56 protein-coding genes and 3 tRNA genes (2 of these 59 running past the window's edge) are annotated in these 57,671 nt (G+C 31.6%); 36 read left to right on the top strand and 23 right to left on the bottom strand.

Annotation, left to right across the window (positions count from 1 at the left end):
• The 4 genes from hisH to hisIE form a co-directional block, all read left to right on the top strand.
• A protein-coding gene (gene hisH / locus OJ995_RS10965) for an imidazole glycerol phosphate synthase subunit HisH (protein WP_264369458.1) crosses the window boundary here: on the top strand, positions 1-58 show its 3' end. 524 nt of this gene lie to the left of the window's left edge; the window shows 58 of its 582 coding nt (coding positions 525-582); its start codon lies off the left edge, out of view; it ends in the stop codon at positions 56-58.
• A gap of 36 nt (positions 59-94) precedes the next feature.
• A complete protein-coding gene (gene hisA / locus OJ995_RS10960; RefSeq protein ID WP_264369457.1) occupies positions 95-838 on the top strand; it encodes a 1-(5-phosphoribosyl)-5-[(5-phosphoribosylamino)methylideneamino]imidazole-4-carboxamide isomerase in 744 nt (247 codons plus the stop codon).
• A gap of 69 nt (positions 839-907) precedes the next feature.
• Positions 908-1,663, top strand: a complete 756-nt coding sequence (gene hisF / locus OJ995_RS10955; RefSeq protein ID WP_264369456.1) for an imidazole glycerol phosphate synthase subunit HisF — start codon at positions 908-910, stop codon at positions 1,661-1,663.
• A gap of 68 nt (positions 1,664-1,731) precedes the next feature.
• A complete protein-coding gene (gene hisIE, locus OJ995_RS10950) occupies positions 1,732-2,331 on the top strand; it encodes a bifunctional phosphoribosyl-AMP cyclohydrolase/phosphoribosyl-ATP diphosphatase HisIE (RefSeq protein WP_264369455.1) in 600 nt (199 codons plus the stop codon).
• A gap of 1 nt (position 2,332) precedes the next feature.
• Here the strand turns inward: hisIE and OJ995_RS10945 are convergent, their stop codons facing one another.
• Together OJ995_RS10945 and OJ995_RS10940 are read right to left on the bottom strand one after the other, a co-directional pair.
• The gene (locus OJ995_RS10945; RefSeq protein ID WP_264369454.1) at positions 2,333-2,713 is read right to left on the bottom strand and encodes a RidA family protein; all 381 of its coding nucleotides are present in this window, start codon (positions 2,711-2,713) and stop codon (positions 2,333-2,335) included.
• 18 nt (positions 2,714-2,731) lie between these two features.
• Positions 2,732-5,368, bottom strand: coding sequence for a putative LPS assembly protein LptD (locus OJ995_RS10940; RefSeq protein WP_432419332.1), 2,637 nt, complete (start codon positions 5,366-5,368; stop codon positions 2,732-2,734).
• A gap of 122 nt (positions 5,369-5,490) precedes the next feature.
• On the opposite strand from OJ995_RS10940, the gene OJ995_RS10935 reads away from it, so the two are divergent.
• From OJ995_RS10935 to OJ995_RS10880, 12 genes are all read left to right on the top strand, one after another.
• Positions 5,491-6,594: an N-acetylmuramoyl-L-alanine amidase family protein gene (locus OJ995_RS10935; protein ID WP_264369452.1), complete on the top strand. Its 1,104-nt coding sequence runs from the start codon at positions 5,491-5,493 to the stop codon at positions 6,592-6,594.
• A 12-nt stretch (positions 6,595-6,606) separates the two neighbouring features.
• Positions 6,607-7,734, top strand: a complete 1,128-nt coding sequence (locus OJ995_RS10930) for an N-acetylmuramoyl-L-alanine amidase family protein (RefSeq protein WP_264369451.1) — start codon at positions 6,607-6,609, stop codon at positions 7,732-7,734.
• 36 nt (positions 7,735-7,770) lie between these two features.
• Positions 7,771-8,724, top strand: coding sequence for an MlaD family protein (locus OJ995_RS10925; RefSeq protein ID WP_264369450.1), 954 nt, complete (start codon positions 7,771-7,773; stop codon positions 8,722-8,724).
• 10 nt (positions 8,725-8,734) lie between these two features.
• Entirely contained in the window at positions 8,735-10,057 is a 1,323-nt protein-coding gene (locus OJ995_RS10920) for a 4Fe-4S dicluster domain-containing protein (RefSeq protein ID WP_264369449.1), read from the top strand.
• Between the two features lie 31 nt (positions 10,058-10,088).
• Positions 10,089-10,880, top strand: coding sequence for a (Fe-S)-binding protein (locus OJ995_RS10915; protein WP_264369448.1), 792 nt, complete (start codon positions 10,089-10,091; stop codon positions 10,878-10,880).
• 14 nt (positions 10,881-10,894) lie between these two features.
• Entirely contained in the window at positions 10,895-11,500 is a 606-nt protein-coding gene (locus tag OJ995_RS10910; protein WP_264369447.1) for a hypothetical protein, read from the top strand.
• A gap of 2 nt (positions 11,501-11,502) precedes the next feature.
• Positions 11,503-11,985, top strand: a complete 483-nt coding sequence (locus OJ995_RS10905) for an ABC transporter ATPase (protein ID WP_264369446.1) — start codon at positions 11,503-11,505, stop codon at positions 11,983-11,985.
• 21 nt (positions 11,986-12,006) lie between these two features.
• Complete coding sequence (gene serB / locus OJ995_RS10900; protein ID WP_264369445.1) at positions 12,007-13,230, top strand: phosphoserine phosphatase SerB; 1,224 nt, start codon at positions 12,007-12,009, stop codon at positions 13,228-13,230.
• 143 nt (positions 13,231-13,373) lie between these two features.
• On the top strand, positions 13,374-16,292 hold the full coding sequence (locus OJ995_RS10895) for a serine hydrolase domain-containing protein (RefSeq protein ID WP_264369444.1): 2,919 nt from the start codon (positions 13,374-13,376) through the stop codon (positions 16,290-16,292).
• A 2-nt stretch (positions 16,293-16,294) separates the two neighbouring features.
• A complete protein-coding gene (locus tag OJ995_RS10890) occupies positions 16,295-16,750 on the top strand; it encodes a DUF1801 domain-containing protein (RefSeq protein WP_264369443.1) in 456 nt (151 codons plus the stop codon).
• A 64-nt stretch (positions 16,751-16,814) separates the two neighbouring features.
• Positions 16,815-17,945, top strand: coding sequence for an N-acetyl-alpha-D-glucosaminyl L-malate synthase BshA (gene bshA, locus OJ995_RS10885; RefSeq protein WP_264369442.1), 1,131 nt, complete (start codon positions 16,815-16,817; stop codon positions 17,943-17,945).
• On the top strand, positions 17,945-18,376 hold the full coding sequence (locus tag OJ995_RS10880; RefSeq protein WP_264369441.1) for a protease complex subunit PrcB family protein: 432 nt from the start codon (positions 17,945-17,947) through the stop codon (positions 18,374-18,376). Before bshA ends, OJ995_RS10880 begins: the two co-directional genes overlap by 1 nt.
• A 37-nt stretch (positions 18,377-18,413) precedes the next feature.
• On the opposite strand, the gene OJ995_RS10875 is transcribed toward OJ995_RS10880, so the two are convergent.
• Both OJ995_RS10875 and OJ995_RS10870 read right to left on the bottom strand, forming a co-directional pair.
• Complete coding sequence (locus tag OJ995_RS10875; RefSeq protein WP_264369440.1) at positions 18,414-18,926, bottom strand: hypothetical protein; 513 nt, start codon at positions 18,924-18,926, stop codon at positions 18,414-18,416.
• Between the two features lie 50 nt (positions 18,927-18,976).
• Positions 18,977-19,777, bottom strand: a complete 801-nt coding sequence (locus tag OJ995_RS10870) for a hypothetical protein (RefSeq protein WP_264369439.1) — start codon at positions 19,775-19,777, stop codon at positions 18,977-18,979.
• 155 nt (positions 19,778-19,932) lie between these two features.
• Between OJ995_RS10870 and aroC the strand changes: the two genes are divergently transcribed.
• Entirely contained in the window at positions 19,933-20,994 is a 1,062-nt protein-coding gene (gene aroC, locus OJ995_RS10865; protein ID WP_264369438.1) for a chorismate synthase, read from the top strand.
• 15 nt (positions 20,995-21,009) lie between these two features.
• Here aroC and OJ995_RS10860 read toward each other — a convergent pair whose 3' ends face one another.
• The 3 genes from OJ995_RS10860 to OJ995_RS10850 all read right to left on the bottom strand — a co-directional run bounded on the left by OJ995_RS10860 (position 21,010) and on the right by OJ995_RS10850 (position 23,834).
• Positions 21,010-21,153: a hypothetical protein gene (locus OJ995_RS10860; RefSeq protein ID WP_111565834.1), complete on the bottom strand. Its 144-nt coding sequence runs from the start codon at positions 21,151-21,153 to the stop codon at positions 21,010-21,012.
• A 73-nt stretch (positions 21,154-21,226) separates the two neighbouring features.
• Positions 21,227-21,649, bottom strand: coding sequence for a thiol-disulfide oxidoreductase DCC family protein (locus OJ995_RS10855; RefSeq protein WP_264369437.1), 423 nt, complete (start codon positions 21,647-21,649; stop codon positions 21,227-21,229).
• 16 nt (positions 21,650-21,665) lie between these two features.
• The gene (locus OJ995_RS10850; RefSeq protein ID WP_264369436.1) at positions 21,666-23,834 is read right to left on the bottom strand and encodes an endonuclease MutS2; all 2,169 of its coding nucleotides are present in this window, start codon (positions 23,832-23,834) and stop codon (positions 21,666-21,668) included.
• 83 nt (positions 23,835-23,917) lie between these two features.
• Between OJ995_RS10850 and ung the strand changes: the two genes are divergently transcribed.
• Positions 23,918-24,580 (top strand): uracil-DNA glycosylase, encoded by a 663-nt coding sequence (gene ung, locus OJ995_RS10845; protein WP_264369435.1) that lies wholly within the window; start codon positions 23,918-23,920, stop codon positions 24,578-24,580.
• A gap of 49 nt (positions 24,581-24,629) precedes the next feature.
• On the opposite strand, the gene OJ995_RS10840 is transcribed toward ung, so the two are convergent.
• From OJ995_RS10840 to OJ995_RS10785, 12 genes are all read right to left on the bottom strand, one after another.
• Positions 24,630-25,370 (bottom strand): DUF3667 domain-containing protein, encoded by a 741-nt coding sequence (locus tag OJ995_RS10840; protein WP_264369434.1) that lies wholly within the window; start codon positions 25,368-25,370, stop codon positions 24,630-24,632.
• An 11-nt stretch (positions 25,371-25,381) separates the two neighbouring features.
• Positions 25,382-25,915 (bottom strand): hypothetical protein, encoded by a 534-nt coding sequence (locus OJ995_RS10835; RefSeq protein ID WP_264369433.1) that lies wholly within the window; start codon positions 25,913-25,915, stop codon positions 25,382-25,384.
• Between the two features lie 11 nt (positions 25,916-25,926).
• The gene (locus tag OJ995_RS10830) at positions 25,927-26,520 is read right to left on the bottom strand and encodes a hypothetical protein (RefSeq protein WP_264369432.1); all 594 of its coding nucleotides are present in this window, start codon (positions 26,518-26,520) and stop codon (positions 25,927-25,929) included.
• A 38-nt stretch (positions 26,521-26,558) separates the two neighbouring features.
• The gene (locus OJ995_RS10825; protein ID WP_264369431.1) at positions 26,559-27,488 is read right to left on the bottom strand and encodes a transglutaminase-like domain-containing protein; all 930 of its coding nucleotides are present in this window, start codon (positions 27,486-27,488) and stop codon (positions 26,559-26,561) included.
• A 27-nt stretch (positions 27,489-27,515) separates the two neighbouring features.
• Complete coding sequence (locus OJ995_RS10820; protein ID WP_264369430.1) at positions 27,516-28,361, bottom strand: substrate-binding domain-containing protein; 846 nt, start codon at positions 28,359-28,361, stop codon at positions 27,516-27,518.
• Positions 28,362-28,376: 15 nt separating this feature from the next.
• Positions 28,377-28,874, bottom strand: a complete 498-nt coding sequence (locus tag OJ995_RS10815) for a hypothetical protein (RefSeq protein ID WP_264369429.1) — start codon at positions 28,872-28,874, stop codon at positions 28,377-28,379.
• Position 28,875: 1 nt separating this feature from the next.
• Positions 28,876-29,430, bottom strand: coding sequence for a GNAT family N-acetyltransferase (locus OJ995_RS10810; RefSeq protein ID WP_264369428.1), 555 nt, complete (start codon positions 29,428-29,430; stop codon positions 28,876-28,878).
• A gap of 161 nt (positions 29,431-29,591) precedes the next feature.
• Positions 29,592-29,861 carry a hypothetical protein gene (locus OJ995_RS10805; RefSeq protein ID WP_264369427.1) on the bottom strand — a complete coding sequence of 90 codons (270 nt, stop codon included), beginning with the start codon at positions 29,859-29,861 and terminating at the stop codon, positions 29,592-29,594.
• Positions 29,858-30,235: a VOC family protein gene (locus OJ995_RS10800; protein WP_264369426.1), complete on the bottom strand. Its 378-nt coding sequence runs from the start codon at positions 30,233-30,235 to the stop codon at positions 29,858-29,860. The genes OJ995_RS10805 and OJ995_RS10800 overlap by 4 nt, the downstream gene beginning before the upstream one ends.
• A 15-nt stretch (positions 30,236-30,250) precedes the next feature.
• The gene (locus OJ995_RS10795; protein WP_133607010.1) at positions 30,251-31,117 is read right to left on the bottom strand and encodes a nucleoside phosphorylase; all 867 of its coding nucleotides are present in this window, start codon (positions 31,115-31,117) and stop codon (positions 30,251-30,253) included.
• 75 nt (positions 31,118-31,192) lie between these two features.
• Positions 31,193-31,525: a translation initiation factor gene (locus OJ995_RS10790; RefSeq protein WP_264369425.1), complete on the bottom strand. Its 333-nt coding sequence runs from the start codon at positions 31,523-31,525 to the stop codon at positions 31,193-31,195.
• Positions 31,526-31,643: 118 nt separating this feature from the next.
• A complete protein-coding gene (locus OJ995_RS10785; RefSeq protein WP_264369424.1) occupies positions 31,644-32,597 on the bottom strand; it encodes an isopenicillin N synthase family dioxygenase in 954 nt (317 codons plus the stop codon).
• 318 nt (positions 32,598-32,915) lie between these two features.
• On the opposite strand from OJ995_RS10785, the gene OJ995_RS10780 reads away from it, so the two are divergent.
• Positions 32,916-34,892, top strand: a complete 1,977-nt coding sequence (locus OJ995_RS10780; protein WP_264369423.1) for an alpha-ketoacid dehydrogenase subunit alpha/beta — start codon at positions 32,916-32,918, stop codon at positions 34,890-34,892.
• Between the two features lie 155 nt (positions 34,893-35,047).
• Here OJ995_RS10780 and OJ995_RS10775 read toward each other — a convergent pair whose 3' ends face one another.
• A complete protein-coding gene (locus OJ995_RS10775) occupies positions 35,048-36,073 on the bottom strand; it encodes a helix-turn-helix transcriptional regulator (protein WP_264369529.1) in 1,026 nt (341 codons plus the stop codon).
• Between the two features lie 40 nt (positions 36,074-36,113).
• Positions 36,114-36,725, bottom strand: a complete 612-nt coding sequence (locus OJ995_RS10770) for an HD domain-containing protein (RefSeq protein WP_264369422.1) — start codon at positions 36,723-36,725, stop codon at positions 36,114-36,116.
• A gap of 170 nt (positions 36,726-36,895) precedes the next feature.
• On the opposite strand from OJ995_RS10770, the gene OJ995_RS10765 reads away from it, so the two are divergent.
• The 11 genes from OJ995_RS10765 to OJ995_RS10715 all read left to right on the top strand — a co-directional run bounded on the left by OJ995_RS10765 (position 36,896) and on the right by OJ995_RS10715 (position 51,832).
• A complete protein-coding gene (locus OJ995_RS10765; protein WP_264369421.1) occupies positions 36,896-38,317 on the top strand; it encodes an RtcB family protein in 1,422 nt (473 codons plus the stop codon).
• 88 nt (positions 38,318-38,405) lie between these two features.
• The gene (locus tag OJ995_RS10760) at positions 38,406-39,152 is read left to right on the top strand and encodes a nucleotidyltransferase domain-containing protein (protein WP_264369420.1); all 747 of its coding nucleotides are present in this window, start codon (positions 38,406-38,408) and stop codon (positions 39,150-39,152) included.
• Entirely contained in the window at positions 39,149-39,832 is a 684-nt protein-coding gene (locus OJ995_RS10755) for a hypothetical protein (RefSeq protein ID WP_264369419.1), read from the top strand. Before OJ995_RS10760 ends, OJ995_RS10755 begins: the two co-directional genes overlap by 4 nt.
• Positions 39,829-42,129, top strand: coding sequence for a DEAD/DEAH box helicase (locus tag OJ995_RS10750; RefSeq protein ID WP_264369418.1), 2,301 nt, complete (start codon positions 39,829-39,831; stop codon positions 42,127-42,129). The genes OJ995_RS10755 and OJ995_RS10750 overlap by 4 nt, the downstream gene beginning before the upstream one ends.
• 1 nt (position 42,130) lies before the next feature.
• On the top strand, positions 42,131-43,195 hold the full coding sequence (locus OJ995_RS10745) for a nucleotidyltransferase domain-containing protein (protein ID WP_264369417.1): 1,065 nt from the start codon (positions 42,131-42,133) through the stop codon (positions 43,193-43,195).
• Between the two features lie 80 nt (positions 43,196-43,275).
• The gene (locus OJ995_RS10740; protein WP_264369416.1) at positions 43,276-43,710 is read left to right on the top strand and encodes a hypothetical protein; all 435 of its coding nucleotides are present in this window, start codon (positions 43,276-43,278) and stop codon (positions 43,708-43,710) included.
• 27 nt (positions 43,711-43,737) lie between these two features.
• Positions 43,738-48,801 (top strand): DUF5724 domain-containing protein, encoded by a 5,064-nt coding sequence (locus OJ995_RS10735; RefSeq protein WP_264369415.1) that lies wholly within the window; start codon positions 43,738-43,740, stop codon positions 48,799-48,801.
• Between the two features lie 762 nt (positions 48,802-49,563).
• Positions 49,564-49,638: transfer RNA gene (locus OJ995_RS10730), tRNA-Asn, on the top strand.
• A gap of 2 nt (positions 49,639-49,640) precedes the next feature.
• Positions 49,641-49,714 (top strand) — tRNA-Arg (locus OJ995_RS10725).
• Positions 49,715-49,840: 126 nt separating this feature from the next.
• Positions 49,841-49,913: transfer RNA gene (locus OJ995_RS10720), tRNA-Pro, on the top strand.
• An 821-nt stretch (positions 49,914-50,734) separates the two neighbouring features.
• The gene (locus tag OJ995_RS10715; RefSeq protein WP_264369414.1) at positions 50,735-51,832 is read left to right on the top strand and encodes a slipin family protein; all 1,098 of its coding nucleotides are present in this window, start codon (positions 50,735-50,737) and stop codon (positions 51,830-51,832) included.
• Between the two features lie 162 nt (positions 51,833-51,994).
• On the opposite strand, the gene OJ995_RS10710 is transcribed toward OJ995_RS10715, so the two are convergent.
• Positions 51,995-52,918, bottom strand: a complete 924-nt coding sequence (locus OJ995_RS10710; protein ID WP_264369413.1) for a LysR family transcriptional regulator — start codon at positions 52,916-52,918, stop codon at positions 51,995-51,997.
• A gap of 101 nt (positions 52,919-53,019) precedes the next feature.
• Here OJ995_RS10710 and OJ995_RS10705 point away from each other — a divergent pair, with 101 nt between their 5' ends.
• From OJ995_RS10705 to OJ995_RS10680, 6 genes are all read left to right on the top strand, one after another.
• Positions 53,020-53,217: a hypothetical protein gene (locus tag OJ995_RS10705; RefSeq protein WP_264369412.1), complete on the top strand. Its 198-nt coding sequence runs from the start codon at positions 53,020-53,022 to the stop codon at positions 53,215-53,217.
• Complete coding sequence (locus OJ995_RS10700) at positions 53,195-53,473, top strand: hypothetical protein (protein WP_264369411.1); 279 nt, start codon at positions 53,195-53,197, stop codon at positions 53,471-53,473. The genes OJ995_RS10705 and OJ995_RS10700 overlap by 23 nt, the downstream gene beginning before the upstream one ends.
• Complete coding sequence (locus tag OJ995_RS10695; RefSeq protein ID WP_264369410.1) at positions 53,463-54,317, top strand: DUF6671 family protein; 855 nt, start codon at positions 53,463-53,465, stop codon at positions 54,315-54,317. The genes OJ995_RS10700 and OJ995_RS10695 overlap by 11 nt, the downstream gene beginning before the upstream one ends.
• Positions 54,318-54,321: 4 nt before the next feature.
• Complete coding sequence (locus OJ995_RS10690) at positions 54,322-55,275, top strand: L-threonylcarbamoyladenylate synthase (protein WP_264369409.1); 954 nt, start codon at positions 54,322-54,324, stop codon at positions 55,273-55,275.
• Positions 55,276-55,299: 24 nt separating this feature from the next.
• Positions 55,300-56,262 carry a sodium-dependent bicarbonate transport family permease gene (locus OJ995_RS10685; RefSeq protein WP_264369408.1) on the top strand — a complete coding sequence of 321 codons (963 nt, stop codon included), beginning with the start codon at positions 55,300-55,302 and terminating at the stop codon, positions 56,260-56,262.
• 90 nt (positions 56,263-56,352) lie between these two features.
• A complete protein-coding gene (locus OJ995_RS10680; protein WP_264369407.1) occupies positions 56,353-57,042 on the top strand; it encodes a Bax inhibitor-1/YccA family protein in 690 nt (229 codons plus the stop codon).
• Between the two features lie 57 nt (positions 57,043-57,099).
• On the opposite strand, the gene OJ995_RS10675 is transcribed toward OJ995_RS10680, so the two are convergent.
• Positions 57,100-57,671: the 3' portion of a sterol desaturase family protein gene (locus OJ995_RS10675; RefSeq protein WP_264369406.1), read on the bottom strand. Its footprint extends 151 nt past the window's final position; the window shows 572 of its 723 coding nt (coding positions 152-723); its start codon lies beyond the right edge, outside the window; its stop codon occupies positions 57,100-57,102.

Raw genomic sequence — 57,671 nt, 5'->3', positions numbered from 1 at the left:
CCCAGAAAAAAGTGGAATCTTCGGAGAACAAATTTTGAAAAACTTTTTAAACTTATAATTTGAGCTTGAAATTGCTCTTGAAATTGAACTTGATATGAGAATAATCCCAGCCATAGACATCATAGAAGGAAAATGCGTACGACTTTCCAAAGGCGATTACGATACGAAGAAAATTTATAACGAAAATCCTTTAGAAGTAGCCAAATCATTTGAAGCACACGGAATTGAGTATTTACATTTAGTAGATTTAGATGGTGCAAAATCAAGCCAAATCGTGAATTACAAAGTTTTGGAACAAATAGCTTCGAAAACGAATTTAAAAATCGATTTTGGTGGTGGTTTAAAATCTGATGCCGATTTAAAAATTGCTTTTGAAAGCGGCGCCAATCAAATCACAGGCGGAAGTATTGCCATTAAACAACCAGAAGTTTTCAAAAGTTGGATTCAGCAATACGGAGCAGATAAAATCATTTTAGGAGCTGATGCTATGAATGAAAAAGTAGCTATTTCAGGGTGGTTAGAAGAATCAAAAGAAGAAGTTATTCCGTTTATTCAAAGCTATCAACAAGAAGGTATTCAAAACGTAATTTGCACCGATATTTCAAAAGACGGTATGCTTGAAGGTCCAAGTTTTGAATTATACCAAAGAATTTTAGATTCCGATTTGTCAAATCGAGCGGAGTCGAGATTAAAACTAATCGCTTCTGGAGGAATTTCCACTTTCGATGAATTGCCCAAGTTAGCCGAATTAGGTTGCGAAGGCACCATCATCGGAAAAGCCATTTATGAAGGCAGAATTACTTTAAAGCAATTAGAAAACTATATTATTAATAAGTAAAAAGTGAAAAGGAAATAGTGAAAAGTTTGGAAAGCTAATCACTATTTACTTATCACTAATCACTAAATCATGTTGACAAAAAGAATCATTCCCTGCTTAGACATCAAAAACGGACGAACTGTTAAAGGTGTCAATTTTGTGGATTTAAAAGATGCTGGTGATCCAGTAGAATTGGCAAAAAAATACGCTGAAACAGGTGCTGATGAACTAGTTTTTTTAGATATTTCAGCTACAGAAGAACGTCGCGCGACATTAATTGACTTGGTTAGAAAAGTAGCTGCTGCAATAAATATTCCATTTACGGTTGGTGGTGGTATTTCATCTGTTGCTGATGTGGATGTATTGCTTCGTAATGGCGCAGATAAAGTTTCGATCAATTCCTCAGCTGTTAAAAATCCAAACTTGATTAATGAAATTGCAGCAAAATACGGAAGTCAGTGCGTGGTTGTTGCCATAGATGCCAAACAAATTGATGGTGATTGGATTGTACATTTAGTTGGTGGAAAAGTACCAACCGAATTGAATTTATTTGATTGGGCAAAAGAAGTAGAACAACGTGGTGCTGGAGAAATTTTGTTCACATCCATGAATAACGATGGAACTAAAAATGGTTTTGCCAATGAAGCGTTAGCCAAGTTATCCGAAATTGTAAACATTCCCATTATCGCTTCTGGTGGTGCGGGAACTATGGAACATTTCGCGGAAACATTTATCACCGGAAAAGCTGATGCCGCTTTAGCAGCTAGTGTTTTTCACTACCAAGAAATCGAAATTCCAGAATTAAAACAGTTTTTAAAGAATCAAAATATTGCAATTAGAGTGTAAAATTAAACACATAGACACATAGGAATAATTAAAAAACTACGTGAGTATGTGTTTCAAAACCAAAAACCATGAAAGTAAATTTTAATAAAACCCCAGACAACCTTATCCCAGCCATCATTCAAGACAGCGAAACTAAAAACGTTTTAATGTTAGGCTACATGAATCAAGAAGCTCTTGAACAAACATTGGCAACTAAAAAAGTAACTTTCTTTAGTCGTACAAAAAATCGTTTATGGACAAAAGGCGAGGAGAGTGGTAACTTTTTGGAACTGATTTCGATTAAAGAAGATTGTGATAACGATACGCTTTTGGTAAAAGTAAATCCAGTTGGCCCAACTTGTCACACAGGTTTAGATACGTGTTGGCAAGAATCTAATAATCAAGAATTTGGATTTTTATCAAAATTAGAAAACACCATTGCAAAACGCAAAGAAAATGCCGATGCTGAAAAGAGTTATGTTGCCTCATTATTTGCAAAAGGCATTAATAAAATAGCACAAAAAGTCGGTGAAGAAGCAGTTGAAGTAGTCATTGAAGCCAAAGACAATAACAACGATTTGTTCTTATCCGAAAGTGCTGATTTATTGTTTCACTACCTAATTTTATTACAGGCTAAAGGTTTTCAGTTGCAAGATGTAGTGGAGGTTTTGAAGAGAAGGGAAAAATAGTTTATTTTACCGCTATCATTGAAATTTCAATATTGACATTTTTTGGTAAGCATGCTACTTGAACTGTCTCTCTAGCGGGTGCTGTTGTTTCATCAAAGTAACTTCCATAAACTGCATTGATACGAGTAAAATCGCCCATATTCATAATAAAAATTGAAGTTTTTATTACGTTTTCAAATGTCATGTCGGCAGCTGTTAAAACGGCTTTCATGTTTTCCATTACTTGTTTAGTTTCAGTTTCGATATCGTCTAAAACTAATTCCATTGAAACTGGGTTTAGAGCAATTTGTCCAGAAGTATATAAAGTGTTACCTACTAAAACAGCTTGGTTGTATGGCCCAATAGGTGCTGGTGCTTTGTCTGTATAAATGATTTTTTTCATAATTTATTAATTTGATTATTATCTAAAAACTCTATCAGGTAACTGACGTTTTTCGTACTTAATATCACTAAATATAGAAGAAGAAATCCCGATAAAGAAACCCCAATAGGTATTTTGTCCAAAAGGAACCCAGTTGAAACTCATTCTCCAGCTTTCTAAATCACGTTCAAATCGTAATTGTGTAAAAGTCACTCCTTTTTGTTTAAAATCGTAACCTGAAGAAAAGCCAACTTTCCATCTTGGTGCTAATTCAATGTTACCAGAAGCCATTAAAGAATGAGATTGAATTTCATTTTGTCTATTGGTATTATTATATGTTACAGAATACGCGAGTCTCAAATCCCATGGAATTTTATAACTGTACCAATCTAAACTTTTATTTCCCTCTTCCTTGTCTTTATCAAAAAGGCTTTGACGAGAATCACTCATGTCTACACTTTTTCCAAACAAATCATCTGCTCTACCGCCATTTTGTAAGTTTTGTTCAGTTTCTCTACTTTTTTTACTATTATCAGCACTTGAAAAGTTGTAGTTAATTGTCATGTTAGCTCTTGGTAACCTGAAGAAGCTTCCTCCATTATCGATGTTTAACTTGTCAATTCTTCTTCCGGCATTATCAATTGCAAATGCATCTAAAGTTGCAGCAAAATTGATATTCATTTTTTGTTTTAAAAGTTGAGTACCACCTGATACTGACATTTCGGACCATTTTAAAGAATCTGCAGCAATATCGTAACCAATACCAACGTTTAGGTTATTTAATAACATCACTTTTTTGGTTTCACCTTTTTTGCTTTCTTCGTCTCTTACTTTGGCTTCAAAAGTATTACTTAATGAGAAATTCATTCGGTTTGATAGACTTTTAGAAGGTGAACCAAAAAGACCATTTTCAAATTTAGTATAATCATTAAAATTAATTCCTGTTGCGTCTAGTGCGTATTTTTCAAAGTATTGATCAAAGCTAGGAGTGTAGCCATAACCTATATTAGGTCTCATTACATGTCGTATAGCTTGAATTTTTTTGTCTTCTCCAAAGTTAAAAGTCCCATAGATTGTTGTTCCAATTCCAGCATTAAAATTATAAGTTCTATAGGCTTCAAATCCTTTTACATCGGATACAATGACTTTATTTTCAATTCCACTAAAATCTTTATTAATTGTATTCATTACCCAGGTTTCATTATAAGTTGCACCAGCTGAAACACTGAAATACTTAAAGATTTTAAAATTAGTATTAATTGGAATGGTATGTTGAAATCCGGATTTAGCATCTCTAAACATTTGAGAAGTAAAAAATAACGAATCATTTGTTTTAATCCGATTTTCACCTCTTACATTATATTGAAGGTTAATATTTTTTAATATTCCTTTTTTAATTCCATCTTTTGGCGCAAATGGATAAATTCTATCCACACTAGCTTGAAAAGTAGGTAAAGTCATATCGATTTCTTCAGTATTAGTATTTTGTGAATGTGTTGCAGAAATTGACATATTCACTTGAGGTACAGAACGAAATGTTTTTGAATAAGAAACAGATGAACTTAAATTATTATTTAAGCTAGAGCCAACATTGTTCATATTTACAGACTGTCTAAAATATTGACTACTTCCCAAATTCACAGATGCAGAAAAACGTGAATCAGCAGCAGCTTTAGCATCTTGACTATGTGACCATTGAATATTATATTGCTTAGACTTTATATAATCAGGAAATCCTTTTTCACTTTGTATATTGTTTTCAAAACGGAAATTTAAACGGCCATTAAATTTATATCGTTTTGCATAACTACTTTCAGCTCTTAGTCCATAACTGCCATTGGTATAATAATCACCCAGAATGGCTAAATCATAATAGTCACTCAATGCAAAATAATAACCTCCATTTTGTAAAAAATAACCTTGTCTGTTATTTTGTCCAGGTGTTGGTAGTATAAAACCTGACAAACTTTTTTCTGACATTGGAAAATAAGCAAAGGGTAAACCAATAGGAGTAGGAACATCCATAATTACCATATTGGTTAATCCAGCAACTACTTTTTTCTTAGGAACAAATTTTACTTTTCTAACTAAAAAGTAATATTCAGGATCATCAATATTTTTAGAAGTAGTCATTCGGGCATTTTTCATAAAATAAACCGAATCGTTTTCTTTTTTAGAAATTTCGGCTTTTATAAAAAGTTCTCCTTGTGTGGTTCTAGAGTTCCAAACTTTGGCACGCTGTGATTTGGTATTATAAATAATAGAATCAGGTTCAATAATGTTACTTCCTTGCTTAAAAACAGGGCGTTGAATGTAATTACCTGCAGAATCTTTTAATCTACCCGCATAAACTTGGTTTTTTTCATAGTCTAAAACTATCTTACCTGCTTTAAGTTCAAAATCGGTATAATAAATTTCGGCTTCATCATTAAGTGTTACTGTTTTTTTCTTTTGGTCAAGTTTTTCATACTCTTTAGCTTTCATATTGACAACACCTTCTAAAAAAGTTTTTTTCTTTTTAGTACTATCAACAGCAGTAGAATCTTTAACTTTTTCTAAATCAGATTTAGTTAAAGTGATGGTGCCTGGAATTGGATTTTCTTGAGAAAAAATAGAGGTGGTTCCTAATGTTAGAAAAATTACTGAAAAAACGATATGAAATAACTTTGTATGCAATGCTTTTAATAGTATTTTTGTAAAAATTTGGCTCACTTTTTGAAGTGTCAAACTTACATATATTTTTTTGCAAAAATAATGTTTTAATAAAATTATAACTTATAATACTTATCATTTGTTTTATGCCATCTAAAAAAAATACTAAAAATCTGTTTTTATGGGTTTTACTTTTCACTTTTACCTTTGGTATAAGCCAAAATAACGCTAATTTTAAAGTGGTTTTGGATGCCGGTCATGGTGGAAAAGATCCAGGAGCTGTAAAAAATGGTGTACAAGAAAAAGATGTAGCGCTTGATGTTGTACTAAAAATTGGGAAAATCTTAGAAAAAAATAAAGATGTTGAAGTCATATATACTAGAAAAACCGATGTTTTTATAGAATTAAGAGAACGCGCTAATATTGCAAATAGAGCTAAAGCTAATTTATTTGTTTCTGTTCATTGTAATTCAGTGAAATCAGGTAATCCTATAGGTGCAATGACTTTAGTAATGGGAATGTCAAGAACTGGAACCAATTTAGAAATTGCAAAAACGGAGAATGCTGTAATTTTTCAAGAAACAGATTATAAAACGAAATACAAAGGTTTTGATCCAAATAATCCAGAAACATTAATTGGGTTAAAAATCATGCAAGAAGAATCATTATTGCAAAGTATTGAATTAGCAACTTTAATTCAAAATCAATTTCGAGATGAATTAAAACGAAAAGATAAAGGTGTTCACCAACAACCTTTGTGGGTTTTAGATGCTACTGTAATGCCAGGAGTACTAATTGAATTGGGTTTTGTTTCACATCCTGACGAAGCTAAATATTTGAGTTCAGAAAAAGGTAAGCAAGAAATGTCAAAGTCTATTTCTAATGCAATTATAGCCTATAAAAATGATTTTTTTAATGGAAGTGAAGTTGCTGAAATTGAAACTGTTGTAACAACGAAAGCATCGACTTCTACTAAAATAAATCCTGATTCAGATAAAGTTGCAACAGAGAAAAATAATTCAAAATCAAATAAAACATATTATAAAGTACAAATTTGTGCTGGAAATAAAAAAGTTGAAACAAAGCCTGCTAATTTTAAAGGTTTAAAAGGAATTACTTTTGAAAAGGATAAAAAAATATACAAGTATTTTTATGGAGAAGAAACCGATTTTAATGCTTGTAAGAAAAAATTAGAAGAAGCTAAGAAAAAAGGATACTCTTCAGCTTATATAGTAACATTTACAAATTAAAAAGGAAAGCATATGTTTAAGAAAATTGTATTTGTAGTTATTGCAATGCACTTTTTATCAGGATATAGTCAAGGACAAAAATTTAAAGTTGTCTTAGATGCGGGTCATGGTGGGAAAGATTATGGAGCCGTATATCATGGTAATATTGAAAAAAATATTGCTTTACAAACAATGCTTAGAGTAGGTGCTATTTTAGAGAAAGACCCACAAATTGATGTTGTATACACTAGAAAAACAGATGTTTTTATTGAGTTACAACAGCGTGCTAATATTGCTAACAAATCTAAAGGAAGTATTTTTGTTTCTATGCATTGTAATGCTAATAAAAATCAAGCCGCATCAGGTAACGAAACCTATGTTATGGGTATTACTCGTAATGCGTCCAATTTAGAAGTAGCAAAAAACGAAAATGAGGTTGTTACCTTAGAAACTGATTATAAGATTAAATATGATGGTTTTGATCCTAATTCTCCTGAATCGGTTATTGGAATTTCTATATTACAAGAAGAACATTTGGATCAAAGTATTGAGTTAGCTGGAAGAGTACAAGAATTTTTCACAAAAAAGACTGATAACAAAAATAGAGGTGTTAAACAAGCCGGATTTTTAGTATTGCGCCAAATTACAATGCCTAGAGTTTTAATAGAAATGGGGTTCGTTTCTAATAAAGAAGAAGGGGAGTTTTTAAATTCAGAAGAAGGTCAAGATAAATTAGCTGAAGCAATTGCAGGTGCTATTTTAGATTATAAAAATGAATTTTTTAATCCTTCAAACAATGACAATGTAAAAGAAGATGTAAAAAACATTGATAAAAAAGAAGAAACCATTGTAAAGGAAACTCCAAAGAAAGAAGAAGTTGTAAAAAAAGTAGAAAAAACTACAGAAAAAGGGATTGTATTTAAAATTCAAATTTCGGCAAGTACTAAAGAATTAGCTACAACACCTTCAAATTTTAAAGGATTAAGTCCAATTTCGGTCGAATCAGCAGGAAGTTTATATAAATACTTTTTTGCATCTGAAAAAAATTACGATTCAGCAAAACAAAAATTAGAAGAAGCTAAGCAAAAAGGATATTCTACAGCATTTATTGTAGCTTATAAAGACGGAATAAAAATAAACGTTACTGATGCAATAAAATAAAATAAAAGTTTATTTTTGTTAAAAAATTATCAAGCTTTGAAACTAACTAAAGAAATCAAAACCGCCGTTCTCGTTATTGTATCTATATTATTATTTATTTGGGGATATAATTTTTTAAAAGGAAAAAACCTTTTCGATAATAGTAACAAATTGTATGTAGTGTTTGATTCTGTTGAAGGGTTAGCTCCATCATCTATAGTTACTATTAAAGGAGTTCCTGTAGGAAGAGTTAATTCATATTCATTTTTAGAAAATAAAAAGGTTGTAGTTGAATTAGCAATCACTTCAGATTATCCAATTTCAAAAACAAGTGTTGCAGAACTTAGAGGATCATCTCCTCTAGGAGGTAAGGAAATTATTATTATTCCAAATGATTCTGATAATAATTTAGTTGTTTCTGGAGATTACTTAAAAGCTAGTAGTAAGTTAGGATTAACAGATGCTTTAGCACAACAGTTAGAACCATTACAAGATAAAGTTCAGAAATTATTAGATAATGCTGATATTTTATTTTCTAATGTAAATGATATTTTAGATGAAAAAACAAAGCAAAATCTTAAGAGTAGTATAGCTGAATTAAATAAAACACTTTCTGAATTTAGTGTGGCTTCAAAAAACATTAATGGAATGATTGCTGATAATAAATCGAAAATTAATTCTACAATGACTAATTTAGATAAAACTACTGCTAATTTTTCAAAAATGTCCGACTCTTTAGCAAAAGCTAACTTAGGTCAAACCGTAAAAAATTTAGAAAAAACATTAGCAAATGTTGATAAAATAATGTCGGATATCGATAAAGGTAAAGGAACAATGGGCAAGCTAATAAAAGACGACGCTATGTATAATAACTTCACTAATACATCTAAAGAATTAGAGTTATTATTACAAGATCTTCGCTTAAATCCAACACGTTATGTAAACGTTTCACTTTTTGGAAAGAAAAACAAACCTTACGTAGCTCCAGTAAACGATACAATCAAAAAGTAAATTTTATACGATGCAATTTTTAGATAATATTTTCTTCGCATTGCTATTAGCAATAGGTGTAGGTTATTTTGCAATTAATGTAAAAAAACTAATTCGAAATATAAAATTAGGTCACGATGTTGATCGTAGTGATAATTCTTCTGAACGATGGAAGAATATGACTATGGTTGCTTTAGGTCAATCTAAAATGGTAAAACGTCCTGTTGCGGGATTTTTACATATTATAGTATATGTTGGATTCGTAATTATCAACATCGAAGTAATCGAAATTATTATTGATGGACTTTTCGGAACCCACAGAGTGTTATCTTTCATGGGAGGATTTTATGATGTGTTAATTGGCTCATTCGAAATTTTAGCTTTCTTAGTTTTAATTACAGTTATTATCTTTTGGATTAGAAGAAATGTTACCAAATTAGGTCGTTTCGCTAGTTCAGATTTAGATGGGAAACCAAGAAACGATGCCAATTATATATTATATTTTGAAGTAGTGTTAATGACGTTATTCTTATTAATGAATGCGGCTGATTTTCACTTGCAAAATTTAGGAATAGGACATTATAATCAAGCAGGAAGTTTTCCAATTTCTCAATTCATTGCGCCAATGTTCAACGGAATGAGCGAAGGTTTAGTTGTAATTATTGAAAGAGCTGCTTGGTGGTTGCACATTGCTGGAATTTTAGTTTTCTTGAACTATTTATATTTCTCTAAACACTTACACATTTTACTAGCTTTCCCTAATACTTACTTTGCAGATTTAAATGCAAAAGGTAAATTAAACAATTTAGAAAGTGTTACAAATGAAGTAAAATTAATGATGGATCCAAGTGCTGACCCGTTTGCAGCGCCAGCAAATCCAGATGCAGTTCCAGCTAAATTTGGAGCTTCTGATGTTCAAGATTTAAACTGGGTTCAGTTATTAAATGCATATAGTTGTACCGAATGTGGTCGTTGTACATCTTCTTGTCCTGCTAATCAAACAGGTAAAAAATTATCGCCTCGTAAGATTATGATGGATACGCGTGATCGTTTGGAGGAAGTAGGAAGAAATATCGACCTAAACAAAGGTGTATTTGTAGATGATGGAAAATCATTATTAAACGATTATATCACTCCAGAAGAATTATGGGCTTGTACAACTTGTAATGCATGTGTTGAAGAATGTCCTATTAATATTAGTCCGTTATCAATTATTATTGATATGCGTCGTTATTTGGTAATGGAACAAAGTGCAGCACCAATGGAATTGAACAATATGATGAGTAATATTGAAAACAATGGAGCGCCATGGCCATATAATCAAATGGATCGTTTAAATTGGGTAAACGAATAATTTTACATTAACTATCATAATAGTATATAATATGTCTGAAAATTTAATTGTACCAACAATGGCCCAAATGATGGCCGAAGGAAAACAACCTGAAATTTTATTTTGGGTAGGTTCTGCTGGTAGTTTCGATGACAGAGCAAAAAAAATCTCAAGAGCTTTCGTTAAAATTTTAAATAAAGCAAATGTAAATTTTGCAGTTTTAGGAACTGAAGAAAGTTGCACGGGTGATGTTGCAAAAAGAGCTGGAAATGAATTTCTATTTCAAATGCAAGCATTAATGAACATTGAATTGCTTAATGCTTACGAAGTAAAAAAAATTGTAACATGTGACCCTCATTCATTTAATTGTTTAAAAAATGAATATCCTAGTTTAGGTGGAAATTATGAAGTTTTGCACCACACTCAGTTTATTCAACAACTTTTGAAAGAAGGGCGTATAGACTTCAATAAAGATACTTACAAAGGAAGTCGTATCACATTTCACGACCCATGCTATTTAGGTAGAGCTAATAATGAATATCAAGCACCAAGAGAAATATTATCTCAAACTAATGCTGAAATTGTTGAGATGAAACGCAGTAAAAGTTCCGCTTTATGTTGTGGAGCGGGTGGAGCCCAAATGTTTAAAGAACCTGAAAAAGGGAATATGGAAATCAACGTTTTAAGAACACAAGACGCTCTTGAAACGACTCCAAATATTATAGCCACAGGTTGTCCTTATTGCAATACAATGATGACCGATGGAGTAAAATTTGCTCACAAAGAAAATGAAGTTAAAGTCTTAGATATTGCAGAAATAATTGCAAATGCACAAAAATTATAAATTAAAACCAAAACATGAAAAAAATCTTATTATTACTAGTCCTTGTAGGAAATGTTGCTTTTGCTCAAAAACTTACTAAAGATCAATTATCTGAAAAATTAGCTGATAAAGCTTGTGGTTGTGCTGAAAAGCAAGAGATTACAAAGGATAATTTTGAATTAACTATCGGAATTTGTTTGCTTGAAGGTATTAATGCTTTTGAAAAAGACGTTGAAAAACATTATGGTAAAGATGTAATTTCTAACGATAAAAAAATGGAAGAATTAGGATATGAAGTAGGAAAAAAAATGGGAATGAAATGTCCAACAGTTTTCAAATTTATGTTAGAGGATGAAGAAGGTGATGGTGCAGATGCAGATACTTCTGATGAACTTACAATTTCTGGAAAAGTTTCAGAGATTAAATCTGAACAATTTTTAACTTTTGTTGTTAAAGAAGAATCTGGAAAAACCAATCAATTTATCTTATTAAGTAGTTTTGATAATTCTTTTTTATTAACAGATAAAGTATTAAAAGCTACTGATGCTGTTGATGTTACTTATTACGAAATGGAATTATTTGATGCTAAATTAGGTAAGTTTGTATCGTATAAAATTGTTACTGATATCATAAAAAAATAATCATGTTTGTACCATTTGATAGTCTACCAGAAGAATCAAAAATTTGGATTTATCAATCCAACAGAAAATTTTCTGATGAAGAAATTCAAGAAATTGAAGCTGAATTAAAATTCTTTTTGGAAAATTGGACTTCTCATGGTCAACATCTTGAAGCTTCTTTTGTTACACGTTATAATCGTTTCATTATCATAGCTGTAAATCAGGAAGTGCAAGCTGCTACTGGTTGTTCAATTGATGCTTCGGTTCAATTAATTCAAAACCTGGAGGAGAAATATAAAGTAGATTTATTAGATAAAATGAATGTTACTTTTAAAGTAGGAGACCATGTTGCTTTTAAGCCTCTTATTGAGTTTAAGAAAATGGCAAAAGAGAAAGCGGTTTCTGAAAATACAATTGTCTTTAATAATTTACTAAATACTGTAGGAGAGTGGCAAGATTTCTGGGAAGTTCCTGCAAGTGAAAGTTGGCATAGTAGATTTTTTTAGACTCATTTATAGTAATGTCAAATGGACAGTGATATATTTTTATTAAGCATTTCTGGGCAGGATAAACCGGGATTAACTTCTACGTTTACAGCCGTTTTAGCAGAATATGATGCCAATGTTCTCGATATTGGTCAAGCCAATATTCACGACACACTTTCATTAGGTATTTTGTTCCAAATAAAATCAGGCAAAAAATCTGCCGCTGTATTAAAAGATATCTTATTCAAATCTTATGAATTAGGTATTAAAGTGAAATTTAAACCCATTTCTCTAGAAGACTATGAGAAATGGGTTAATCTCCAAGGTAAAGACCGATATATTGTTACCCTTTTGGGAGAAAAATTAACTGCTGAACAAATTTCTCAAGTAACTAAAGTAATATCTGATAAAAACTTAAATATTGATGCTATCAAGCGTTTAACAGGTAGAGTTTCTTTAGTTAAAGAAGATGATTATCCAAGATCTTCAATCCAATTATCAATTCGTGGTGAAATAAAAGATAAGTCTGAATTTACTGAAAAATTCATGGCTATTTCTTCTGAATTAAATCTTGATATTGCATTTCAAGAAGATAATATCTTTAGAAGAAACAGAAGATTAGTTTGTTTCGATATGGATTCCACTTTAATTCAAACTGAAGTAATTGATGAATTGGCAGAACTAGCTGGTGTTGGCGAACAAGTAAAAGCCATTACCGAATCAGCCATGCAAGGTGAAATCGACTTTAATGAAAGTTTTAAGCAACGCATGAAACTTTTAAAAGGTTTAAGAGAGGAAGTTCTCGAAGAAGTTGCAGTTAATTTACCAATAACCAAAGGAGCAAGAAGATTGATAGATACTTTAAAATCCTATGGCTTTAAAACTGCAATTCTTTCTGGTGGATTTACTTATTTTGGAAAATATCTGCAAAAAGAATTAGGAATTGATTACGTTTATGCCAATCAACTTGAAATTAAAGATGGCGTTTTAACTGGTGGTTATATTGGTGAAATTGTAGATGGAAATAAAAAAGCCGAATATCTAAAAGAAATCGCTCGTAAAGAAGGAATCGATATTAACCAAACTATTGCTGTTGGTGATGGTGCTAACGATTTACCTATGTTGAATTTAGCTGGTTTAGGTATTGCTTTTCATGCAAAACCTAAAGTAAAAGATAATGCACAAAGTTCTATATCAAGTATTGGTCTGGATGGTGTTTTATATTTATTAGGCTATCATGACAGACATATCGATTTGATGGATTAATTTATCAAGTCTTCCTGAAAAAGAATGTAATTTCTAGTTAACAACTTTCTTCATAAAATAAACCTAAAAGGCTTTATTTTAAAGTTAAGATGTAGTATTTTGGCATGGATTTAGTTCTTAGTTAAAAAATCAAACCAAAATTTATGCAAAGAGTGCTCACACTACTGTTTTCAGTAGTTTTTATACATATTTCATTTTCTCAAAATAAAACTAAACCTGTTTTAGTAGCTAAAAAAGTGGTTTCACAGCAGGTTTGGGTTGATAGTATTTATAACCAATTTTCATTTGAAGATAAAGTAGGACAATTATTTATGGTAGCTGCTTATTCGAATAAAGATGAAGCGCATAATAGTTCAATTGATAAATTAGTAGAAGAATATAAAATTGGTGGTTTAATCTTTTTTCAAGGTGGACCAGTTCGTCAAGCAAAATTGACAAATCGTTATCAAGCAAAATCGAAAGTACCATTATTTATAGGTATTGATGCAGAGTGGGGTCTAAGCATGCGATTAGATTCAACATATCGTTATCCTTGGAATATGACATTAGGAGCAGTTCAAGATATGAAATTGATTGAAAAAGCTGGAAATCAAATGGCTAAACAATCAAAACGAATGGGAATTCATTTCAATTTTGCGCCTGTTGTTGACATCAATACTAATCCAAAAAATCCAATCATTGGAAATCGTTCGTTTGGAGAAACGAAAGATATTGTAACCGTTAGAGCAATTGCTTTAATGAAAGGCTTACAAGATGAAGGAGTTTACGCAACAGCTAAACATTTTCCAGGCCACGGTGACACTTCAACCGATTCGCATCATACATTACCAATGGTTAATTTTGATAGAAAACGATTAGATGATATTGAATTATACCCATATAAAGAATTGATTAAAAATGGTTTGTCAAGTGTAATGGTAGCACATTTAAATGTACCAAGTTTAGAGCCAAGACCCAATTATCCAACTTCTATTTCATATCCAGTTGTTACTGATATCCTAAAAAAAGAACTACAATTTGAAGGTTTAATTTTTACGGATGCCTTGAATATGAAAGGTGCAAGTAATTTTAAAAAGCCAGGAGATATTGATTTAGAAGCTTTTTTAGCAGGAAATGATGTATTGTTATTTGCTGAAAATGTTCCAGTTGCAATAAAAAAATTCAAGGAAGCATATGACGCAGGAATCATTACTGAAGAACGTTTAATGTATTCGGTAAAAAAGATTTTAGCATATAAATACAAAGCAAATTTGAATAATTACCAACCAATTGTTTTAGATAATTTATACAAAGATTTAAATGCAGTAGAGTTTGATGCTTTAAATTATAAATTATACGAAAATGCAGTAACGGTAATCAAAAATCACGATAAATTAGTTCCAGTTCGTGATATAGAAAAAGAGAAAATTGCTTATATCAAATTAGGAAATGATAAATCAGATACGTTTTTAGCTAACTTGAGAAACTACGCTTCAATTAGTGAAATTACAAACAAAAATTTAGATTCTGTTTTAGTACAATTACAAGATTATACAAAAGTAATTATTGGTTATCATAAAAATGATGGGGCTTGGAGAAATCATAATTTGAACTTCAAAGAAATGCTTTGGATTAACCAAATCGCAAAACAAAACGATGTGATTTTAACGTGTTTCACAAAGCCTTATTCATTGACTAATTTAAAGAATTTTGAAGATATTGAAACCATTGTAGTGGCGTATCAAAATAACGATATTGCACAAACTATTGCACCTCAAATTATCTTTGGAGCAATGGGAGCAAAGGGAAAATTACCAGTTTCAATTGATGATGAGTTCAAAGTAAATGATGGAATAGAAACACTAGATATTAAACGTTTAGGTTTTGAAATTCCTGAAAATGTTGGGATGAATTCTAAAGTATTAACTAAGATTGATTCTATAGCTAACTATGCTATTTCTAAAAATATGACACCTGGAATTCAAGTGGTTGTAGCTCGAAAAGGAAAAGTTATTTACCAAAAATCATTTGGAAATCACACGTATGAATCGAATCAAAAAGTAAGTAATACGGATGTTTATGATATTGCTTCTTTGACAAAAATTGTTGCAACTTTACCAAATGTAATGTTAGAATTTGACAAAGGAAATTTGACTTTAGATACGAAGTTAAAGTCAATGTTACCGGCTGCTAAAAACTCAAATAAAGCGAATGCAACAGTTTTAGATATGTTGACCCATCAAGCGCGATTTCAGCCATGGATTCCTTTTTACAAAGCTACTCTTGATAGTTTAAACCGACCAAGAGTACATTTTTATAGAAGTGATTTTTCAGCTGAATTTCCAATTCATGTAGCAGACAGATTGTATTTGAGAAAAGATTATAATGATACGATTGTAAAGACGATTTTAGAAAGTGAATTATTACCAAAAAAGCAATATAAATACAGTGATTTTACCTTTATTCTTTTTAAAGAATATTTAGAATTACAAAATAAAAAATCGCTTGAAGATATATCACATGCTAATTTTTTCGAGCCTTTAGGAGCTAATTCTATTATGTACAATCCATTACGAAAGATGAATTCGAATAGAATTATCCCAACAGAAAACGATACCTATTTCAGACATCAATTGGTGCAAGGTTATGTACATGATATGGCGGCTGCTATGCAAGGAGGAGTTTCAGGTCACGCTGGTTTGTTTGCTAATGCTTTGGATGTAGCAAAAGTAATGCAAATGTATCTTCAAAATGGAAGTTACGGTGGAAGAACATATATTTCTGAAAGTACGTTTAACATGTTCAATACTTGTTATTTCTGTAAAGATGGAAATAGAAGAGGAGTTGGTTTTGATAAACCTCAATTAGGAAACGAAGGTCCAACATGTGGTTGTGTTTCATTAACTAGTTTTGGACATACAGGATTTACAGGAACAATGACTTGGGCTGATCCTGAAAAAGAAATTGTATATGTTTTCTTATCCAATAGAACCTACCCAGATTCTAATGCCGCAAATAAGTTATCAAAAGAAAATATTAGAGAGAATATACAAAAAGTTATTTACGAAGCGATAATTGAATAAGTATGACATCAAAAGCAGCAACAGTAGACCAATACATCAACGAAGCTCCAGACGATAGAAGAGAAGCGTTGCAAAAACTAAGAAGTATAATCTTAGAAAATCTTCCAGAAGGATTTCAAGAAGGAATTAGCTATGGTATGGTTGGGTATTTCGTACCGCATTCTATTTATCCTGCTGGTTATCATTGCACACCTGAATTACCTTTGCCATTTATGTCATTTGCAAGTCAAAAAAACAGCATCAATTTTTACCATATGGGTATTTATGCAAAACCAGAATTGTATGATTGGTTTGTTTCCGAATATCCAAAACATTCGAAACAAAAATTAGATATTGGTAAAAGTTGTTTGCGTATTAAAAAGCCTGAAAATATTCCATTTGAACTAATTGGTGAATTGGTAAAAAAAATCACGGTTCCTGATTGGATTGCTACTTACGAAGCTGCATTTAAAAAATAATTTTAACAAATGTTTTATAATTGCCAATTCTAGAAGTGGTAATTTTATTTCAAAATTTACGTAAATGAAAATTGCTATAGTCTGTTATCCTACATTTGGTGGAAGTGGTGTTGTCGCTACCGAACTTGGTTTGGAATTAGCCAAAAGAGGTCACGAAATTCACTTCATCACTTACAGTCAACCCGTGCGTTTAGCCTTGTTGAATCCAAATGTACATTATCACGAAGTTCACGTTCCAGAATATCCGTTGTTTCACTATCAACCTTATGAATTAGCGCTATCTAGCAAGCTGGTTGATATGGTTAAATTGTACAAAATAGATGTTTTACACGTGCATTATGCTATTCCTCATGCATATGCAGGTTATATGGCAAAACAAATGTTAGCAGATGAAGGCATTCATATTCCAATGGTAACAACGTTGCATGGTACGGATATTACTCTAGTTGGTAATCATCCATTTTATAAGCCAGCTGTGAGTTTTAGTATCAATAAATCAGATGTGGTAACAAGTGTATCCCAAAGTCTAAAAGATGATACGTATCGCTTATTCGATATTAAAAATGAAATTGAAGTTATTCCAAATTTCATTGAATTAAATAAAGATAAGTTAAAAGAGAATATTCCTTGTCATCGTTCTTTAATGGCGCCTGATAATGAAAAAATTATCACTCATATTTCCAATTTCAGAAAAGTAAAACGTATTGAAGATATTGTGAGAATCTTTTTTGAAATTCAGAAAGAAGTGCCATCCAAATTAATGATGGTTGGAGAAGGACCTGAGAAAGAAAATGCTGAATATTTGTGTGAACAATTAGGAATCCAAAATAAAGTGATTTTCTTCGGAAACAGTAATGAAATTGATAAAATTCTATGTTTTTCCGATTTGTTTTTATTGCCATCTGAAACAGAAAGTTTTGGTTTAGCCGCATTAGAAGCCATGGCTTGCGGTGTCCCGGTAATTTCTAGTAATTCAGGTGGTTTACCAGAGGTAAATAAAGATGGTTTTTCAGGATTTTTAAGTGATGTGGGTGATGTTACTAAAATGAGTAGTGATGCTATTACTTTACTTAAAGATGAAAATATGTTAGCGCAATTTAAAGTGAATGCATTAGAAACTGCCAAACTTTTTGATATTCAAAATATCATGCCTTTATATGAACAAGTTTATTTTAAAGCTTTAAATTCAAAATAATGATCAAATTTTTACCTTTATTATTAATTATTATATCTTGTAGTACTGCAATCCCAAAAGAGGAGTTTGATTCTTCTTTTTCTGTAATTTATAAAAGTGAAATAGGTGGAGCTGATAAAGCGGGACATATTTTAATTCAAGATAATGAAACGTACATTAAATTCATTGAATCTCTAAAATTAGATGAATCTAAGTATGCTAATTTTTTAAAGGTTGATTTTAAAAAGAAAGATGTATTAGTTTTATATCAAGGGCAAAAAACTTCGGGAGGTTATTCAATAGACATTGAATCTGTATTAAATGAAAATCATACCATTTTTATAAAGAAAAAAGAAACAGAACCTAAAAAAGGTGAAATGACTACATCTGTAATCACTTCACCTTATTGTATTTCCTTAATCCCAAAGGGTAAAAAAATAATAGTAGAATAAAAAAAAATCCCAATTAATTTAATTGGGATTTTTTTTATTAATTGAATTTGTATCTAATACCTAATGCGATATCTGGACCAAAACTATCTTCTCTAAATTGATTATCTCCACTATTGTTTAAATAAAATTCAGGTCTTATATCTAAAGACAATTGAATCGGTGCTTCTTGAAAATTATATTCAATACCTAAATCTCCAGCAGCTAAAATAAAAACACCACTATCTTTACCGTCATATCCTGCAGGTGCATCAAAACTCCAACTACCAACACCAGCGCCAACACCAGCATACCAATTAAAACCGCCATCAATGTTCCAAACCCATTGATATAAACCGACTAATTTAAATGCATCAACGTCTTTACTGTTTCTCCATCCTAAGTCAAATTCTAAACGATTATTAGACCCCATTCCTCTTTGGTAAGAAATTTCACCACCAAAGCCATCGCTGTCTCCTAAACGTAAACCTAATGCATTTTTCGAAATGTCCTGTGCCTGAGCGCTAAATGCTAAACCTAGTAGCATAAAAGCTGATAAAATTAATTTCTTCATATTAAATGTTTTTACAAATATAGCCAATTTTTTACAAATTCTATGCCAATTTAGTTTACCATATATAAATCAAGGTATTCTTTTTGGTTTTGAGAACCCGTAGCGGGTATTCCAAATTGGTCTGCAATAGTTGAATTTATTGAATAATTTGTATCTGTATTTACATAAACTACACCAATGTTTTCAGCAGTGTATATAGTAGAAATTATCAAGTCTTGTGGCGCTAAAATGGTAATAGGAATAGTAATTGAACCAATTGTTTGAACAGTTGTAACTTTTACATTGAGTTTTATTTTTGTAGCTTTTACATTGTCATAAATATCTCCATTACTAGAAGTAAATGTTGTTAAGGTTTCTCCTCCATAACTTTGTAAAGAATAATTAATGGTAATAGGATATCCTTGATAAGTTTCTTCAATTGTTCCTGTTACAGGTGAACTATTTAAAGATTGTCCATTAGAGGCATTACTATTGAATATAACAAAATCAGTTAAAGATAAATCTAAATTAATAGGTAAATCTTGACCAGATGCTAAAGATAAATTACCAGTCATTAGTAACTTAGAACCACTTTTTCTAACACCGTTGTTTCTTAAAGAAGAAGAATAAAAGCCTGTGGCAACATCGTCTTTAGTTTGAAATTTTTTATATGTCTTACTATTAATTTCAACATCTCCAACAATATAAAGTGAATCTCTTGAAAGTGTACCAGCACTATTTACATCATAAGTCCAATAATTTCCATCTACAAGCGGAATATTAAAATTACTATTTCCTGATTCTTCATCATTTGAGCAAGAAATAAAAAGGGAAGATGCACATAGAAATGTAAAAATCATTGATTTTTTCATAGTTATTTAGGTTAAATTATTGAGCTAATATACTATTTTTCATTAATTATTTAAGAATATGAAACTTAAAATTTAGAATTCTATTTTTTATCAACATTTTTTAAATTATCGTTACATTTGTTTATTGTAAAGAAAAATAAACATAAGGCTTTATTATGTCAGGAAATACTTTTGGAAAATTATTAAAACTAACTACTTTCGGAGAATCACATGGTGAAGCTTTAGGAGGAATTATAGACGGATGTCCTGCAGGAATTTCATTGGATTTTGATTGTATCCAACAAGAAATGCAACGAAGAAAACCGGGTCAATCATCGATTGTTACCCAAAGAAAAGAAGAAGATGAAGTGCAATTTTTATCTGGTATCTTTGAAGGCAAAACTACTGGAACTCCAATTGGATTTATTATTCCAAATACCAATCAAAAATCAGATGATTATTCACATATAAAAGATTCATATCGTCCAAGTCATGCCGATTACGTGTATGAACAAAAATATGGTATTCGTGATTATCGTGGTGGTGGCAGAAGTTCGGCACGCGAAACTGCTAGTAGAGTAGTAGGTGGCGCAATTGCTAAGCAAATAATTCCTGAAATTAAAATAAATGCATTTGTATCTTCTGTAGGAGAGATTTTCATCGATAAACCTTATCAAGATTTAGATTTTTCAAAAATTGAAAGTAATGCAGTTCGCTGTCCAGATACATCTTCAGCTGAAAGGATGGAAGCTCATATTAAAGAAATAAAAAAACAAGGTGATACCATTGGAGGTACGATAACGTGTGTTATTCAAAATGTACCTATTGGTTTAGGTGAGCCTGTTTTCGATAAATTACATGCCGAATTAGGTAAAGCTATGTTATCGATTAATGCAGTAAAAGGATTTGAATTTGGTAGTGGATTTTGTGGTGCCAAAATGAAAGGAAGCGAACATAATGATTCATTTAATCCTGATGGAACTACTAAAAGTAATCTTTCTGGTGGAATTCAAGGCGGAATTTCTAATGGAATGGATATTTATTTTAGAGTAGCTTTTAAACCTGTTGCTACATTATTACAAAAGCAAGAAGTTTTAAATAATAAAGGAGAAATCATTGAACAACAAGGAAAAGGACGCCACGACCCATGTGTAGTTCCAAGAGCGGTTCCTATTGTAGAAGCTATGGCTGCTTTGGTTATAGCCGATTATTTTTTACAAAATAAAATATATTCCTAACAAAAACGACCAGATTTACTGGTCGTTTTTTTTCTTTTTATCACTATTCATCATTAGCATTACTGCGCCAACTAAGCCTAAACACACAAGCGCAAAAACAATAATCATTATAAAAGTTCCATTGCTATGCGAATAAAGTGGTAATAATAAATTTGCCATAGTTACAAAGGTTAGAATTTACACAAAGATAAAAGGTAACAATTGTTTATTACCTGATAATTATCATATAAACTTAATCTAAAAACTTCGCTTTTAATTCAGGTGTTGGAATCATACAGGCTTCTTTTTTGCCATACCATTTGTAACGATTTTTTGCTACGTAATCGTAAACGAAATCTCTTAATCCTGTTGGTAATATCTGAAAAACCGTTGCAAAAGTAAAAATTCCACTTAATCCTTTTGCGATATGTAAAGCAGCTGTTGATTTGTAATAGTATGAAATTCCAGGTTCGTATAAAACTATACTATCTGTATGAATAGGATTAATTCCAATGTGTTTTAGAATTTTTTGTCCCATTTCCGATTGAAGCGAAACAAATCTAAAAATATCTTTTTTATCGTGTTTAATTACATATTGAACCGACGAATCGCAAAGGTTGCAAACGCCATCAAACAATATTATTTTTTTATCTTGTGGCAAATCTTGTATTTCCATAATATGCTTCTAAATGTTATGCAGGTTGCACGTATTCTAATTGGTCTAAACTTACTTTTGAGGTGAATATTCCGTAATTCACTGTTGCTTTTGTTTTTTCGATTACATCAATGGTTCCAATCGCTTTTCCATCTATCATGCGAACTCTGTCGCCCACTTTTAGCGTAACTTTTGGTTTGTTCTCTTCTTCAATTTTGGCTTTGATTTTCTTTTCCTTCTTAACCACACGAATTTCCTCCACAATCACCTTAACTTCTTCTTCTACTTTTTTCTGGATAACTTCTTTAACTTTCTTTTCTTTAACCGAAAGTTTTTTTCGTTTCGAATTTTCGATTTCAACCATTTTCAAAAACTCACCAATTAAAGTCTTTTTATCTTTGTTATTAAAGTAACTTTCCGAAATATCATCAATCTTTTGCCCAATGTAAATCAAACGCTGGTTTGCATCATACAATTCCTGATAACGCTCTAATTTGTCCTGAATTTTAGCGTTGATGGTTTCCATTTTCTTGCTTTCTTCACGTGCTTTGGTTTCTTCTTCTTTTAAATTTAAAGAGGTTTTTTCCAATTTAGAGCGTTCTTTTTGAAGCGTTGCAATTGTTTTGTCGAAACGAACTTTTCCGCCTTCAATTTTCTTTTTTGCACGATTGATTAATCCGAATGGAATACCATTTTTCTGTGCGACTTCGAATGTAAACGAACTTCCGGCTTGACCCAAAATCAATTTGTACATAGGTTCTAATGATTTCTCATCAAACATCATGTTCGCGTTGGAAGCAAAAGGTAATTCGTTTGCTAATATTTTTAAATTGCTGTAATGCGTAGTAATAATTCCGAAAGCTTCACGAGCGTAAAATTCTTCTAAGAATGTTTCAGCCAAAGCACCTCCTAATTCAGGATCAGAACCTGTGCCAAATTCATCAATTAAGAACAATGTTTTATCGTTACATTTCTTTAAGAAGTAGTTCATGTTCTTTAATCGGTAACTGTATGTACTTAAATGATTTTCAATGGATTGGTTATCTCCGATATCTGTTAAGATTCTGTCGAATAAAAAAGTTTCGCTTCGTTCATGGACTGGAATTAATATCCCACTTTGCAACATTAATTGTAGTAATCCTACGGTTTTTAAGGAAATCGTTTTTCCTCCGGCATTAGGTCCAGAAATCACAATAATGCGACTTTCGTTGTGTAATTCGATGGTTTGTGGATACGTGACGGCTTTCTTTTCTTTATTGTTCAAATACAAAATAGGATGGAAGGCTTCTCTAAAAAAAAGTCGCTTTTCTTCGATAATATTAGGAAGAATTCCATTGATTTTATATGCGTATTTGGCTTTAGCAGCAATCACATCAACATCACTTAAAAAGTCTTGATAAGCCGCAATAGTTTCAGTAAACGGACGAATTTCATTAGTTAAACGTTTCAAAATTCGCATGATTTCTTCGCGTTCTTCAAACTCTAAGTTGTTCAATTCTCTTGAATAGCGTTGAGCTGCTTCGGGTTCGATATAGGCAATACTTCCAGTTTTAGAATTTCCTAAAATAGAACCTTTTACTTTTCTTCGATACATGGCTAAAACCGCTAAAACTCTGCGATTTTCAACAACTGTTTCTTTAATATCGTCTAAATAGCCAAGTGAATTATATTGGCTTAAAGCCATACCAAAACTTTGGTTTATTTTCCCTCGAACCACGTTTATATTTCGTCGAATATCAATCAAATCAGGTGAAGCGTTGTCTTTGATGATGCCAAATTTATCTACCACTTCGTCAATGCGTTGCAAAATCAGTTTTACAATGTCAATTTGGGAAGTTTTTTGATATAAATTTGGATAATAATCTTCAAATTTCTTTAAAAACTGAATCAACGTAATGGCAGTTTCCGAAAGATTTGAAATCTTTTTGAAACTTCCCACTTCTAAGAAACTATCTTCGATAGCTAAGAATTTTAGTTCGTAGTTGATGTTCTCAAATCCGTGATTCGGAATGGCGTTATTATTGGAAAACGAAGACAAATATTCAGAGGTTTGCTTCAAATTAATAAGCAATTCTTCTTTGTTTTTGAAAGGTGTAATCGCCATCGCTTTTGCTTCGCCAATATCAGTGTTGCAGCGGCCAGCAATCGTTTCTAAAACGGTATTAAATTCTAAATCTTGTAGTGTTTTTTGGGTAATCGAAATCATTTTTCTTTTTCTGTTAGGTCAAAGTTACAAAGTAATAAATCCATATTGCAATAGAAATTTATATTTTTGGTAAAAATTATAAAATGTTTATCAAAAATCAGACTTGGCAAGCCTTATTAGCAACTGAATTTCAGAAGCCGTATTTTGTTGAATTGACGCAACAAGTGGAACAAGAATACACTAACACAACTTGTTTCCCGCCAAAAGAACTGATTTTTTCAGCTTTTGAACAATTTGATTTTCAAGATACGAAAGTGGTAATTATTGGACAAGATCCGTATCATGGAACAGGTGAGGCGAATGGTTTGTGTTTTTCGGTGAATGATGGTGTAGCAATTCCTCCTTCGTTAAAAAATATTTATACGGAAATTAATAATGAGTACGATAGAATTCTTTTTCCCACATCAGGAAATTTAGAGCGTTGGGCTAAGCAAGGCATTTTGTTATTAAATGCTGGTTTAACCGTAAGAAAAGACGAAGCTAATAGCCACAAGCACTTAAAATGGAACGTTTTTACCGATGCTGTGATTGATTTGATTAACGAGCAATCTGAAAACGTGGTTTTTTTACTTTGGGGAAGTTTCGCACAGAAAAAAGGAAAACTAATCGATAGGAATAAACATTTGGTTTTAGAAAGCGGACATCCTTCCTTTGCACATTCGCACAAAAAATGGTTTGGACACAATCATTTTAAAATGACGAATGACTATTTGAGAGAAAAAGGGAAAGAGGAAATAGAGTGGTAGTGGACTAAAAGATCCAATTAATTAGAATTTAAAAATAGTTGACACATTATCAAACATGAATATCAAAAATCAAAACACTCAATAGCAGCAAAATAAAGAAAATTACTAAAAACAATACATAACTGTAGATTGAATATAAGAAGGATTTAATTTTTGATAAATTATTGAAAAAGGTGATATATGTCCAAAAAATCAAAACAATATCCATCAACATTAAAATATCAACAAATAGTTTATTATAGCTAGATTCAGTGTAGTATTTGGTGATTGGAAAAATAGCAATTCTAAGAATTAAACGTTGTGAAGCCATGTAAGCATTTAAGACAAAATGCTCTATAAAATTGTATCCTTGTTTTCTAAAAACTATATAAGAAGCTATTGAAAACATTGGAATAGACAATAATATTATCCAATAATAATGATGTGAAATCCATTCGTTTAAACTTTCATATTCCACACCTTGAATTTCGGAAACGGCTTTTTTATCTAAAACACTAAAATGAAATAAATGACGTAAAACGCCATACAAAGTAGCTAAAATAATTACTAAAGAAATAGGCTTGAAATGTTTAACACGTTTTCCTTCAATAAATTCTCTTATCGAATCTCCAGGTCGAGTAAATAATTCTTTAGCAGTGAATAAAACGCCTTTATCAAAATGAAAAAAAGCGTGTTGTATATCATGCAAAATAAAATGTAAATTTAATTTATGTGTATCAGCCGGTTGTCCACAATTATTACAAAAGTGTCCGGAATAGGTTTGATCACAATTTTTACAAGTTACTTGCATTATAATTGGATTTAATTCACAGTAAATTCTAAAGTATTATTTACAGCACCAACAGTAGTAGTATTAATAATTACAGTTACAGCATCTTGAGATCCTATTGAAACAATTCTTGGCTCAATAACAACTCTATATTGTCCAGGATTTAATGTGATATCTGTATCATATTCGTATGTAGTATCTAATGCATCTAACTCCTGAATACCTGAAATATAACTCCCTAATAAATTATCTCCTTCTGAAGCTGTAATATTATCTGGAATATAATTTTCCCAATTTCCTGAAGTATTTCTTTTTTGCATTGAATAATTAAAAAAGAATTTTCTAGATGTTGAAGTTAAAAACAAATCAAGAGGAAAATCCGAACCATGATTTAATAATCGGTCAAAATTACAAGTAACATTTAAAACATTGCCAGAAGCGCTAACTTCAATTTTATTGGTTGCTGTAACTGACTCTGTTGCAAAAAACTCATCATCATTTTCAGTACAACCTGTAAATAGTATTGAGATAATAGCTATAGTTAGATAGTGTATGTATTTTTTCATCTTATTTTATTTTAAAAACGATATCCTAAATTTAAACCTAAACGCGATACTGTTGAAGGGCTATCACTATTGAATAAATTTTTTCCAATCCCTACAGTTAAATCGATAACGAAACTTTCTTTAAAGTATAATTTGTAACCAATTGCTGCACCTAATGCTATATCGTTATACTCTTTTTTAGTAACAATAACATAATCAGCTACGCCATTATTTAAAGTTTTTAATTCTTTGTATTGTCCACCATTTATATTAGAAAAAGCTTCTAAGTAGTATAAATTAGTTGCGCTTTTTGACATCGCATATCGAACATAAGGAATTACTTGATATTCAATCATTGTTCGAGTATCATCTTTAAGAAATCCATCTTTTTTACTAGATTTATTAAATGTTAATCCTGAAATTCCCACTGAAAAATCTTTATTCAGAAAACGTTCGTATGAAATTCCTAATCTTCCGTTACCAATTAAATTTAAAACATCTACTTTTATTTCATTTTTTTTAGAAAATATAGGCGATGTAATTGTGTCAGTAACAGTGCTTTCGTTTGATTGTGCAAAAGTACTTATCGACAGAAAAAGTCCTAATAAACAGCTAATTCTTTTCATGTGTAAGGTTAATATTTTTGTAAATATAGAAAATTTTATCAATTAAAAGTGAGCTCGCCAAGAATTTCTTCACTCATAAATTTACCACCGGGATAGGATGCTGTATAGTCTAAATTCAGCCAAATTTGACCTCTTTCATCGATATGATAATGAATTTGTTGGTAGTGACTTTCTTGTTTAAAAAGTTCTTCTTTAATTAAATAGATAGCGGTTTCTAAATCGTTTTTATTCCCAATTAACATTTCTGGATACAAATGACCTCTTGTATGAATAATTCTAGGTGTTCCGCCAACAGCCTTAATGCAAGCAGCCATTAAAACCGCATGATCATCACAATCACCAGAGAAATGTTGTAAACTTTCAGAAGCATAAGCAATATATTCTCTTCCTTTTGGGTCATTGACGTAATTCCAACGGTTTCTAATTTCCTTAAAAACAGCAAAACATTGAATCATTCTTCGCCTATCACCAGTTTGTTTAAATTCTTTAAAATGTTTTGTAGTTGCTGATAGTGCAAAATTTCTAACTTTTGGATTTGAAAAATCAACAGCATTAATAATTTTCGATTTGTTGGGAAAAGGAAGTAGTTTTGCGACTATTATATCTTGTGGATTAGGGGTTTCGCTCATGGAATACACCATATAACGATAATCTTCAAAAACTCTATTAAACCCATAATTTCCAAATATAGTTCCGTACAATAAAGCAATTAGATACAAGAAGACAATTAGAATAATAATTGTTTTTACCAATCGTAAAAGAAGTTGAATTATTACTAAAATGATAATAAAAATGATAATTCTATCTAAATGAATTATCCATTCTAAATCGATTAAATTTTGGTGTGCAATTAAAAAAGTAGGAATTGCAATTAAGATATTCAATAAAAAAATGACAACAATATCCCATGGCTTCGGTAAAGAAAGCTTTTCTTTTAGTTCAGCGATAGTAGGAATTTTAATTGTCATTTCGTTTAAAACGATAAAAATACGGAATTATTTAAGTATCGATTCTTTTGGTAATTTTTTATCGATAATTTGAAGCTTCAAAAGTTGTTCCATTATTTTATCTAATGTTTGAGCAGTCATTTGTTTTTGCGACCAACGAGTTAGTTTTAGCCATTCTTGAATGGCTTCAACTTTCTGATTATAATTTGAAGCTAAAGTTCTGTCAATGCTAGGAATTAACTTGAATTCTTCTGTAGTTGTATTGATAATGTTTAAAATTTGTTCAATGATTTTTGGATGTTGTTCCAAGACTTCATTTCGAACTGCAATAACAAAACAAGGCCATGGAGTAGGGCAATCGGCAATTCTTCTGAAAATTCCTTTATCCACTAGTGGTTGTGTCATAAAACGTTCCCACATGAAATAATCTGCTTTTTCTGAAGTTAGACTTTCAACTGCGCCATCAATGGTATTTACGATTTCGAATTGTAGATTTTCTGTATTCCAATTCTGATTTTGAGCATTCACAATACTCATTAAATGTGAACCCGAACCCATTCGAGAAATTGCTACTTTTTTGTTTACTAAATCGGAAAGTGTATTATAACTAGAATTTGCTGCTACATGAATTCCCCAAATTAATGGACTTTGCACATAAACTTGCACAATTTTACTTTGATTTCCAGCGGCAATATCTTTTATTATACCTTCAGTCAGAATTACGGCAATATCGGTTTCACCATCGCGTAACATTTGGCACATTTTGCCAGTTCCTTCTGGAACATCTCTCCATTGTAAATCGATTCCAACGGCTTTAAATTCGCCATCTTCAATACACATGTGCCAAGGTAAATTGAAATGCTCAGGAACTCCAGCTATTTTGATTGTTTTCATTATGGTTTTGTTAGATTATTCAGACAGTTTTGAGATACATTGTTCTCTAATTTTCCAAATTTCTTCAAAGGTATTATTTTGATTGGTTTCTTCAATCCATTTTTTTAAAAAAGCCTTGTGATATGCTACTTTAAAATCACTTACTTGATTTGGAATGATTTCGATTTCTTCCAAAATATCAAGCTTTATTTTATCATAAAAAGAGTCCGATGTTGTAGCATCAACTGGAATTTGATTAATCTTTAAATAACAATGTGCTTCTGGAATGTAATTGATATTATTTTTTGAGAGTAAATCACCTAGTTTTGGTGTGTTTACTTCATTCATTTTGAATATTCCAATGTATAGCTTAACATTTTTTATTTCATTTTTATCAGCAAAATCCTTTAAGAAAGCGTGTTTCGAACTGCAAGTTCCTTTATTTTCAGAAAGTACTAATGTAAAATCATACCTATTAGCATTTCTTCCATAAGGAATGTTTTTTACTTTCTCAATTAGCTCTTCAAAATTCATTCTAACGTTCTAAATTCTGATTTCTAGATTCTAAATTTTTTAACTGCCACCATTTCCAAGTTACACCATTTTCATCAGGATAATCTTCTACAAAATTAAAACCAACTTTTTGCAAAACATGATTAGAAGCACCGTTTTGGGCATGGGTGTAAGCATTCATTTCTTGAATTTTCATTTGATTGAAACCATGTTCTAACCAAGCAATTGAAGCTTCCGTAGCGAAACCTTTGTTCCAAAATTTTTCATTTAAACGATAACCGTAATCATAGAAATTGGTATTTCCGTTTTCTACATGGTCGTTTACAAATTTAATCCCTGTCCAACCTATTAATTCATTTGTATTTTTAGTAATAGCTACAAAACGCCCAATTCCGTTGTTAATGTATTGTTGCCTAACCATATCAATGTAAGCATGAACTTCATCAATATGAACAACTGGTTTTTGCCATAAATATTTATGAACATTAGTGTTGCAATCCATTTCAAATAATGAATTTGCATCTTCATGACGCATTTCTCTTAGAATTAATCGTGGTGTTTCTAGTATTAAATCCATGCTTTATTAATTTGTGATACATGATAAAATAAATGGTCAATATAATCCTCAATTAAAAATTGTAAATTGGTTAATGTGCCATTAGGGAGAATTAATTGATAATCTAAAGTTTTATCAGTTTGATTTTTTATAATTTCTAAAATATGACGATTCAAATGCAATCATAAATCGAATAAATCCTGATTGTTTTTATTTTGATAATTATTATATTTAACTAATGCATCTTGATTGTAAGGTCTTATTTTATAAGGCTTTTCGGAATATTGAATTTCGGTAAAACGTTGTAAATTATTAATAGTTGAATCAATTAAATGACCTAAGATTTCTTTTTTAGACCATTTGTTAATATCAATTTTAACATCAAAATCAGTTATTGATTGTAATTTCAAATTATCTAATAAAAACTCAAATTTTAAAACTTTATCTTTCATTCTATTTTTAAATCAGAAATTATAATTCTATAGCCATCAGGATCTAAAATCATTTTTCCGTTTTCATTCCAATAAGGATTTTTCGCTTTTATCAATTCAATTTTTTTTGATTGAATTTTATTCATAATGAAGTCAAACTCCATTTTATTGTTTGGATAAAAAACTAAATTATCATCCTCATTAAAATCAAAATGAACAATTTCATCTGATTTTGTAAATTCTAAATGCCAATTTTCATTTGATTTTCCTATAAAAATACCATCATAACCATTATGATTTTCAAAACCACCAAGCAATTCAAACCCTAAAATATCGATATAAAAGGATTTAATTTGTTCTAAATCATTGGTGTGTCTTGCAAAACGGAAAGTCATTTTTTTGATATATAATTATTCCGCTAACTTATTTAAAGTATACTCAATTAATTCATCTACAGCTTTATATGGGTCTTCACTGAAAGTTCCAGTTGCACGGTTAGCGATGATAGCATTTAAAGATAAACAGTTGTGACCTAATAGTTTTCCTAAACCATAAATAGCACCAGTTTCCATTTCTAAATTAGTCATTCTAGTTCCATTAAAATTAAAACTATCCATTTTAGAATTTAATTCTGGATCTTGAATTCCTAAACGCACCACACGACCTTGTGGACCGTAAAACCCACCAGCGGTTCCTGTGAATCCTTTAAAAATTTTATCACTTTCTAATCTTTGTTCTAACGTTTTGCTTCCTGCAATTACGTATGGACGACCTTTTCTCATGTCCCAATTGGTTTGCTTGATAAAAGCTTCTTCCATTTCGGTTTCCGAAATTTCGTCAATTAAATAGGAGCGAAGCATGTTATCCAATCCTAATCCATACTGACTCATTACAAAACTATCGCAAGGAATATCCGCTTGTAACGAACCGGAAGTTCCGATACGAACTATATTCAATGAAGTCAATTCATTTTTAACGGTTCTAGTTGCTAAATCAACGTTTACCAAAGCGTCTAATTCATTCATTACGATGTCGATGTTATCTGGACCAATTCCGGATGACATAACCGTAATTCTTTTTCCTTTGTAAGTTCCGGTTTGCGTTTTAAATTCACGTTTTTGAGTGGTGAACTCAATAGAATCAAAGTGTTTTGTAATTTTTTCAACACGGTTTTGGTCACCAACGAAGATAATATCGTTAGCGATTTGTCCAGGCTTTAAGTTAATGTGATATACACTTCCGTCTGGATTTAATATTAATTCTGATGCTGCTATCATTTGTTTTTGTATTATGCTTTAGGCTATACGCTTTAAGCCATTTTTATTTCATAATTTTAAATTCACTTATTGAATTTAACCTCCAACTCGTTTTGTTTTGAATCCTTTGTCTTGTAGTATTTTCATGATTTTATCACGATAATCACCTTGAATGATGATTTCTCCATCTTTAAACGTGCCACCAACTGCTAATTTGCTTTTGATTTCCTTAGCTAGGATTTTAAAATCTTCGTCTTCACCTTCATATCCTGAAATAATCGTGGTAGGTTTCCCTTTACGCTTCTCATATTTGCAAATCATTGGTTCTTTTTGAACAAATAATTCGTGAGGCGTTTCTTCGATAGATTCTGGTTCGTTAGAAACTTCGTGGTTTGGGAAAAGTTTTTTCAATTGTTCGCTTAAATCCATTTTTAATAAGTTAACAAGTTCTACAATAACAAAGTTACTTTGTTTTATGTTAGATTTTATAAAAAACAAAAAAGACATCAAGAAAACTTAATGCCTTTTCTATCTATTTTAAAATAAATTACTTCTTAATCAATCCTAATTCTACCAAACGTTCATGTAAAAATTCACCAGCGGTGATATCTTCATATAATTTTGGATTATTTTCATCGATACATTCTGGTAAGCAATTTAAACTCATATCGCTTACAGGATGCATGAAGAAAGGAATTGAATAACGAGAAGAACCCCACAATTCTCTTGGTGGATTTACCACTTGGTGAATCGTTGATTTCAACTTGTTGTTGGTATGTCTTGATAACATATCCCCAACATTAATCATCAACTCGTCTGGTTTTGCCATAGCGTCAATCCATTCTCCATTGTGATTTTGTACTTGTAATCCTTTTCCTTGAGCTCCCATTAATAAGGTAATCAAGTTGATGTCACCATGTGCTGCTGCACGAACGGCTCCGTCTTTAGGTTCGTCAGTAATAGGTGGGTAGTGGATTGGACGTAAAATACTGTTTCCGTCTTTAATAAATTTATCAAAGTAGAATTCGTCTAAACCAATGTAAAGTGCTAACGCTCTTAACACATAAACACCTGTTTTTTCTAACATTTGGTAAGCTTCTTTACCTACTTCATTGAATTTAGGTAATTCCGTTACTTCCACGTTGTCTGGATATTCGCCAGCGTACTTTGAACCTTCGCTAACGTATTGTCCAAAATGCCAAAACTCTTTCAAATCTCCAGCAGAGCGACCTTTAGCATGTTCTTTACCAAAAGAAACATAACCACGTTGTCCTCCAATGCCTGGAATTTCGTATTTTGCTTTGGTTTCTAAAGGAAGTGTAAAGAAGTTTCTCACTTCTGAATACAAACCTTCAACTAATTTGTCATCTAAAAAATGACCTTTTAATGCTACGAATCCGATTTCTTCGTAGGCTTTTCCGATTTCATTTACAAATTTTTGTTTACGTGCCGGATCATCCGACAGGAAATCACGTAAGTCAACACTAGGAATTTGTTGCATACTTAAGCTTTGTTGTTAATAAATCATTTGGGTTATAACCCAAGTAAATACAAATATAATTAAATATTTTAAATTCAAAAAAGTAAAGTTATTAACAATTGAGAAAAGTAAAAAGTAAAAAGTGAAAAATATATCTAGAGTTAATTTTGTGAATTTTAAAAAATTATTCTTTGCGCTCTTTGCGAAAAACTTTGCGTCTTTGCGTTTAAACTTTAATTTATTGTTGACTTTGATTTTTTAACTTTCTTTTTTTATAACAATTTGCTTTCAAAATGTTATTTTTATTACTTTTGAGCAAAATTTAATCGTTCCACTATCATGAACTTTGAAAGAAAAGAATTATCGAATTCGCAACTACTTGATTTATATAAGAAAATCTTAAAACCGCGTTTGATTGAAGAGAAAATGTTGATTCTAATCCGTCAAGGAAAAGTATCGAAATGGTTCTCTGGAATCGGACAAGAAGCTATTTCTGTTGGAATCACTTCGGTTTTGGATAAAGATGAATATATTTTACCAATGCACCGTAATTTAGGAGTGTTTACTACTCGTGATATTCCATTACACCGTTTGTTTTCTCAATGGCAAGGAAAGAAAAACGGGTTTACAAAAGGTCGTGATAGAAGTTTCCATTTCGGAACACAAGAATATAAGATTATTGGAATGATTTCGCATTTAGGTCCTCAATTAGGGATTGCTGACGGAATCGCTTTAGCCAATAAATTAAGAAAAAACGGAAAAGTAACTGCAGTTTTTACTGGTGAAGGCGCTACTTCTGAAGGAGATTTTCACGAAGCGTTAAATATAGCAGCAGTTTGGGAATTACCGGTTTTATTCGTTATTGAAAATAATGGTTACGGATTATCAACTCCAACAAACGAGCAATACCGTTGTGAAAACCTTGCAGATAAAGGTGTTGGTTACGGAATGGAAAGTTATGTGGTTGATGGTAATAACTTATTAGAAGTAGTGCATTTGATTTCGGAATTAAAAGCTTCTATGGTAGAAAATCCACGTCCTGTATTATTGGAGTTCAAAACGTTTAGAATGCGTGGCCATGAAGAGGCGAGTGGTACGAAATACGTTCCGCAAGAATTAATGGACATGTGGGCAATCAAAGATCCAGTAGAAAATTATAGAAACTACTTAAAAGCTACAGCGGTTTTATCAGATGAAGAAGATGAAGCAATTAGAGCTGAAATTAAAAAAGAAATCGATACGGATTGGGCAAAAGTTCAAGAAGAACCAGAAATTGTAGCTTCTTTGGAAGAGGAATTAGGTGATGTTTATAAACCTTACGAATTTGAAGCATTTAATCCATCTTCGGAAGTTGAAAATATCCGTGTGATTGATGCTATTTCGAATGGTTTACGTCAGTCGATGGAACGCCATGAGAATTTGGTAATCATGGGACAAGATATTGCCGAATATGGTGGTGCTTTTAAAATTACGGATGGATTCGTAGCCCAATTTGGAAAAGAAAGAGTTAGAAATACACCAATCTGTGAAAGCGCTGTAGTTTCAGCGGCTAACGGATTATCAATAAATGGATTTAAAGCCGTAATGGAAATGCAATTTGCAGATTTCGTTTCGACTGGATTTAATCCAATTGTTAACTTATTAGCAAAGCAACATTACAGATGGCAAGAAAAGTCGGATGTAGTGGTGCGTATGCCTTGTGGTGGTGGAACTCAAGCGGGACCTTTCCATTCGCAAACAAACGAAGCTTGGTTTACAAAAACACCAGGATTAAAAGTAGTGTATCCAGCGTTTCCTTATGACGCAAAAGGGTTATTGAATACAGCGATTAACGATCCAAATCCAGTATTATTCTTCGAACACAAGCAATTGTATAGAAGTGTTTATCAAGATGTACCAAAAGATTACTATACGTTACCTTTCGGAAAAGCGTCATTGATTAAAGAAGGAACAGATGTTACGATTATTTCATTTGGAGCAGGAGTTCATTGGGCTTTAGAAACTTTGGCTAAAAATCCAGAAATTAAAGCAGACTTATTAGATTTAAGAACGTTACAACCAATGGATTGGGATGCAATTTACGCTTCTGTTAAGAAAACAAATAAAGTAATCATTTTACAAGAAGATACTTTGTTTGGTGGTGTTGCCAGTGATATTTCGGCTATGATTATGGAAAACTGCTTTGAACATTTAGATGCTCCAGTTAGAAGAGTAGGAAGTTTAGAATCGGCAATTCCGTTTATGAAGTCGTTAGAAGATCAATATTTACCTAAAGGTAGATTTGAAACCGAATTAAAGGAATTATTAGCTTATTAATTCATCATCATAAATAATTTAAAAGACACTTTCGGGTGTCTTTTTTTGTTTTGGTTTGCATACACTATCCATACTTTATCTATACACTATCTATGGAGTATGTACGGAGTATCTACCTAGTATCTACCTATTACTTTATTAAAGAAAAGAAATTTTTAGAGTTCCGGGCTTCTTTCATATCGTTTTAAGGATTTTTCTAAAATACTTTTCATTCGCAATCTTAATCGTTCGGGTTTTAGGACTTCTAAGCCATCTCCGAAACCTAGAAGAATGCGCTCCATTTCGTAGTTTTCGATTAGAAATAGGTTGATGATAATGCTTCCGTCTTCGTTTTTTTTTAGTAATCGTTGGGAACGGTGGAGTGGCTTGGTTAGTACATAAGGTGCGTTGTATTGATCTATCCAAAGTTGAATAGGTTTTGGCTGTAAGCCTGAATTTACAGTAACACCAATTACATTTTTATAATAGTTCTCTGGATTAAAAGGTTGCTCCAAAAATGGCATTTGAAAATCGTAATCAATTTTAATAATACGGTCTAAGGCTAAATTAGCGATGGGTTGACTGACTTTTTTTCGCCCTACTACAAACCAACGATTATTGAATTCTTTTAAAATGAATGGATGAAAATGAAATTGATTTTCTTCTTTGGATTTGAATGACTTATAGGTAATTACTAAAACTATTTTTTTAACTATCGCTTGATAAATTTCATCTAAAAAATGCAAGCCTTTTAGACTCTCATTTTTGTCCAAATGAATTACGGGTTGGGTATGTGATTTTTCGGCATAGATTTTATCTTCTAAGCGTTGCAGAATGTCTGAAACATCATTGAACAAGGAAAAATCTTTGAATTGCTTCAACATAGAAACCGTTTCACTAAGAACATTAATATCAGTTTCGGTTAAAGGAATATCGGTAATGGAGAAATCTTCTTCGGCGTAGTGGTAATATTTTTTGTCATATACTTCAATAGGGGCATTGTAGCCCAACTTTTCGCTACGCATCATCTGAATATCCAATTGAATGGTGCGTTTGCTTACTGGATTTTCTTTGCCTTCGTATTCGTACAAAGCTTCGCTACAAGCGTTCATTAAATCTTCTAAAGTCCATTGACGGTAGTTGTTTTGCAAACATTTGTCGATGGTTTTGTAGCGGATGAGAGCGTTTTTATTTTGAGCCATTTTTTTGAAGTGTTCAGTGTTCATTTTTTAGTGTTCAGTTCTACAGAGTAGCTATTTCTTTTTGGATATTTTCTCTTGCTTTAGCTTCGAAAAATGTTCTGAATTCTTGGGTTTGATAGATGTTTTTGTTTTCTAGGAAATGTTCTAAAGCCTTTTTTCTGCCGGGATTATAGAGGAAATCGGGATAGATTTTGTATTCTTTTCTAATTTGCTGGCAATAGATTTTATAATCTTCCCAATCTTTGGAAAGGATTTTCAAATCAAAATCGATTAACCAGTTGCTATCTTCGTTTTCGTTGTGTTGGTGCAATTGTGTAGCGAGAATATGGTCAAAAACCTTTTGTTTGTTGAGTTGATGATTTGATTTTAATAGTGCAATTGCGTGTTCAGCACTTTTTAACTCGTTGTCTTTTCTCGTGACTTTGTACACATAATCGTGGTAAAAAATGCTAAACAATACTTCCTTTGGCTGTTGTAGTTGCTCTTTGTATTTCGTGAACCAAAACACCATTTCTTCCAAATGTGTAAGATTGTGATAGTATCTTGATTTTTTGGAGTATGCTTTTTCTAAATCCAACCATAAACTATTGATTTCATTGACAGTAAAGCCTATTTCAAGCAATAGGTTTGTATATATTTCTTTTAGATTCATAATCAGAATTTACTCAAAAATACAATTCTTTTTTTACTGCGCAAAATAATTGCGTAGAACTGTAAAACCTTTGCTTCATCAAACAAAGGGTAGTTAGCCTGATGTATGGTTGGACATGCATCAGGCTCTCGAAAGCAAAAAAATCAAATAAAAAATATAAATTTAACGTCATGGAAACTAAAATTAACGGAACCGATTTATTAGCCTTAGGATATCCTGAAGGAAGTTTAATTGGAATTGCTTTAAAAGCTAATGCCAAAAGAACAGGATTGACTAAAGAGGAAATGTTGTCTAATTATGCCTTGGTATTAGAAAATCCAGAAGCATTTTTAGAACATAAAATCTTTGGAAAGTTAGCACAAGCTATTATTGAAAAAGCCAATGAAAAACCAGAAGATTTTATCGCTCTAAATCCAAATCCAGCTGATTTTGCTTTGTATGGTGCCGATAAAATTGAAGAAGGTGCGATTAAACAAATGCAAGTTGCTATGCAGTTACCTGTTACTGTGGCTGGCGCTTTAATGCCTGATGCGCATCAAGGTTATGGATTGCCAATTGGTGGGGTTTTAGCTACCAATAATGCGGTGATTCCGTTTGGTGTGGGTGTGGATATTGGTTGTAGAATGGCTTTGTCGATTTATGATATTCCGGAGTTGTTTTATTATGAAAATGAAGCAAAATTCAAAAGAGAATTGGTTGCCCATTCTAAATTTGGAGCGGGACACGGTTTTCAGGGACAATACAAATCGAATCATGAAGTTTTGGATAGAAACGAGTTTACTGAACACACTTTTATTAAAAACTTAAAAGATAAAGCTTGGTCGCAATTAGGTTCTTCTGGTGGTGGAAATCACTTTGTGGAATTTGGTATTATAGAATTTGCAACCGATGATGCTGCATTAAATATTCCAAAAGGAAAATATGTGGCTTTGTTGACACATTCAGGTTCGAGAGGTTTTGGAGCTACCATTGCTGGACACTATACTAAAATTGCTAAAGAAACTTGTAAACTTCCAGAAGTAGCCAGAAACTTAGCCTATTTGGATTTAGGTTCTGATTTGGGACAAGAATATTGGATTGCGATGAATTTGGCAGGAGATTACGCTTCGGCTTGTCATGAAATTATTCATACCAAAATGGAAAAAGCGTTGGGAGCAACTGTTTTAGCCAAAGTAGAGAACCATCATAATTTTGCTTGGAAAGAAACCTACAATGGAGAAGAAGTAATTGTGCATAGAAAAGGAGCTACTCCAGCCGTAAAAGGTGTGATGGGAATTATCCCAGGAAGTATGACGGCACCTGGATTTTTAGTGCGAGGAAAAGGCGAAGAAAACGCTATCAACTCCGCTTCTCATGGTGCTGGAAGACAAATGAGTAGAACCCAAGCCATTAAAACTATTACTAAAAACGAAATGCAAGCCATTTTAAAAGATCATGGTGTAACGCTTATTGGTGCAGGAAAAGACGAAGCTCCAATGGCTTATAAAGATATTCATCAAGTTATGGCTGCCCAAGAAGATTTGGTAGATGTAGTTGCCAAGTTTACGCCAAAAATGGTACGAATGGCGGATGATGGGAGTAGAGAGGATTAATTCTATTAAGTGTTAATAACTTAGCCACAAATTGTAAGTAAAATTATCGATTTGTGGTTTTGTTTTTATTAAATTTGAAATAACAGTTATGAAAAAAAATATACTAAACAAACTCAAACAAATCGAACTCGAAAAAGGAGTTGAGATCTTGTATGCAGTAGAATCAGGGAGTAGAGCATGGGGATTTGCGTCACCGGATAGCGATTATGACATCCGTTTTATCTACAAGCACGACTTGAATTATTATTTGTCATTGTGGGAACAAACCGATGTAATTGAGTTCATGACTGAAGACGATTTAGACGGCAGCGGTTGGGATTTACGGAAAACCGTAAAATTATTAGCCAAAAGTAATGCACCTTTGTTAGAGTGGATTTATTCGCCCGTGGTGTATTATGAAAATGAGGCGTTTATGTACCAAATGCGAGCATTAGCAAAAGACTGTTTTTCGCCAGTGGCTTGTTTACATCATTATTTGGGCACGACTAAGAATTTCATGGATGTTTGCAAGCAAGAAGAAGTAAAACTGAAAAGCTATTTTTATGCTTTACGCACGGCATTAGCTGGAAAATGGATTATTGAACACAACACCTTTCCACCAGTAGCTTTTATAGAATTATTGCCTATTGCACCATTAAACATACAAGAAAAAATAAAGGAATTAATGCAAATAAAAGCCAACCAAGACGAAAGCTACTTGCACCCAAAAGAAGTATTGATTACTGATTTTTTAAAGGAAACGGTACAATTTAATATGGAAAATGCGGTTGGGTTAAGAGGTGGGAAGAAGATGAGTGAGGAGTTGGATGGGGTTTTTAAAGGAGTAATATTATGAATGGATATAAAATAACTGAAAATATCAAAATCGAAAATCACATAACTTTTTTGAGAATAACTCCAACAAATATTGAATTGACATTAAGAAATGTTTTTGATTCATTATCAAGTTTAAGTTGGTTATCTCAATTCGATGGGACTTATATTAAGGAAAGTTTTAATGAAAGAGCAAAAAATACAATTGAATTTATATCTGAAAATATAATAAAAAATGCTGATGATAGTGTTACTCATAGCTCAGGTGAATATGTTGTTTCTGAATTGGCGAGAAAGTCAATTGTTGATGAATTAAAATATTTAGATATTCCATTAGCTGAACTTATTAAAAAACAAAAAATAGGTAATCCTGGATTTGATTTTTACTCTGAAAATTCATCAAATATTATCCTTTTTGGTGAAGCAAAATATTTGAAAGATAAAAATGCATATGGTAAAGCTTTTGAGCAAATAGTCAAATTTCAAAATAATAAAAGTGACTTAGAAGATTTGATTGATATAGAGAGATTTTGTAGTCAAGAATCATTAAAAAAGTTTAATAATAATGAGAAAGGATACATAGCTTCATTTACATCAAAGAAAATTAAAACTGAAAAATTAATTAAGAACATAAAAAAGAATAAGGAATTTAATCTTTTAAAGAAGCATAATGAACTTATTTGTGTCGCAGTTGATATATGAAGGATGTGATTAAAAATATTATTGAGGGTCGTGATATTGAAAAAATAATTTCTTACGTGATGGATAGGCTTTTCAAGATTGGTCCAATTGAAATTTCTGATATGGAAATCTTGACCTATTTGTTTATTTATCAATCAGAAAAAATAGAGGAGCATAAAAATTCTATCATAAATTTTATGGGAATTTTTTACAAAGACTCACCAAGAGAATCACTAAAAGACGTTGTTTTTGGACAATACAAAAAATTTCTTCAAGAAAAATATGATAACTATTTAGATAACAACGAATTTTTTACTCCAGTTCAAGCAGACATTCTTAAAGGAATTGATAACAATAATTGTTTTAGTTTTTCTGCTCCGACAAGTACAGGAAAATCATTCGTTTTCATGAAAAAAATACTTGATTGCAAAAATGATGTAATTGTAATTGTTCCATCCAGAGCATTAGTTAATGAATACTATATCAAATTGAATAATTTGATTGAAGATAAGGCTATAAATATTCTAACATTTATTGATAAAATTAATACTAAAAGAGTAAAAAGAAATGTATTTGTTGTTACTCCTGAGCGTTGTAGAGAGTTATTCAAATATAAAGAACATGAAGCTTTTAATGTGGATTTATTTCTTTTTGATGAAGCACAACTTAGCAATGAAGAAGATAAAAGAGGTTTGTATTATGATAGTATTGTTAGAAGAGCTTATAAAAAATATCCTAATTCTAAATTTGTATTTGCACATCCTTTTATTTCAAATCCAGAATCTCAAATTGAGAAAAATTTTTTTGACAAGCAAAAATCTCATTCAAAGCCATATATACAAAAGAATGTTGGTCAAATATTTATGTTGAAGGATAATAATAATTATTATCATTTTGGAATTGACAAAGAAATTTTAGGAAATAATAAAGTTAAATGTAATTACGATCCTATTAAACAGATATTAAATAATAGAGGAGGGATGTTGATTTATGTTTCCAAACAGAAAATTTATGATAAAAGAATATTATCAGAATTCAACGAATATATAAGTTTATGCCCTATTATTGAAAATGAAAGAATTGATTATTATGTCGAAGAGTTGAAAAAAATAATTGGAGGAAATGTAGATTCAAGTAAAAACTATTATTCTCAGATGATTGATTTAATTAGAAAAGGGGTTGTAATTCATCATGGTTCAATGCCTTTAGAATCAAGAATATTAGTTGAAGAATTTACCAAAGAAGGCTGGTGTAGAATTTGTTTTGCTACTTCAACTCTTGAACAAGGTATTAATATGCCATTTGATATTGTTTTTATAGATAGGTTAGAAGTAAAAGATGGTTTAGCTCTAAAAAATCTTATTGGTAGAGCTGGTAGATCAACTTTAGAAAATAAATTTGATTTTGGTACAATTGTCATACAATCAAATATGAGTGGTTTTAGAAGAGTAATGTTAAATTCTGAAAAGTTAAAAAATGTTTCTGAATTAGAACTAGACAATATTAAAGATGATGACTATAACGATTTCAAACAATCTATTAAAGAAGGTACATTTAATGATGAATTTAATTTAACTCCAAAAGAATTAGAGAGTATTGAGAGAGAATCTACTCAAATAATAATCTCAAAAATACTAAATACAGTTTTTACAGGCAATGAACTGATATCCTTAAATAGAGTAGATAGTGACATAGAATTTAAATTAGAATTATATAATAATTTTATAAAACTATTTGAAAGCTTTTTAAAAAGAGATCTTAGTGATGCTGAAAAAGATGTTTTAAACACAGCAATAAAAATTATGTTATGGAGAGTTCATGGCAAGACATTTAAGAAAGTTTGTTGGTTTAGATATTCACATGCAATTAAATCAAGTACACCTGATTTAAATAATAAAATGGCAAGCTACATTACTGGTTTTCATGAAATACCTAATAAAAACTTAAAGAGATATCCTTTGTATGATTCAAGGACAACTTTGGCAAAAGATGTTGATTATGATCGAATTGTTTATGATACTTATGACTATATTGATAAGTTAATTGGTTTTACATTGACTGACAAGTTCTATGCAGCATTTACAAAATATTATGAAAGAACAAATGATGTTAGAGCAAATAAATTAGCTAATTATATCAAATTTGGAACAAATGAAAAAAATGAAATTTGGATGTTGAGATATGGTTTATCATTTGAAGATATCGAAAATTTAAAATCACATATAAAATACATAGATTCAGAGGGAATTATATTTAACAATTCAATTAAAGATGTTCCAAACCAATTAAAAAAATCAATTGAAAGATACTTAGATTAAAATGACCATCCAAGACCTCCATACCCAAAACCTAATCCTCTTCGAAGTTATTTCGGGGAGTAAGTCGTTTGGGTTAAATACACCCACTTCAGATACGGATATAAAAGGCGTTTATTATTTGCCTAAAGCACAGTTTTATGGATTGCATTATATTCCGCAAATCAGTAACGAAACCAATGATGAAGTGTATTATGAGTTGGGTCGTTTTGTGGAGTTGTTGTTAAAAAACAATCCCAATATTCTAGAAATTTTAGCTTCGCCAGCAGATTGTATTTTGTACAAACATCCGTTAATGGAACGTTTGCAATTGCATGATTTCTTATCAAAATTGTGCAAAGATAGTTTTGCTGGTTATGCCATGACACAAATTAAAAAAGCCCGTGGTTTAAATAAGAAAATCGTGAATCCATTACCCAAAGAGCGCAAGAGTTTATTAGATTTTTGTGCTATTTTAAATGGTTATGATTCGGTTCTGTTATCTAAATGGTTAATGGAGCAAAACCTTTTTCAGGAACAATGTGGCTTAATTAATGTTCCCAATGCCAAAGGAATTTATGCTGTGTTTTATGACTCTGATACAGCCTTAGGGTATCGTGGCATCATCAAAAATGAGTTGTCTAATGAAGTTTCGGTTTCTTCCATTCCAAAAGGAGCTGAACCTATTGGGTATTTGTCGTGCAATTTAGAAGGCTATTCCAAATATTGTAAAGAATATGCTGAGTATTGGGATTGGATTGAAAAACGCAATGAAGAGCGCTACAATACCAATCAACAACACGGTAAAAATTATGACAGTAAAAACATGATGCATACCATACGATTGCTGCAAACCGCTGAGCAAATTTTATCTACTGGAACATTGAATATTCGCGTTTCCAATCGTGACGAATTGTTAGCCATAAAAGCGGGCGAAATGGAATATGATGCGTTATTACAAAAAGCAGATGATTTGATTGCTTCGATTGAGCATTTATACACGACTTCAACTTTACCTGAAGCTCCAGATAGTGAAAAACTGCTTGGTGTTTTGGTGGGAATGCGTGAGGAATTATACATGGAAAAATAATATTTTTTTAATATGACAATACAAACAGTTGCTAAAAAAAACATATCTTGTTGAACCAATAAAAACTTAGTGTATCGAATATGAACCTCACTATTTCAGTCAAACAATTAGGAAAAAAACATCCGATACTTCAGGATAATGTTATAGTTTTAGCTACTACATCCACAGTAGTCACAGTCACACAATTATTAGAATTGGTTGTTGCGCAACAAGTAGATCAATTTTCAAAATCGTCTTTTGAAGTTGATGATGAAGATAAAACCCATTTACCAAACAATCATTATTTACCTATTCTTTTAGATTCGGGAAAAATGAGTTTTGGTGCTATTTACAATCACAATCTTCCTGATTTAAAAAAGGCACAAGAAACAGCCATTCAAGCATTTGAAGATGGAATGTTTGCCATTTTTTATGGTGATGATGCTTTGGAAACATTAAAACAAACAATAGATTTAGAAGAAAACAAAACACTAACTTTTATTCGATTAACTTTTTTAGCAGGAAGTTATTGGTAAATCGAATGGAACAAAGCTCAAAATATTATGTCATTGGAAAACATTTTAGCCGCAAAAAAAATTAAAAATCCTTTAAAGGAATTTAAGAAGGAATTAAAAGAAATTGTTGAAGGAAATATACTAACGAAGTTATTTTCTAAATCTAAGCTCAAAAAAGAGGTAGCAGAATTAGGTTTGGCGCTATTAAAATTAGATCATAGTTATTCAGGAACTTATGTTTCCTTGGGTTCTGAAAAGTTGAATTTTTTTAGTAAACATTTAAGTCAAAATGTTTGGGACAATAAAAACTATTATGAGCTTTTGGTTTATTTTTATGGTGCTGAGCAAGCTCCATATGTTAAACTCGCTTGGAGTAAATTACCTTATCAAATGTACCAAACAGGTTATGATAGGAGATCCTTTAGAGCGCCAAATAATCATCGTGAGCTTTTAGTAAGTCAGGTAAATTTACTTCGTTCATTAATTGAAGCGCCACATATTTATAATTATGCAGAATCTACTTATTACAATTTAACGCTTTTAGAACAAGTACGTTATGATAATGATGTAACCAATAATACCAACCAATTTAAAATATGGTCTGCTGCTTTGGATGCTGGTAATTCCCAAGTTTACCAATTAATGGAGGACATTATTTTTAATAAAGATGCTGTTGGTAAGGTATCAAGAGGAATTATCAAAGCCTTGTTGAACAGTGACAAAAAAGAATGTTGGGAATTAGTAGAAAAGTTACTTCTTGCTGCTCAACGTCAAGAAGGATTACGCCAAACCATTTTAGAATCTTTAGATGAAACTAGTATTGGTGCTTTAACTCATATGATTGATGTTTTGGTTACTAATAAACTTACTCGATTTTCATCTGTTGTTCGTGCAATTGATACTTGGACAGGTTTAGGTTGGGAATCAGAGAAAGAAACCACAGTACGTAATATTATCCAATTGGCTAATGGTTATTTAACAAATCCAGAAACAATAGCCATTGCTATACAGAGTAAAAATAATACTGAAGTTTATATGGCACTTTGGGCACAAGGTGTTTTAGATATTGAAAAAACAGTTCCGTATTTAAAAGATTTAATGGAAAACGGTTCTATAGAAAAGAAATGTTTGGCGCTAAAGTTTGCTGGTGAAACAAATGATCCTTATATCGAAATGCCATTGTATTATAAAGCTTTAGAAGCTGATAATCTTCAAGTTTTAGCATTTGCTCAACATAGAATGGAAGCCTTATTAGATGCTAATTCAAAATCTAAATTTTTTATTGATAACTTAGATTATCCCAACTTTTTCAATAAAGTATACGAATTAACCCAAAAAATAAATGAAAAAGAAAAAACTTTTGAAGGAAAAGTATTTTCTTGGTTAACAGTTAAGTTTCAAAAAGATGTTTTGAATTCTTGTGCTATCCATTTAATGGGATCTAATAAAACACACTTCAATCTTATTTTGAAAGATTTTGAAAACTTATCTTTACCTATTAGAGAAAAACTAACAAGAGAAGTTTTAGGTGATTTTTATTGTTATTCCTACTACTATATAAGTGAAAATAAAGCACAAAAATTACCAACAACAGAACAACGAGATTTTGCACTTCGCATTTTAAAAGATAGAGGAGAAGCCATTGTAGCTTCTGCACTTTGTACTTTGAAAAAAGTAGCTTTAAGTTCTGTCGAATTAGATTTTTTTCAACAATTATTTAAAAGGAAGAATTCTACTCTAAAGAAGCATCTCATTTCAATTTTATTGCAACAAAAAGAATCTGTAATAGAAGATTTTATTTATAGTTTAATTGAAAATGGAGATTTAGAACAACGTTTATCAGCTTTAGATATCATATTACAGTTTCAAAAAAATAATAAGTTAACTTCAAAAATTAAATCATGGGTTACCTTATATGCAGAACGTCCAAAATTATCTGAGAAAGAAAGTAAGTTTTTAGATCAAATTTCGCCTTCGAGTGCTAAAGAACAACTGTCTGAAGCAAACGGTTATGGTTTTTATGATCCTACTTGTATTTCTCCCTATTCATTACCTAAACTTGAAGCCAATTCCATTTATTTACAACTCACTAAAAACGAATCTTATGGCTTTTCTCAACCACTTTCTAAAATTAAAAAGGAGATTGAACGATTAACTCAGTTATATAAATCAAATGTAAATTATGAGTATGTTACTGAAAATTGGAATGGAAGCAAAGAAACTGTTCTTTTAGGTAACGACTTTTCTCCATTTAATCGTAAAACTGATGCTATGACGGCAGAACAGCGATTTAAAAATTATCCTCTACACGATGTATGGCAGGAATGGATGGAAACTTCTGGATTAACAGGTAGCGATTTATTTCTTTTAACTTTTACTACTGAATGTGATAAAAAGGAATTTAGAGCTGTTCTTAAGCCTTTTGTGTTCTACTATAAAGATTTTATTGTAAACCCTAACAAAGATGGTTATTATTGGAACAATCCTATCGTCAATATATTAGAGTGTTTACGTTTTAAATTTCCATTTGAAGAAGAAAACGCTTTTATTATTGATGCTTGTTCCTATTTGTATTCGAATTTACCTAAATCGATACTAAACTATAAATTTGTTCCTAAAAAAGGAGATTACTATTATAATCGTGAAGGAAATGGTTGGCAATCAGAAGGCGATTTTGATGTGTACTTAAAAGCTATCAATGATTATGATGCACTTACTACAGCCGAGAAAGCAAAAATGTGGCAGTTGTATCGTTGGAGACAATTTTCGGGGTTAAAAGAGAATGAGAAATATAGTATGCCACCTTTGCATTTATATTGCGAAGCCTATGAGCAAAATTTAATCACACAAAGTGAAATTTATGAGGCTATTGTAAACACAGAAAATCTAAGATTAATAACTGACAAGAAAAATAGACGTGTTCATTATACGAATTGTAATACAGAAGATTTGTTAAAAAAATATGAGTTTTTACAACCCATGATAGATCATGTTCGTGATGTATGTTTAGATATTGAATTAAAAAGAGGTGATTCCAGTACTGCAGTAACTCAATTTGTAACAAGTTTTCAAAGAATTTATGGTATTAACCGTTTTGTTGATTTGTTACAAGGATTAGGTAAAAATAATTTACATAAAGGATATATCTATTATTGGAGTAACGAAGATTTATCAAAATACAGATTGTTTAGTTCTTTGATTAAATCCTGTTTTCCTAAAGATACAGAAACTTATGCAGATTTTGAAGTTGCAATAAAAGATAAAAATTTTACAGAAGAGCGTTTAATACAAGCTGCAATCTATGCTCCACAATGGCAGAAATTTATTAGTCAGTATTTAGATTGGAAAGGATTAGATGAAGGAATTTGGTGGCTGCACGCACATACTAAGACTCCAAGTTATAGTGAAGTAAATTCTGAATTAGAGAGTGAAATCGCAAAATACTCAGCTGTTGATATTCAAGATTTTAAAGATGGAGCGGTTGATAAAGATTGGTTTGTATCAGCCTATAAAAAGCTTGGTAAAGCTAAATGGGAACTTTTATATGACGCAGCAAAATATGTTTCGGAAGGAAATGGGCATAGAAGAGCAAGATTATATGCAGATGCTTTAACGGGTGATTTAAAAATTAGAGAAGTTACTGCTAAAGTAAAAGACAAAAGAGATCAGGATTATTTGCGTGTATATGGTTTAGTTCCGTTAAGTAAAACTAGTCCTGATAAAGACGTTTTAAATAGATATGAATATTTGCAACAGTTTAAGAAAGAAAGTAAAGAGTTTGGTTCTATGAAGCAAACAAGTGAAGCTTTAGCTGTTGTAGTTGCTTTGGAAAATTTAGCAAGAAATGCTGGCTATCCTGATCCCGTAAGATTAACATGGGCTATGGAGACCAAGCAAGTTCAGAGTATTTTGTCAAAAGATACACAATTCACCATTGAAGATACAACTATCGGTCTTACCATAGATAAAGAAGGAAAAGCCGATGTAGTGGCTTTGAAAGATGGTAAAGAATTAAAAGCTATTCCGGCAAAATTTAAGAAGAATCCTGATGTTTTAGAATTGAATAAACACAGAAAAGTATTACGCGAACAGTGGACTCGTTCTAAAAAAGGGTTAGAAGAAGCAATGATACGTGGTGATGTATTTTCATACTCTGAAATTATTAATTTATTAGAACATCCTGTAATTGCAAAGCATTTAGAAAAATTGGTTTTTATTTCTAATGAGGAAATGCTTGGATTTTTTATAGATGGAAAATTGACTTCGGCCAGAGGAGAAGTATTTGCAGTTAATGAAGATACAACTTTCCGAATAGCTCATTGTTATGATTTACATAAGAATAATGTATGGCCTGATTTTCAAAGCTATTGTTTTGATAACAAATTAAAACAACCATTCAAACAAATTTTTAGAGAATTATATGTTCCAACACCAGACGAATTGAAGGAGAAATCAATTTCTCGTCGATACGCTGGACATCAAGTACATCCAAAGCAAACTTTAGCATTATTAAAAACTAGAGGTTGGAAAGTTGATTATGAAGAAGGGCTTCAAAAAGTATTTCATAAAGAAGGATATCAGGTCAAATTATATGCTATGGCTGATTGGTTTTCACCGGCAGATGTTGAAAGCCCAACTCTTGAAACAATTGAGTTTCACTCTTTAAAAGATTATAAAAACATTCCTTTTGAAGCTGTTAACCCAAGGCTGTTTTCTGAAGTAATGCGAGACATTGATTTAGTTGTAAGTGTGGCTCATGTTGGTGGAGTAGACCCAGAAGCAAGTCATTCATCAATTGAAATGAGAAGTGTATTATTGCGAGAAACTTTACGATTATTCAAAGTGAAAAATGTTGAAATTATTGAAAATCATGCATTAATAGAAGGTACAATTGCTAAATATAGCGTTCACTTAGGTAGTGCTATTGTGCATCAAATTCCAGGTAAGTATTTATCAATTTTACCAGTTCAATCTCAGCATAGAGGTAGATTATTTTTACCATTTGCAGATGATGATCCTAAATCAGCAGAAGTAATGTCTAAAGTTTTAATGTTAGCAAAAGACAATGAAATTCAAGACCCAACAGTACTGAGTCAAATTGATAGAAAATAAATAAAAATGTAGTTTTTTAAAAAAATCCCTACATTTGCCCTCGAAATGAAAACACAAAAGCAACATAATAGTCTAAATCTATATCGCTCTTCGATAGATTTTCCTATGGAGAATAATGGACGTTGTATGTGTTTTTATGAAGAATAGTTATTGTTTTTAGTAAAATTTCACCAAAATATACGAAACGTCCTTTGCAAAAAGGGCGTTTTTTTTGTTTAAAAAATGATTGAAAGTAGATTTTTAGATGCTGAATCGAGTTCAGCATGACAGAAATAGAAAAAAAAAGTAAAAAAATGTTTCATGATTAAACGAAATAGTAAAAAATAAGGGTAAATGCGTAACCAAATGAGAGACAGTCATTTGTAAAATCTGAAGTATCTGTTGGAAAACGGACAGGATTTGTAATGCCTAAATTTAATCATAACTACCTGAAAGTCAATAAAATAATTTTAAAAAAGATTTGGAAGTTACTTTTTTTTGACTTTATCTTTGCCACAGAAAATTAGAAGTAAGAATTTAGAATTCAAAAATCAGAATTGATTTAAAAAAACAAATAATAATGAGAACACGATATAACATTCAAAAACTAAATATTACAACAATGATAGATTGTTTTAATCCTTCACGTAATGTAGCTCCGAAATTTGATTTCGGATATAAGAATAAACAGGTGCAAACTAGTAGGCATTTGGAATAGTAGTATTCCATTGTTATGATATGAAGCACCTTTTACGAGGTGCTTTTTTTATGTCCAAAAATATTGATTCTGTAGCTCAAGGGTAGAGCAGTGAGCTGTTAACTCAAAGGTTGTAAGTTCGAATCTTACCAGAATCGCCACTGATTTTGTAGCTCAATTGGAAAGAGTATTTGCCTACGAAGCAAAGGGTTGAAGGTTCGAGTCCTTCCAAAATCACACGAGTTCTTTAGAAAGGAACAAGGCTTATTGGGGTTACTGGCTAACCTTCCCGACTGTCTCTCGGGAGAAACGGGTTCGATCCCCGTATAAGCCGCAATTAACTGATCTTTTGATTAGTTACATCTGGGAAGATAACGATTGGTTGTTTACCTGCTTTGGATGCAGGAGGTTACAGGTTCGAGTCCTGTTTCCCAGACAAAATGAAAGTACGCCAAAGTAGGAGAGTTGGGGCGGTCTGTAAAACCGTTGTCTTATGACTGAGTAGGTTCGAATCCTACTACTTCCACAAGTTATTTTTACTACGCAGAATAATTGCGTAGTAGGTTTTGAATCTTTGTTCAGCAATAAAGAAATCGTTCTTTGAATTTGAAAATAATAGATTCTCGTCTTTCTTGTCTTTCTCGACTTCGCTCGAAATGACAGTCGTTAGGAGGATTGAGAAATAAAATATCAAGCAAGTCTTGTTGGGTGTTTCGGTATAGCACTATTGCAGTATTCGTTTCGCAGTTGCGGATGATGTTGTACTGTTCAACTTGGCTTGGAGGTTTTGGTGGTTTTCCAAAAAATCATCTCACTCTATGGGTCACGGGTTCGATTCCCGTACATGCTTCTGGTATGTTAGTTCAGTCTGGTTAGAACAATAGAAATTTGGATGTGTAGGTTCGAATCCTACTTCCGATATATCGGAATAACTCAATTGGTAGAGTACTACACTTTTAATGTAGCCGAGTGGCATCACTCTTAAAAATGATGCACCATAAGAAAATCTTCGGACTTGGTCAGTTTTGGCTCGACTTGTTCGTAAAGAAACACTTAGGAAAAGACCTGAAAAAGGCTTCGTATTCCTAACCGTTCTTTTGCTTTTGTATTTGCTTGTTGTTTGCTACGGCTAACTTCAAAATAGAATAGAAACACATTAGAATGCTTTTGATTACTAACTTTTTTCCGTTTTGGACTTTGGACGAAGAACTGAAGGTTTTCTTTTTAAAAGAATGTTTAATGATAACTATATAAATTATGATCAACAGAATTACAATTCAGGCATACCAAGTAGGTTTGGTATTTGGAAAAGGAAAATTAATTAACGTATTAGAAGCCGGTTCTTATTGGATTTTTGGCAATAAACAAGTTCATATATATGAAATGAAACAATCGTTTGTAGCGCCAATAGAATTGACCATTTTATTGCAAAATGAAAAATTAGCTTCTCTATTAGAAGTAATCGAAATTGCCGATAACGAAATCGCTTTATACTATGTAAATGGCATGTTTAAAGAGGTATTAACTACTGGTAGATATGCGTTTTGGAAAGGTTATTTAGACAATGCCTTTACAAAAATTGATTTGTCTAAAGTAGAAATTACAGAAGTGGTTCCAATGGCTTTGTTAGAAAACATTAAAGTGCGAGCGTACACTAGAAAATATCAAGTATTGAACTTTGAAAAAGGTTTGTTGTTTGTAAATGGTGCTTTTGTAAAAGAATTGGCCGCTGGAAATTACTATTTCTGGAACAACGCCATTCCAATTGAAGTTAAAAACGTAGATATTCGTCAGCAACAAATGGAAATTGCAGGTCAAGAATTATTGACAAAAGATAAAGCAACCTTGCGTATTAACTTCTTTGTTCGTTACCAAGTAATTGACGCGGTTAAAGCTTTGGTAAACAACAAAGAATATGACAAACAGTTGTATGTGTTGATGCAATTGGCTTTACGCGCTTTAGTTGGTAGCTACACATTAGATGAGTTGTTGAACAAAAAAGACACAATTTCAAAAGAAATTTTGGAAAACATGTTGGATAAAATCAATGCCTTAGGTTTAAGTGTTGCCGATGCTGGAATTAGAGATGTTATTTTGCCTGGTGATATGAAAGAAATCATGAATCAGGTATTGGTAGCGGAGAAAAAAGCACAAGCCAACAGTATTATGAGACGGGAAGAAACAGCTACGATGCGTAGCATGTTGAATACCGCTAAATTAATGGAAGAAAACGAAATGTTGTGGAAATTAAAAGAGATGGAATACGTAGAAAAAATCGCAGATCGAATTGGTGAAATCACCATTTCAGGAAGTGGTAACGTAATCAGTCAATTGAAAGACATTTTCGTTAAATAATCAAAACCTCGGAATTTATTTTTCGAGGTTTTTAAAAACTAAGAAAAATGAAAGAAGATAATAATAACGATATGATAATGACTTTGATAAAAGTCGCTATCATGTTTGTAAAATCGCAATGGTGTTGAGCCAATTGGATTGAAAATAACTGAAAAAAAGAAGCTACATCGTCTCGTACCAACTAAATTTGGAATGGATAATTGCTTCTTTTTCTTTTTTTAAATAATCTAAATAGGCTAGGCCGGCTGGGTTGTGGTTTTTACCTTTTACCCAAATCAAACTCCAGTCGGTTTTAATAGGTAATCCTTTTAACGGAATGATTTGTAAGTCCTTGTTTTGTATTTCTTTACGAATCCCAATTAAAGGCATAATTGAATATCCTAGACCTGCTAAAATTGCTTGCTTAACTGCTTCATTTGAGGTTAATTCCATTCGTTTACTAATCTTAAAATCTTGTTGTACAATGAAACGTTCCATGGTTTGACGTGTTCCAGAACCGTTTTCTCTAAACAATAATGGACGATTTTGTAGTATATCTTCAATTTTCTTTTTCTTGGTAAAATCTTCTTCCATATTCCCAACTAAAAACAATTTGTTTTGCATCAAATCTATTTTCTCTACTTTCATTTTATCGGGAAGTATCGAAACCAAAGCAAAATCTACTTCATTGTTTTGCATACTTTTAACTACTTTATTTTTATTGGTCACATCCATTTCTAATTCTACTCCAGGATGCATTTTTAAAAAATCAGCTAAGAAGTAAGGCATTACATATTTACCTGTTGATACAACCGAGATTTTTATTTTCCCAAAAAGCTGTCCTTTATAAGCCAAGGTTTTATAATCGATAGTATTGACTTGCTGCAATATTTGTTCGGCTGCTTCTGCTATTTCTTTACCAAAATCAGTTACGTAAATTTTTCTACCCACAACTTCGGTTAAGGGAATTTCAAATTGATCTTGAAAATTTTTTAATTGAATTGACACCGCTGGTTGGGTCAAATGTAGTTCCTCAGAAGCTTTGGTAACACTTTGGTTTTGTACTACTTTCAAGAAAATTCGTAATTGGTTTAAAGTGTAATTCATAAAAATATTTTATATAATGTATAGCAAAGATAAATAAAAATATATGAATTATAATTCTAAAATTTGCATCTGAAATTAAATCATAAGGTAAAATCCAAACGATGAAAAGAATAGCAATACAAATAGTTTTGATACTCTGTGTAGTAATTGAAGCACTATTAATTTTTAAAATGATGGCATCACCTGAGATTATCTACCAAGAACTTTATGCTGGATTAGCAATTTTAGTAATGCTAACCATAATTCGTTTAATACATAATTTAACAGACATTACCTATGGAAACCCTGAAGAAAATTAATTTGATTAATGGCGAATTTAATTCGTTTGAAGCGCGTGAAATATTGATGGATATGTATAATAAAAATATCAATTTTAATAAGGTTCAAAATTTTAGTTCCCAAATTCGGTTTGGTGAAGATGACGAAAAAGCCCTTCATCGAATTGATCAATTAAAAGAAAGTGTATCTCATATTTCTGAAATTTTAGAGGAAGCAAAAGCTAATAATAGAAAACTAAAAATAAAATCATTCATCGAAATCGAGTATGAAGACTAATTCCGATTTTTTTTCTGGACGTCGTTTGCTTATTGTGACAAAACATGAAAAGGAAGCTGTTATTGCTCCTTTACTTGAAGAAGCTCTTGGAGTAACTTGTTTTGTTTCGAAAGACTTTGATACGGATAGTTTAGGCACCTTTTCGGGAGAAATCGCAAGAAAAGATGATGCTTTAACTACGCTCAGAAAAAAATGTTTGGAAGGTATGCAATCAGAAGGTTTTGATTTGGCAATAGCAACTGAGGGTTCGTTTGGGAATCATCCTACTGTTTTTTTCGCACCTGCAAATGACGAATTAATTATGCTGGTAGACCAAAAACATAATCTCGAAATTGTGGAACGCGTCCTAAGCATGGAAACCAATTTTGATAGTTCAGAAATTCAATCTCGAGATGAATTAAAAGCTTTTTTAGATAAAGTTCAATTCCCTTCTCATGCTGTTATTTTGAAGAATGCTGATGAATATTGGACTACAATTTATAAAGGTATTACCGATTATGATTCAGTTGAAAAGATATTTAATGAAATAGTTGCTTCATGTAATTCGTGTTTCATAGAAACGGATATGCGTGCTATGTTCAATCCAACTCGAATGAAGATTATATATGATGTTTGTTTTAAGTTAATAAACAAGTTGCACTCGGTTTGTCCCGAATGCTTTATTCCCGGCTTTGGCGTGGTTGGTGCCGAAGCCGGTTTGTTATGTAGTAGTTGTTCAATGCCTACACGTTCTACATCAGCACATATTTACCAATGTCAACATTGCAATTACAAATCGAAAGTTTTATATCCGAACGGAAAGAAAACGGAAGACCCAATGTATTGTGATTTTTGTAACCCATAAAAAAATGATTAGTAAAGATATTAGTTTAGCTGTTCAGCATCTCAACCAAAACGGCATCATAGGTTTTCCAACAGAAACCGTTTATGGATTGGCAGGAAACGCATTTGAAACCGAAGCCATTCACAAAATATTTGATGTAAAAAAGCGTCCTACTTTTAATCCTTTAATTGTTCATATTAAAGGAATTGAAGATTTAAAACAAGTCGCTACAGAAATTCCACCAATAGCTTATGAATTAGCTAATGCTTTTTGGCCAGGACCTTTGACTTTAATATTAAAAAAACAACCTTATATCCCAGATCTAGTTACAGCCAATCAAGATACAGTAGCGGTTAGAGTGCCTAATCATCCTGTGGCTTTAGAACTTTTGCATCAATTAGATTTTCCTTTGGTAGCTCCAAGTGCGAATCCTTTTACGAGCATAAGTCCAACAAGCGCTGAACATGTTGAAAATTACTTTGGAAATCAAATCAATATGGTTTTAGAAGGCGGCGAATGTTCGGCAGGAATAGAATCAACTATTATTGGATTTGAAAATAATAGAGTAGTAGTGTATCGCTTGGGAGCATTGGCATTGGAAGAAATTGAAAAAGTATCAGGAAGTGTGACATTATTAAACAAAAAAGATAAAAAACCAATCGCACCCGGAATGTTACTGAAACATTACGCTCCAAAAACCGATTTTATTCTAACTCGAAATGTTCAAGAAGAATTAGATTGGTATTCTGATAAGAAAATTGGATTGCTTCTTTACAATTCTTTCATGCCTGATTTAGAGAGAAAAAATCAAATCGTTTTATCGGAGGAAAGCGATTTAAAAATTGCGGCATCCAAATTATACCATGCGATGCATAAATTGGATAAAATGAATTTGGATTTAATCATTGCAGAACGCTTACCTGAATATGGATTAGGTATTTCAATAAACGACAGATTAGAAAGAGCCTCAAAAAAATAAACACAACAAAATAAAAAATATAAAATGGATTTTAGCTTACTATTTGAAAATTTAACCAATCCGGCCTTACTTTATTTTATCTTAGGAATTATTGCAGTTAGCTTAAAAAGTGACTTAGAAATTCCTAATAATTCGTCTAAATTCATTTCTTTATACTTACTGTTTGCTATTGGATTTAAAGGAGGTCAAGAATTATCACATGAAACGATTAATAGTGAAATTATTTGGTCTATGTTATTTGGAATGTCAATTGCAATTGTGATTCCCTTGTATACCTTCTTCATTCTAAAACGCAAGTTAAATGTGTATGATGCCGGAGCCATTGCTGCTGCTTATGGGTCGATAAGTGCGGTTACTTTTGTAACTGCTGTTTCCTATTTAGAATCCCATCAATTGGAACTTCACGGTTATATGGTAGCTATTATGGCGCTCATGGAATCGCCTGCCATTATTGTAGGTTTGGTATTAATTTCAATTTTTAATAAAGAAAAAGCGCAAAAAATCAATAAAACTGAAATTTTACGCCACTCGTTTACCAATGGAAGCGTGCTGTTGATTTTGGGAAGTTTGATTATTGGTTATCTAACAAGTGCCAAAGAAGCACAAGGAATTCAACCTTTTACCAATGATTTGTTCAAAGGATTTTTAGCTATATTCTTATTGGATATGGGAATCACAAGCGGAAAAAAATTGAAATCTTTCTTTGCTCATGGTTGGTTTCCGTTTGCTTTTGCCTTGCTGATTCCATTAATAAATGGAGGAGTTTTTGCTTGGCTGAGTGGTTTTGTAACGGATGACGTATCGAATCGCTTCATTTTTGCGATATTGGCTGCGAGTGCTTCTTATATAGCAGTTCCTGCAGCTATGAAAATAACAGTTCCGAAAGCTAATCCAGGGTTGTTTTTACCTATGGCATTGGCCATAACATTTCCTGTTAATATTACCATTGGAATGCCGATATACTTTTACATAGCTCAACATTTTTAAATTTTAGATACTTTTCAAGGATTAAAATAGATTTAAAGTTTTTTTATTTGATTGAAAATCTTAAATTCGATAAACTTTAAACTAAATTTTATGAACTCAGAAAACAATGTGGTGGTTTCTTATGCAACCGATGCGGACAGAGCTACTTTTTTTAAAAAGACGTATAGTCATGTTGCTTACGCTATTTTAGCTTTTATGCTAGTAGAATCAATTTTATTGCGAATTGTTCCTATGGATTGGATATTAGCTATGATGGGTGGGAAATTCGTTTGGTTATTTATTTTAGGATTATTTTGGTTGGGTTCTACCTTATCAGACCGATTGGTTTTTCATCCTGATAGAGACAAACAATATTTAGGTTTAGGATTATACGTGCTATTACAAGCAATTGTTTTCTTACCAATGATTGCTATGGCTGTTTTATATTCTGGTAGCGAAATGATTATGCAAGCAGCAATTATAACCTTATTCATGTTTTCTGGATTAACTGCAGTAGTTTTTTTGACAAAAACTGATTTCTCATTCTTAAGAACTGCAATCACTATCGGTGGTTTTGTAGCTTTAGGAGTTATCGTTGTAGGAGCTATTTTCGGATTTAATTTAGGATTATGGTTTTCTGTTGGTATGGTGGTATTGGCTTCGGCAAGTATTTTATATCAAACTAGTCAAATTAAAGACCAATTCAGTACAGATCAATACGTAGGTGCTTCATTACAATTGTTTGCTTCGATTATGTTATTGTTCTGGTATATTTTAAGAATATTAATGAGCAGAAAATAATTGATTTTCAAAAGATATTTAAAACCCTGAAATACTAAATTTCAGGGTTTTGTTTTTTTACTCTTTATGAACATCTTTGAATTGAAGCATTTCAAATAATCGTTGTTCTTTTTCATTGTCAAATCCACATGTTGATTTGAATTCTTTTGGATTTTCATAAGTTCCAAAAAGCATGTCCCACCAAACAATATCGCCATAATTATTCGTATGCTTATTGTATTCATGGTGAATTCTATGCATTTCTGGACGTTGAAAAATATACCCAACCCATTGCGGTGTTTTTACATTGGTATGATAAAAGAATTCACCCAAAGCTGTAAATAGTGTATAAACAGCGCCAGCTTCAACATCTAATCCTAAAGTGGTAAACACTAATAGACTTCCAATAATTGAATTTACAGTCATTTCCAGAGGATGCTTATAAAATGAAGTAATAACTTCTAAACGTTGTGGACTATGATGAATTTGGTGAAAATGAGTCCATAAAAAGTCGATTTTATGTCTCCATCTGTGCCACCAATAGAAGATAAATGTTGCAATAAAGTAGGAGATAAGTCCACCTAAAAATGGGTTTACATGATTTGAAAGATGGAATAAGGAATATTGTGAAAGCCAAATTTCCCAAGTAT

Origin of the sequence: Flavobacterium lacisediminis (assembly GCF_025909975.1) — a bacterium.
GTDB lineage: Bacteria > Bacteroidota > Bacteroidia > Flavobacteriales > Flavobacteriaceae > Flavobacterium > Flavobacterium lacisediminis.
This window is presented reverse-complemented; position numbering and strand designations above follow the sequence as displayed.

What these genes read in the sequence shown, in the direction of transcription:
- hisA (WP_264369457.1), top strand. Translation starts at nt 95, where the DNA reads ATGAGAATAATCCCAGCCATAGACATCATAGAAGGAAAATGCGTACGA.
- hisF (WP_264369456.1), top strand. Translation starts at nt 908, where the DNA reads ATGTTGACAAAAAGAATCATTCCCTGCTTAGACATCAAAAACGGACGA.
- hisIE (WP_264369455.1), top strand. Translation starts at nt 1,732, where the DNA reads ATGAAAGTAAATTTTAATAAAACCCCAGACAACCTTATCCCAGCCATC.
- OJ995_RS10945 (WP_264369454.1), bottom strand. Translation starts at nt 2,713, where the DNA reads ATGAAAAAAATCATTTATACAGACAAAGCACCAGCACCTATTGGGCCA.
- OJ995_RS10935 (WP_264369452.1), top strand. Translation starts at nt 5,491, where the DNA reads ATGCCATCTAAAAAAAATACTAAAAATCTGTTTTTATGGGTTTTACTT.
- OJ995_RS10930 (WP_264369451.1), top strand. Translation starts at nt 6,607, where the DNA reads ATGTTTAAGAAAATTGTATTTGTAGTTATTGCAATGCACTTTTTATCA.
- OJ995_RS10920 (WP_264369449.1), top strand. Translation starts at nt 8,735, where the DNA reads ATGCAATTTTTAGATAATATTTTCTTCGCATTGCTATTAGCAATAGGT.
- OJ995_RS10915 (WP_264369448.1), top strand. Translation starts at nt 10,089, where the DNA reads ATGTCTGAAAATTTAATTGTACCAACAATGGCCCAAATGATGGCCGAA.
- OJ995_RS10910 (WP_264369447.1), top strand. Translation starts at nt 10,895, where the DNA reads ATGAAAAAAATCTTATTATTACTAGTCCTTGTAGGAAATGTTGCTTTT.
- OJ995_RS10905 (WP_264369446.1), top strand. Translation starts at nt 11,503, where the DNA reads ATGTTTGTACCATTTGATAGTCTACCAGAAGAATCAAAAATTTGGATT.
- serB (WP_264369445.1), top strand. Translation starts at nt 12,007, where the DNA reads ATGGACAGTGATATATTTTTATTAAGCATTTCTGGGCAGGATAAACCG.
- OJ995_RS10895 (WP_264369444.1), top strand. Translation starts at nt 13,374, where the DNA reads ATGCAAAGAGTGCTCACACTACTGTTTTCAGTAGTTTTTATACATATT.
- OJ995_RS10890 (WP_264369443.1), top strand. Translation starts at nt 16,295, where the DNA reads ATGACATCAAAAGCAGCAACAGTAGACCAATACATCAACGAAGCTCCA.
- bshA (WP_264369442.1), top strand. Translation starts at nt 16,815, where the DNA reads ATGAAAATTGCTATAGTCTGTTATCCTACATTTGGTGGAAGTGGTGTT.
- OJ995_RS10880 (WP_264369441.1), top strand. Translation starts at nt 17,945, where the DNA reads ATGATCAAATTTTTACCTTTATTATTAATTATTATATCTTGTAGTACT.
- OJ995_RS10875 (WP_264369440.1), bottom strand. Translation starts at nt 18,926, where the DNA reads ATGAAGAAATTAATTTTATCAGCTTTTATGCTACTAGGTTTAGCATTT.
- OJ995_RS10870 (WP_264369439.1), bottom strand. Translation starts at nt 19,777, where the DNA reads ATGAAAAAATCAATGATTTTTACATTTCTATGTGCATCTTCCCTTTTT.
- aroC (WP_264369438.1), top strand. Translation starts at nt 19,933, where the DNA reads ATGTCAGGAAATACTTTTGGAAAATTATTAAAACTAACTACTTTCGGA.
- OJ995_RS10860 (WP_111565834.1), bottom strand. Translation starts at nt 21,153, where the DNA reads ATGGCAAATTTATTATTACCACTTTATTCGCATAGCAATGGAACTTTT.
- OJ995_RS10855 (WP_264369437.1), bottom strand. Translation starts at nt 21,649, where the DNA reads ATGGAAATACAAGATTTGCCACAAGATAAAAAAATAATATTGTTTGAT.
- OJ995_RS10850 (WP_264369436.1), bottom strand. Translation starts at nt 23,834, where the DNA reads ATGATTTCGATTACCCAAAAAACACTACAAGATTTAGAATTTAATACC.
- ung (WP_264369435.1), top strand. Translation starts at nt 23,918, where the DNA reads ATGTTTATCAAAAATCAGACTTGGCAAGCCTTATTAGCAACTGAATTT.
- OJ995_RS10840 (WP_264369434.1), bottom strand. Translation starts at nt 25,370, where the DNA reads ATGCAAGTAACTTGTAAAAATTGTGATCAAACCTATTCCGGACACTTT.
- OJ995_RS10835 (WP_264369433.1), bottom strand. Translation starts at nt 25,915, where the DNA reads ATGAAAAAATACATACACTATCTAACTATAGCTATTATCTCAATACTA.
- OJ995_RS10830 (WP_264369432.1), bottom strand. Translation starts at nt 26,520, where the DNA reads ATGAAAAGAATTAGCTGTTTATTAGGACTTTTTCTGTCGATAAGTACT.
- OJ995_RS10825 (WP_264369431.1), bottom strand. Translation starts at nt 27,488, where the DNA reads ATGACAATTAAAATTCCTACTATCGCTGAACTAAAAGAAAAGCTTTCT.
- OJ995_RS10820 (WP_264369430.1), bottom strand. Translation starts at nt 28,361, where the DNA reads ATGAAAACAATCAAAATAGCTGGAGTTCCTGAGCATTTCAATTTACCT.
- OJ995_RS10815 (WP_264369429.1), bottom strand. Translation starts at nt 28,874, where the DNA reads ATGAATTTTGAAGAGCTAATTGAGAAAGTAAAAAACATTCCTTATGGA.
- OJ995_RS10810 (WP_264369428.1), bottom strand. Translation starts at nt 29,430, where the DNA reads ATGGATTTAATACTAGAAACACCACGATTAATTCTAAGAGAAATGCGT.
- OJ995_RS10805 (WP_264369427.1), bottom strand. Translation starts at nt 29,861, where the DNA reads ATGAAAGATAAAGTTTTAAAATTTGAGTTTTTATTAGATAATTTGAAA.
- OJ995_RS10800 (WP_264369426.1), bottom strand. Translation starts at nt 30,235, where the DNA reads ATGACTTTCCGTTTTGCAAGACACACCAATGATTTAGAACAAATTAAA.
- OJ995_RS10795 (WP_133607010.1), bottom strand. Translation starts at nt 31,117, where the DNA reads ATGATAGCAGCATCAGAATTAATATTAAATCCAGACGGAAGTGTATAT.
- OJ995_RS10790 (WP_264369425.1), bottom strand. Translation starts at nt 31,525, where the DNA reads ATGGATTTAAGCGAACAATTGAAAAAACTTTTCCCAAACCACGAAGTT.
- OJ995_RS10785 (WP_264369424.1), bottom strand. Translation starts at nt 32,597, where the DNA reads ATGCAACAAATTCCTAGTGTTGACTTACGTGATTTCCTGTCGGATGAT.
- OJ995_RS10780 (WP_264369423.1), top strand. Translation starts at nt 32,916, where the DNA reads ATGAACTTTGAAAGAAAAGAATTATCGAATTCGCAACTACTTGATTTA.
- OJ995_RS10775 (WP_264369529.1), bottom strand. Translation starts at nt 36,073, where the DNA reads ATGGCTCAAAATAAAAACGCTCTCATCCGCTACAAAACCATCGACAAA.
- OJ995_RS10770 (WP_264369422.1), bottom strand. Translation starts at nt 36,725, where the DNA reads ATGAATCTAAAAGAAATATATACAAACCTATTGCTTGAAATAGGCTTT.
- OJ995_RS10765 (WP_264369421.1), top strand. Translation starts at nt 36,896, where the DNA reads ATGGAAACTAAAATTAACGGAACCGATTTATTAGCCTTAGGATATCCT.
- OJ995_RS10760 (WP_264369420.1), top strand. Translation starts at nt 38,406, where the DNA reads ATGAAAAAAAATATACTAAACAAACTCAAACAAATCGAACTCGAAAAA.
- OJ995_RS10755 (WP_264369419.1), top strand. Translation starts at nt 39,149, where the DNA reads ATGAATGGATATAAAATAACTGAAAATATCAAAATCGAAAATCACATA.
- OJ995_RS10750 (WP_264369418.1), top strand. Translation starts at nt 39,829, where the DNA reads ATGAAGGATGTGATTAAAAATATTATTGAGGGTCGTGATATTGAAAAA.
- OJ995_RS10745 (WP_264369417.1), top strand. Translation starts at nt 42,131, where the DNA reads ATGACCATCCAAGACCTCCATACCCAAAACCTAATCCTCTTCGAAGTT.
- OJ995_RS10740 (WP_264369416.1), top strand. Translation starts at nt 43,276, where the DNA reads ATGAACCTCACTATTTCAGTCAAACAATTAGGAAAAAAACATCCGATA.
- OJ995_RS10735 (WP_264369415.1), top strand. Translation starts at nt 43,738, where the DNA reads ATGTCATTGGAAAACATTTTAGCCGCAAAAAAAATTAAAAATCCTTTA.
- OJ995_RS10715 (WP_264369414.1), top strand. Translation starts at nt 50,735, where the DNA reads ATGATCAACAGAATTACAATTCAGGCATACCAAGTAGGTTTGGTATTT.
- OJ995_RS10710 (WP_264369413.1), bottom strand. Translation starts at nt 52,918, where the DNA reads ATGAATTACACTTTAAACCAATTACGAATTTTCTTGAAAGTAGTACAA.
- OJ995_RS10705 (WP_264369412.1), top strand. Translation starts at nt 53,020, where the DNA reads ATGAAAAGAATAGCAATACAAATAGTTTTGATACTCTGTGTAGTAATT.
- OJ995_RS10700 (WP_264369411.1), top strand. Translation starts at nt 53,195, where the DNA reads ATGGAAACCCTGAAGAAAATTAATTTGATTAATGGCGAATTTAATTCG.
- OJ995_RS10695 (WP_264369410.1), top strand. Translation starts at nt 53,463, where the DNA reads ATGAAGACTAATTCCGATTTTTTTTCTGGACGTCGTTTGCTTATTGTG.
- OJ995_RS10690 (WP_264369409.1), top strand. Translation starts at nt 54,322, where the DNA reads ATGATTAGTAAAGATATTAGTTTAGCTGTTCAGCATCTCAACCAAAAC.
- OJ995_RS10685 (WP_264369408.1), top strand. Translation starts at nt 55,300, where the DNA reads ATGGATTTTAGCTTACTATTTGAAAATTTAACCAATCCGGCCTTACTT.
- OJ995_RS10680 (WP_264369407.1), top strand. Translation starts at nt 56,353, where the DNA reads ATGAACTCAGAAAACAATGTGGTGGTTTCTTATGCAACCGATGCGGAC.